Source organism: Vibrio sp. H11, from assembly GCF_004804295.1.
In the GTDB taxonomy this organism is placed as follows: domain Bacteria; phylum Pseudomonadota; class Gammaproteobacteria; order Enterobacterales; family Vibrionaceae; genus Vibrio; species Vibrio ostreae.
Genome location: NZ_SSHN01000019.1, coordinates 1 through 57,671 on the forward strand (window position 1 = coordinate 1; position 57,671 = coordinate 57,671).

A 57,671-nucleotide genomic window follows, 5' to 3' on the forward strand; every position below is an offset into this window, starting at 1 on the left:
AACAAGGGGTTTCTCTTAAAGAGAAATATGGTGGAGGGGGACGGATTCGAACCATCGAAGGCGGAGCCGGCAGATTTACAGTCTGCTCCCTTTGGCCACTCGGGAACCCCTCCAGGGGTTTTCTTATTCTTTATCAGAATAAGCTTGACTGACGTTTTCCCAACGCATCAATCAAGTTTTTCTCTTACGAGAAGAATATGGTGGAGGGGGACGGATTCGAACCATCGAAGGCGGAGCCGGCAGATTTACAGTCTGCTCCCTTTGGCCACTCGGGAACCCCTCCAGGGTGTTTTTCTTATTCTCTACCGGAATAAGCTTAAGTGACGTTTTCCCAACTCGTCGCTCAAGTGCGGAGCGCATATTATCAAACTCGCTCTCTCTGTAAACCCTTTTTTTATGTTTTTGAATCGAATGCTGGCTTTTTCGTCAAAGAAGCTAATAAAACAGCATTTTGGCGCGGATTGCTTACAGTTTTGCCAGCTATCTTTACGTTAGTTGACGTTAAAAAAAAGATTAGCGGTTACAATATAATAAGATTCAATATATCGATCATTATTATGAAAAAAACAACTCGTCTATTTGTTACCCTACTTACTGCCCTTACTGTTCAGCCGTTGTCTGCCTTCGGGGCGTCGCGCGCTATACCTGTGGTGATTGAAAGCGTAGAGGCACACCCGGTTTCTCAATCACTGTCACTGGTCGGCAAGCTAAAAGCGGATCAATCGGTTGATATTGCCCCGGAAGTGACCGGTAAAGTCGATATTATCGCGGTGAAAGCCAATCAGCAGGTCAAAAAAGATCAACTGCTGGTCCAGTTCAATGATGATAAAGCGCGTGCAGCGGTGACCGAAGCCGCGGCGTATCTGCGTGATGAGCAGCGTAAACTGCGCGAGTTTGAGCGACTGGTGAAGCGCAACGCCATTACCCAGACCGAAATTGACGCCCAGCGCGCCAGCGTCGAAATCGCCCAGGCGCGTCTCAACGCTGCCCAGGCCAATCTGGAAGATCTGCGTATTACCGCGCCGTTTAGCGGCACGGTCGGTTTTATCGATTTCAGCCGCGGCAAACTGGTCAGTGCCGGCGAAGAATTGCTGACTCTCGATAACCTTGCTCTGATGCAGCTCGATTTACAGGTGCCGGAGCGTTATCTCTCCAAGTTACAGAAAGACATGAAAGTGCTCGGGCGCACCAATGCGTGGCCGGGTGAGATGTTTGAAGGCCACGTGGTGGCGATTGATTCGCGCATCAATCAGGAAACGCTTAACCTGCGGGTCCGGATTCATTTCGCGAATCCGCAAGGCTTACTCAAACCTGGCATGCTGTTGTCGGCCCAACTTGATTTTGCCCCGATCAATGCGCCAATCATTCCGGTTCAAGCGCTTGAATACTCTGGCACTAAGCGCTATGTGTATGTGGTTGGTGACGACAACATCGTCAGCCGGCGTGAAGTGCATCTCGGCGCGCGAATCGAGAATGAAGTGGTGATTGAAGATGGTTTGGAAATTGGCCAGCACATTGTGGTGCAGGGCATCGTCAATATGCGAGATGGCGCGACCATTACAGAAGTGGATGCCTCCGGTCAACCGGTGACAAAAGAGGGTGAACTGTAATGTGGCTGTCTGATGTCTCGGTAAAAAGACCGGTTGCAGCGGTCGTACTGAGTATGCTGCTGTGCGTGTTCGGTATGGTTTCCTTTTCCAAACTCGCAGTGCGTGAGATGCCGGATATTGAAAGTCCGGTGGTGTCGATTTCAACCCGTTATGAAGGCGCTTCGGCGACCATCATCGAAAACCAGATTACTTCCGTGCTGGAAGACCAGTTGGCGGGCATCAGCGGGATCGATGAAATCACCTCGATTACCCGTAACAGCATGTCTCGGATTACGGTGACATTTGAGCTCGGTTATGACCTCAATACCGGCATCAGTGATGTGCGTGATGCGGTGGCCCGTGCCCAGCGCTGGTTACCGGATTCGGCTGATGATCCGGAAGTGTTTAAGAATAACGGCTCCGGTGAAGCTTCGGTTTACATTAACCTCAGTTCGACCGTGATGGACCGTACTCAACTGACCGATTATATCGACCGGGTACTGATTGATCGTTTCAGTCTGATCTCCGGAGTCAGTTCGGTCGATGTGTCCGGCGGTTTGTACAAGGTGATGTATGTGCGCCTCAAGCCTGAGCTGATGGCGGGGCGGGGCGTTACGACCTCCGATATTGCCGATGCACTAAACCGCGAAAACCTCGAGAGCCCGGGTGGTGAAGTGCGCAACGACTCGACCGTGATGTCGGTGCGCACTGCGCGTAGTTACCAGAAACCCGAAGACTTTCAGGATCTGGTGGTCAAGCATGCCAGCGGACGCAGCCCGATTTATCTGCGTGACGTGGCCGATGTGTTTATTGGGGCCGAGAACGAAAACTCGACCTTTAAGAGCGATGGCGTGGTCAACGTCAGTATGGGCATCGTTCCGCAGTCTGATGCTAATCCGCTCGATGTCGCTGATCGGGTCCATGCTGCGGTGGCTAACATTCAGCAGTTCCTGCCGGAAGGGACCCGCCTGGCGATTGACTATGACTCGACGGTGTTTATTGACCGTTCGATTGAAGAGGTGTTCAGTACCCTGTTTATTACCGGCGCACTGGTGATTCTGGTGTTGTACATTTTTATTGGTCAGGCGCGCGCGACGTTAATTCCGGCAGTGACGGTACCGGTGTCACTGATCTCCTCATTTATTGCCGCTTACTATTTTGGTTTTTCTATCAACCTGATCACTTTGATGGCGCTGATCCTGTCGATTGGCCTGGTGGTGGATGACGCGATAGTGGTGATGGAGAATATCTACCACCATATTGAACAGGGCGAGAAGCCCTTGCTAGCCGCTTTCAAAGGGGCGCGTGAAGTGGGATTTGCGGTAATCGCGACCACCATGGTGCTGGTGATGGTGTTTTTGCCGATTTCGTTTATGGATGGCATGGTCGGCTTGTTGTTTACCGAGTTCTCCGTGCTGCTGGCGATGTCAGTGATATTCTCCTCCCTGATTGCTCTGACCCTGACGCCGGTACTGGGCAGTAAAATTCTGCGCGCCAATGTGAAATCCAACCGCTTTAACCGCGCGGTCGATCATCTGTTCAGCAAGCTTGAGTCGGGATATCGCGCCTGGCTGGCGCATGCCCTGAACCTGAAGTGGGCCGCTCCATTGGTGATCCTGGCCTGTATCGGTGGTAGTTACGGTTTGAATCAAATGGTACCGGCTCAATTGACGCCATCGGAAGATCGCGGGGTGATTTTTGCGTTTGTGCGTGGCGCGGATGCGACCAGTTATAACCGCATGGCGGCCAACATGGATCTGGTTGAAGAGCGTCTGATGCCGATGCTCGGGCAGGGGTTTCTCAAGTCATTCAGCATTCAGTCGCCAGCGTTTGGCGGTAATGCCGGCGACCAGACCGGTTTTGTCATCATGATTCTGGAAGACTGGAAAGAGCGTACTGTGACTGCTCAGAACGGGTTAGGCCTGGTGCGGCAGGCGCTGGCCGGTATTCCGGATGTGCGGGTGTTCCCGTTTATGCCCGGTTTCCGCGGCGGCTCAAACGAGCCGGTCCAGTTTGTTCTCGGAGGCTCGGATTACGCTGAGTTGCAAAAATGGGCCGACGTGATGGAAGAGCAGGCGCGTCAGTCCGGTGTGATGACCGGGGTGGATACTGACTATTCGGAAAAAACGCCCGAGCTGGTGGTGACGGTGGACCGTCAGCGCGCAGCTGAGCTCGGTATCAGTGTACAGGATATTTCCGATACTCTGGAAGTGATGCTGGGTGGTAAGAGTGTGACTACGTTCCTGGAACGTGGTCAGGAGTACGATGTTTATCTGCGTGGTGATGAGAACAGCTTTAATAATGCGACCGATCTGACGCAAATCTATATGCGTACCTCATCTGGTGATCTGGTGACGCTGGATACGGTGACCAAAATCGACGAAGTGGCATCATCGATTCGCCTCTCGCACTATAACAAGCAGAAATCGATCACGATTACTGCCAACCTGGCCGATGGGCATACCTTAGGTGACGCGCTCGATTTTCTCGATCAGCAGGCGATCAAGCAACTGCCGAGCGATATCTCCATCAGTTACTCCGGTGAGTCGAAAGATTTTAAAGAAAACCAGTCCAGTGTGGCGGTGGTGTTTGCTCTGGCTTTGCTGGTGGCTTATCTGGTGCTGGCGGCGCAGTTTGAAAGCTTTATCAACCCTCTGGTGGTGATGTTTACCGTCCCGATGGGCGTGTTTGGCGGCTTTATCGGCCTTTATCTGATGGGGCAGGGCATGAACATCTACAGCCAGATCGGCATGATCATGCTGATTGGTATGGTGACCAAAAACGGTATTCTGATCGTTGAGTTTGCCAACCAGCTGCGTGACCGTGGTCTGGCCTTTGAAAAGGCGGTAGTCGATGCGGCGGCAAGACGTTTACGCCCGATCCTGATGACGGCGTTTACCACGCTGGCTGGCTCAATACCGCTGATCCTCTCTACTGGTGCCGGTTATGAGAGCCGGGTATCGGTGGGTACGGTGATTTTCTTTGGCATGGGCTTCTCAACCCTGGTGACCCTGTTTGTGATACCGGCGATGTACCAGTTAATTGCCCGCTCAACGGCGGCGCCTGGTCATGTGGAAGCCGAGCTGCAACGTGAACTGGGGTATGATGTCCGCTCGCGTTCAACTCATGAGTAATCTTGCTCTGCGTGAGCCTTGCACAAGGTAGCCGTCATGGTGTCATCAATGAGCCCGCGTAATGCGGGCTCAATGCTCTGCGCAGCAGGGCGCTAACGATAGGTGACAATATAGCGTTTGGGTTTATGGTTCATTGCCAGCACCAGGTTGAGCATCACGGCACCAAAAATGGAGGTGAGGATGGTCTGCCCCGGAACGAAGAACATCGAGACCGCCAGGATCACGCAATCCATCGCCATCTGGCTTTTCCCCACCGGAATCGAAAATTTATCGTCGATATACAGGCACAGTACGTTAAAGCCGCCGATACTGGCGCGATGACGAAACAGAATCAGCATCCCCAGCCCCATCAGGACGCCGCCAGCCAGTGCGCAGAATGCCGGCTCGGCATTGCTGAAGCTGATAACCAGTGCAAGATGGTCGGTCAATACTGATACCAGTGCACCACAAATTGCGCTGTTGATGGCAAATTGGTGGCCGAAACGCTTCCAGGCCAGCAGATAAAACGGACTGTTAATTAAAAAGAACAGCCAGCCGAACGACAGAGGCAGGATTTGACTGAGTAATAAAGCCAGTCCTGCAGCGCCTCCGGTTAATAACTGACCGGCCTGGAGTAAGAATACTCCCTGGGCAACCAGGAAGGTACCGGTCAGCATCGCGATCCAATCTTCTTTACGTGTGTGTTTTTCCATCAACTTTAAATTTTAGTGGCCGATAATGCTCCGGATAGTAAAGAAAAGCTGATCATTTCGGTAGCGAGGCGGGGAAATTTGAGGTAAACCTATGTAATTAACGCTTTACAGGGTGTAAAGCATAAAATTGACACTTTGACGAAGCAGACTGTGAGACGGGTCTACGTGGTGGGGCGGAACTCCTTCTGGAGCACGCTTTTTATGCTATGGTGGGCCTTAACCCGAAGTCAGGAACACTTCCTTTGCGGGAAGATAAAACACTTCGTCTGTCATTATGAAAAAACTGCATGATATTTTCTGCAATTTGGACTTTAAGCAACAGATCAAATTATGTAGAATGCGCGCCATTAGAGTGACGAAAACGTTTGCGTTGGGTTCATTGTGCAGTTTTTTGCCAATTTCAGTACAATCTGAGTCAGGAGATACAGATGCTAAAGCGTGATATGAATATCGCTGATTATGATGCGGAGCTATTCGCAGCAATCCAAGAAGAAACTCTTCGCCAAGAGGAACACATTGAGCTAATCGCTTCCGAGAACTACACCAGCCCGCGTGTCATGGAAGCGCAAGGTTCTCAGCTGACTAACAAATACGCTGAAGGTTACCCAGGCAAGCGTTACTACGGCGGCTGTGAGTACGTCGACAAAGCAGAATCTTTGGCTATCGACCGTGCGTGTCAGCTGTTTGGCTGTGAATACGCCAACGTTCAGCCTCACTCTGGCTCTCAGGCAAACAGCGCAGTTTACATGGCTCTGCTGAATCCGGGCGACACAGTTCTGGGTATGAGCCTGGCGCACGGTGGGCACCTGACTCACGGTTCACCAGTTAACTTCTCTGGTAAGCACTACAACGTCATTCCTTACGGTATCGACGAAAGCGGCCAAATCAACTACGACGAAATGGAAGCGCTGGCACTGGAGCACAAACCGAAGATGATCATCGGTGGCTTCTCTGCTTACTCACAAATCGTTGACTGGAAACGCATGCGTGAAATCGCAGATAAAGTGGATGCGTACCTGTTTGTCGACATGGCGCACGTAGCGGGTCTGATTGCTGCGGGTGTATACCCGACTCCAATCCCTCACGCACACGTTGTGACTACGACAACTCACAAAACACTGGCTGGCCCACGTGGCGGTTTGATCCTGTCAAACGCTGGTGAAGAGATGTACAAAAAGCTGAACTCAGCGGTATTCCCTGGTGGTCAGGGTGGCCCTCTGATGCACGTGATCGCTGGTAAAGCCGTCGCGTTCAAAGAAGCGATGGAACCTGAATTCAAAGCATACCAACAGCGTGTCGTACAAAACGCGAAAGCTATGGTTGCTCAGTTCCAGGAGCGCGGTTACAAGATCGTCTCTAACGGTACTGAAAACCACCTGTTCCTGGTTGATCTGATTGATAAAAACATCACAGGTAAAGAAGCAGACGCCGTTCTGGGTGCAGCAAACATCACTGTCAACAAAAACTCAGTGCCAAATGACCCACGCAGCCCGTTCGTGACTTCTGGTATCCGTGTTGGTACTCCGGCGATAACTCGTCGTGGTTTCACTGAGCAAGATGCGAAGAACCTGGCTGACTGGATGTGTGACGTTCTGGACAACATCAACGATGAGTCTGTGATCGAAGCAACCAAACAGAAAGTTCTGGAAATCTGTAAACGTCTGCCAGTTTACGCATAAGTGCCGATAAGCCAGTTACGCGAACGCGTAAATGAGCCCATCGACGTTAAAGGCCTGCATGATGCAGGCCTTTTTTATATCTTTTTTAAGTACCGGCACTGAGGTTGATTCAATACAGGTGCTTCAGTGGCGCTGATTATGTCCGTCGCCCGGACAGATGTGTCATAGACAACATGTCCCATAGACAAAACGTATCACGGGCAGATAGCACGCCGGATTACTTGGCAATGCTCAGCAGAGTGCCGGATTTACATTTGAACAGATAGTAGCTGTTGCTTTCGCTGAATTTACCCAGTCCTTCACCATCACAGTAGTCGATATTAATATCACGCATGGTTTCTAGTGTACTCTCTTGCTGCAGGGCGAATTTAGCGCCGTCGGCACAGACAATCCGCACCCGTCCGTCGTCACTGAGTGAGTAGATGTTCACTTCTGTGTTGCACAGTTCAAACGAGGCTTCGCGATAGTTGTCCTGTGTGGTATTCGACGCACAGCCGGATGCTGTCGCCAATGCTACCATAGCCAGCAGGCTCAGTTTGGTCATTCTGGTCATCCTTACAGGACATCATGTCCGTATATACGTAGTTGCGCAAAGTGTAGACTATTTTCTCTGCTCATCTCAAGCGCTGTCGTTGCCGGCTGATGTACAGAAATAAAAAAACCGGCGTTTAAGCCGGTTTTTAAAGCAAAGGCGGGAAATTATTTGACTTCCATGCCTTTCGCTTGCAGATCCGCATGGTAAGACGAACGGACGAACGGGCCACAGGCCGCGTGAGTGAAGCCCAGCTCCAGTGCGATGTCTTTCAGCTCATCAAACTCCGATGGCGGCACATAGCGTTCTACCGGCAGGTGGTGACGGCTCGGAGCCAGATACTGACCCAGAGTCAGCATAGTCACACCGTGAGCGCGCAGATCTTTCAGTACTTCGACGATCTCTTCTTTGGTTTCGCCCAGACCCATCATCAGGCCTGATTTGGTCGGAACGTCCGGATGCATCTCTTTGAACTTACGCAGCAGTTCCAGTGACCATTTGTAGTTGGCACCAGGGCGCGCTTTACGGTACAGGCGCGGTGCCGTTTCCAGGTTGTGGTTAAATACATCTGGCGGGTTATCTTTTAGCAGATCCAGCGCCACATCCATACGACCACGGAAGTCAGGAACCAGGGTTTCAATGCGGATTTCAGGGTTCAGAGCACGGATCTCGCGGTTGCAGTCCGCGAAGTGCTGAGCACCGCCGTCACGCAGGTCATCACGATCCACTGAGGTGATCACCACGTATTTCAGCTTCATGTCCTTGATGGTCTGAGCCAGTTTGTGCGGCTCTTGTGCATCCGGAGTCAGAGGACGGCCATGGGCAACGTCACAGAATGGACAACGACGGGTACAGATAGCACCCAGGATCATAAAGGTTGCAGTACCGTGGTTAAAACATTCGGCCAGGTTAGGGCAGGATGCTTCTTCACACACAGAATGGAGATTATTCTTGCGCATTGCTGACTTGATGTCCTGAATACGCTGACTGTCCGCAGGCAGTTTGATTTTCATCCATTCCGGTTTACGCAGGATTTCTTTCTGCTCGGCAGGCATGTTTTTAACTGGAATTAATGCCATTTTGTCGGCGTCACGGTATTTTACGCCTTTTTCCATTTGGATTGGTTTGCTCATGCTTTCTTACCTATGACAGGTGCTTCAGTGCTGAATTCTACTTGTTCGTAACCAAACAGGCTGACGAGTTCTTTTATGAGTTGTTGCTCGACGTCCGCGATATCACCCGGGCCGCCTAAATCGCTCACTTGCACCATTTGCATACCTTGGTAACCGCATGGGTTGATACGCTGAAAAGGAGAGAGGTCCATGTTGACGTTGAGCGCTAAACCATGGAACGAACAGCCTTTACGAATTCTAAGACCGAGTGAGCAGATTTTTTTACCATCGACATAAACGCCAGGAGCATCCGGGCGCGCGGCAGAGTCGATATTGTAAGCTTTTAACGTGTTAATTACGAGGTTCTCAATATCAGTGACGAGTTCTCGTACTCCGAGGCTCTTACGACGCAGATTAATCAGGAAGTAAGCGACGATCTGACCGGGACCGTGATAAGTCACCTGGCCGCCACGATCACTTTGTACAACCGGAATGTCACCAGTGTTGAGAAGGTGTTCGGCTTTACCGGCCTGACCCTGGGTGAACACAGGGTTGTGTTCGACAAGCCATACTTCATCGCAGGTGCTGTCATCGCGTTGATCGGTAAAGTCATGCATTGCCTGCCAAACAGGATGGTAATCCTGTCGACCTAATCGTCTGACAACAAGCTGGTTATCCATCGTAGAAGTCCGTCAGTGATATATAAAGTGCTGGGATTATAAACGTGTTCAGCGTTTTGAACTACAGATCGAAGCACTATTTTTGACCCTGAAATTTATGTAACTATTTTAATTTATTGATAAATAAACAAAAAGCAGCCAGTGGCTGCTTTCAAAAAAAATTGAATATATCAAATAAATCCAGATTGAGCCGCTTACAGTACCATGCGTACGATTTCAATATCGCCCAGCTCTTTGTACAGCACTTCTACCTGCTCAATTGAAATTGCAGTGATAGTCACTGACACTGAGTGGTAGTTGCCTTTGCCGCTTGGTTTGACGCGTGGGCTGTAATCACCTGGAGCATGGCGCTGAATAACTTCCAACACAAGCTCTGGCAGCTCAGGTTTCGCATGACCCATCACTTTGTAAGTAAACGAGCATGGGAACTCTAGCAGGTCTTTCAATTTTGCATCAGAGTTGATGGTCAACATATTGGAAACTCCAAGTTTGGTATTCAATAACGGTGTCGAATAGTACAGCCTATTGACAGCGATCTCAAGTCACGCAAAAAAGCCGCCTGCTGGCGGCTTTGTCTGACAGGTTTACACCTTACGGCTCACTGCCGGTCGGTTTAGAACAAGCCTTTGAATAGCAGGACAATGTAGTCCCACAGACGGCTGAACATGCTACCTTCTTCGACGTTTTCCAGCGCCAGCAGAGGACGTTGTGCTACATCTTCACCGTTTACCTGGTAGTACAGAGTACCGACTTTTTCGCCTTTCTGGATAGGAGCTTTCAGCTCTTTTTCCAGCACGAAGCTGGCAGTCAGATCTTTCGCCTGGCCGCGTGGCAGAGTGACGTAAGTGTCTTCGCCTACACCCAGAGCAACCGTTGACTTGTCACCCATCCATACTTTTTCGTTGACGAAAGTTTCGCCCGCTTTGTGTGGTTCAACGGTTTCAAAGAAACGGAAGCCGTAGCTCAGCAGCTTTTTGCTCTCTGATTTACGTGCGTTCATGTCTTTGGTGCCCATAACAACGGCAACCAGACGCATCTTGCCTTCGGTTGCCGAGCTGACCAGGTTAAAACCTGCGTTGGTGGTGTGACCGGTTTTGATGCCGTCCACGTTCATGCTTTTATCCCACAGCAGACCGTTACGGTTGTACTGAGTGATGCCGTTGTAAGTGAATTTCTTCTCTGAGTAGATTTTGTACTCGTTCGGAACGTCACGGATCAGAGCCTGACCAAGCAGCGCCATGTCGTAAGGCGTGGTGTACAGGTCCGCGTTGTCCAGGCCGTGCACGTTGGCAAAGTGGGTATCTTTCATACCCAGGCTGCTGCCCCAGGCGTTCATCAGATCGACGAACGCATCTTCTGAGCCGGCAATGTGTTCTGCCATTGCGACACAGGCGTCGTTACCTGACTGAACAATGATGCCCTGGTTCAGATCGCGTACTTTGACCGTCGTGCCGACTTCGATGAACATCTTTGATGATTCCGGGAAGTTCTTCGCCCAGGCATTACGGCTGATAGTGACGTCATCATCGTTAGAAATGTTACCACGCTTCAGTTCCTGGCCGATGACGTAGCTGGTCATCATTTTGGTCAGGCTGGCTGGAGACAGCTTGGTATTCATTTCTTTCTGGGCAAGAACTTTGCCTGAATGATAGTCCATCAGTACAAAACCTTTTGCCGCGATCTGTGGCGCATCTGGAATTACGACAGGAGAAGCGTTAGCTGTGCTGGTGAACGTAGCGGAAAGCGCAATTGAAGACGCTAAAACAGAATTTAGGATGGTTTTTTTCATGATGAATGCGAATTGTTTAATTAATTGTTCGTTATATTAACAGAAACGACTTCTCAAACCAGACCTGACTAATCAGGTCGGGCTTGGGATGCCATTATTGCGTGACTGAGTGCTTTTTAATAAAGGCAGTATCGTACCCCAGAGCTTTCACCTTTTCGAGGGTGTCCTGTGTTTGTGTGTAATCACTGAACGGTCCCAGAAACAGGCGATGGCTTTGGTCAATACTCTCGACAAAACTTTGCACTGAAAGGCTTTGACCCATTTCTTGCGCTAAAGTTCGCACTCTTTGTTCATTTTGTGAAGATGCCACCTGAATGATGTACTGAGGTGCACCGGATTTCGGCTTGGCATCACTGCTTTTGTTGACGGCAATCACCTCGATCTCTACATTCGCGGTGCCGGCCTGAACCACACCGATTTTATACGCTGCGGCATAACTTAAATCTATGATGCGCCCGGAGTGGAAAGGGCCGCGGTCATTGACCCGCACCACGGTCGATTTGCCATTATCCAGATTGGTCACTTTGACATAACTCGGCAGCGGCAGGGTTTTATGCGCAGCGCTCATTGAGTACATGTCATAAATTTCGCCGTTTGAGGTCAGGTGACCATGAAACTTTTTACCGTACCAGGACGCTTTGCCGCGCTGTTTAAAGCCCGACGTCTGTTTTTCAATCTGATAATTGACACCGCGTAGGGTGTAATCTTTGTTGCCTCCGAGACTGTACGGTTCGTACTGCGGGTTGGCATCTTCAATATGATCGACCGACATTGGCGTATCAGGCGCCACATCATCGTCGATCTCGTAGCGCCCGGATGGGGTGGTACTACAGCCGGCCAGGATTGCGGCGCAGCAAAAGGTAACAAGGAGCTTGGAGTGCATCATTAGTTTGCCTTCGAAAACGCTTTTCTATGGGTATGGATTGACATCAGAATACCAAATCCTGCCATGAGGGTGACCATAGAAGTACCGCCATAGCTGATCAGTGGAAGAGGTACACCCACTACCGGCAAAATACCGCTTACCATCCCGATGTTTACAAACACATAAACAAAAAAGCTTAGCACAATACTGCCGGCCATCATGCGACCGAATGCGGTTTGTGCGTTGCTTGCCAGGTAGAGTCCGCGGCCAATAATAAATAAGTAAACTGCCAATAGCGCAAGAATGCCTATCATGCCCCATTCTTCGGCGATTACTGCAAAGATAAAGTCAGTATGTCGTTCAGGTAAGAATTCCAGGTTGGACTGGGTGCCGTGCAGCCAGCCTTTTCCGGAAATCCCGCCCGAACCGATAGCAATTTTACTCTGGATAATGTGGTAACCGGCACCGAGCGGGTCGGACTCCGGGTTAAACAGAGTACGTACCCGGGTTTTCTGATACTCGTGCATCAGGAAAAACCACAGCACCGGCACAAACGCACCGACCGCCATGGCCGCCGCGACGATAATTTTCCAGCTGATACCAGCCAGAAAGATAACAAACACTCCGGAGGCGGCGATCAGAATCGAGGTGCCGAGGTCGGGCTGTTTGGCGATCAGTATGGTCGGAAAGAACACCATGACAGCCGAAATCATCAGAGTCTGAAAACTCGGCGGCAGCGGACGCTTGCCGATATAGCGTGCCACCATCAAAGGCACCGCCAGTTTGAGTAATTCCGATGGCTGGAAACGGACAAAGCCCAAATTCAGCCAGCGCTGAGCACCTTTGGAGACTTCACCAAAAAACAGTACTCCCAGCAGCAGGATCACGCCGACAAAAAACAGTCCCGGTGCCAGGCGCTCGTAGGTACGCGGTGGCAACTGGGCCAAGCCGATCATCACTGCCAGCGCCAGTACCATACGCATTGCCTGACGATCCATCATCGCCAGGCTCTGGCCGCTGGCACTGTACATCACCACCAGGCCAAACCCCATCACGACCAGCAATCCCAGCAGCAGCGGCAGGTCGATATGCAAGCGTTCGAAAAAGGCCCGGTTCCGGCCGGTAGAAGGATCGAGTTTCATTCCTGTTTTGCCTTATCGTCTTTCTTGAGAATAATGTGGTCAAAGATCTGTCTGGCAACCGGTGCACCATGACTTGAGCCGCCACCGGCGTTCTCCAGCACTATGGTGACAATCGCCTGCGGGTTATCGACCGGCGCAAAACTGGTGTACAGCGCATGGTCGCGCAGATGCTCGGCCAGTTCGTCGGCGTTATATTTCTGGCCTTCCGCCAGGCCAAATACCTGAGCAGTACCGGACTTACCGGCACTCTGGTATTCAGAGCCGTAAAAGGCGCGGCGTGCGGTACCACGGCTGCCGTGGTTGACCAGGTGCATGCCTTCGATGGCGATATTCCAGTATTTGTCCGGTACACCGGTGATCGGCGGATAGGTGGTGTATTCGGTCTCTTTCTGGGTCGAGAATTTGTCACCATTGTTGATGGTTGAACGCAGCAAGTGCGGCGCAATCACCTCACCGTGATGGACCAGCACCGAGGTCGCCTTAGCGATTTGCATCGGGGTCGCGGTCCAGTAACCCTGGCCGATACCCACCGGTATCGTGTCGCCCTGATACCAAGGCGTGCGGTGGCGGGCCATTTTCCACTCACGCGTAGGCATGTTAGCGGTACTTTCTTCGTGGATATCAATACCGGTGTAGTCGCCAAAGCCGAATTTCATCATCCAGGTCGACAGGCGGTCGATGCCCATGTCATACGCGACCTGATAAAAGAACGTATCGACCGATTCTTCCAGTGCTTTGGTCACATTCACTGTACCGTGTCCCCAGCGGGACCAGTCACGGAACGGACGGGTTTTCGAGTTTGGAATGCGCCAGTAACCCGGGTCATTACGGGTGGTGTTGGGTGTAATGACGCCTTCTTCCAGTGCCGACACCGCGATAAAGGGTTTGACTGTTGATGCTGGCGGATAAATCCCGAGTGTGGTGCGGTTAACCAGCGGGCGGTTTTTGTCGTTGAGCAGCGCGCTGTACGCCTTGCTTGAAATGCCGTGCACAAACGCATTCGGATCGTAGCTCGGACTCGATACCATGGCCAGTACGCCATTATCTTTCGGATCCAGCACCACGGCTGAACCACGACGGCCTTCCAGCAGGTTATGCACATAGACTTGCAGATCGATATCGAGATTGAGGACGATATCTTTGCCCGGCGTAGGCGGAACGTATTTCAGAGTGCGGATGATACGGCCGCGGCTGTTGACTTCCACTTCCTGGTAACCGGCGGTGCCGTGCAGCACATCTTCGTAGTAACGTTCGATGCCGAGCTTGCCGATATCACGCGTGGCCTGGTAGTTGGCTTCTTTGCCTTCTTGTTCAAGACGACGCATGTCGCGGTCATTGATGCGTGATACGTAACCGAGCACGTGGGTCAGCACTTCGCCGTACGGGTAGAAGCGCTTGAGGTTGGCTGTCACCGACACGCCGGGAAACTTGTACTGTTGAACGGAAAATTTGGCCACTTCCTGCTGGGTCAGCTGGGTCAGCAGCGGCACCGAATTAAAGCGGCGGGTTTGACGACGCTCTTTGTCAAACGCGGCGATTTGTTCCGGCGTGATTTGCAGAATCTGTTGTAAGCGCGTGATGGTGTCGTCCATGTCTTTGACTTTTTCCGGGATGATTTCCAGGTTAAAGACAGGGCGGTTTTCAGCCAGCAAAACACCGTTGCGGTCGTATATCAGGCCGCGGTTGGGCGCGATAGGGACGACTTTGATGCGGTTATCATTGGAACGGGTTTTATAATCCTGATACTGGTTCACCTGGATGTTGTACAGGTTGGCGACCAGTATCCCCATCATCAAGACAATGCCGACAAAAGATACAATAGCACGGTTACGAAATAACCGTGCTTCTGCCAGATAGTCTCGAATAGGGTTACGCTTACGTAACATCAGTCTCTATTCTCGGTGATAAGGGTGATTAGCGGTAATACTCCAGGCGCGGTACAGGCTTTCTGCCATCACAACTCGCACCAGTGGGTGGGGCAGGGTCAACGGTGATAATGACCAGCTCTGCTCTGCGGCGGCTTTACACGCCGGTGCCAGACCTTCCGGGCCACCAATCAGGATCGATACATCCCGGGCATCCAGTTTCCAGCTTTCCAGCTGTTGCGCCAGTTGTTCGGTGTCCCAGCGCTTACCGGGAATGTCAAGAGTAACAATTCGGTTACCCTTTGGCACGGCTGCCAGCATGGCTTCGCCTTCTTTTTGCAGAATTCTTGCAATGTCGGCGTTTTTGCCCCGCTTACCGGCGCTGATTTCCACCAGTTCCAGTGGCATATCATGCGGGAAGCGGCGACGGTATTCCTGAAAACCCTCTTCGACCCACTTGGGCATTTTGGTGCCAACGGCGATCAGTTGAATCTTCACCTTAGCTCCAGAGTTTTTCCAGTTGGTACATCTCGCGTTGTTGTTCCTGCATCACGTGCAGCATGGTTGATCCCATATCGACCACGACCCATTCGCCTTCATTCTCGCCATCGATGCCCAGCGGTTCAATGCCGGCTTTTTTGGCTTCGCTGGCCACATGCTCAGCAATGGAAGCAACGTGTCTTTTCGACGTCCCGGTACAGATGATCAGGTAATCGGTGACGCTGGATTTACCGATCACATCCAGGGTAATAATGTCGACCGCTTTCATGTCGTCGGCTTTGTCGGCAAGAAAGTCTTTGAGTTCTTCACGTTGCAAGGGAATGTTCCTCTGAAATAAATAACGATAACAAGATATGAAAAAAGCGCGGCACTATAGCACGCTTCAGGCAGGCAAGGGTAAGTTTGCCTGCGGAACACAGCACTCCAGGCTCAGTTGGTGTAATAACGGCCAGGGCGACTGTTCATATTGAGTTTTTGCCACAATTTCGCATTGGGCAAGTAAGCGCACCAGATGTTGCAGATGCTGCACTGACAGACGTTGCAGAGCGGCGGCGTATAACGGACGTTTGTTTTGCCAGATACGATATTTATCAAACAGGCTACCGATAGGCTGACTGTTCATCGCCTGGCGCATCTGCAGCAGCTGAAACAGCTCTTTTTGTGCTGTTCGCATCAGGATAATCGGCTCCACGCCTTCGGCCGCTTGCTGGCGCAATATGCGCTGAGCACGGTTGGCTTTGCCTTCCAGCAGCGCATCAATCCAGTGAAACGGTGTAAAGTGGTTATGGCGGCTGAGCGACTCTTCCAGTCTCACCAGAGTGAGCTTGCGATCCGGGTAAAGCAGGATCAGTTTCTCCAGGCTCTGGGCCAGGGCAAACAGGTTACCTTCGTGCCACTGTGCCAGCATTTGAACCGCTTCGGCGTCGGGCTGTAAACCTAACGCCCGGCAGCGCGCGGTAACAAACTGGGGCAGGCGGCTGATGTCGGGCGTCAGGCAGTTGACCATCGCGCCGTGCGCACTCAGCGCCTTAAACCAGGCGCTGTTTTCCTGCGCCCGGGTCGGTTTCGGACCGACGATGACCAGCAAAATATCCGGATTGAGGCTGTCAGCCAGCTTGGCCAGCTCTTTACCTGCGGCGGCATTCAGACCCGCCTCGGGAATTTCCAGCTCGATCAACTGACGGCTGGAAAACAGACTCATTGACTGGCAGCAGTCATACACTTCGTTCCAGTCGAGGCTGGCATCGATCTGAAAACGATGTTTTTCCTCAAAACCCTGGCTGCGCGCCTGCTGTTCAATCGCGCTGCGCGATTCCTGAATCAGCAAAGGCTCATTGCCGAACACCAGATAAACTGGCAGCAGCGACTTTTGCAGCGCGTCGGCCAGTTTGTCAGCATACAATCTCATCAGACCGCCTACTGAGTGTTGCCGGCAGCGGCTGGCTCTTGAACGGTGTTGACCTGGTAATCCGAATGGGTATCACCGGTTTGCGGATCGTCCATATGACCGGATTCGATCGAGGCTTTAAGACGTGCCATCTGACGCACAATCTGACTCGCGGCCAGTTTGCGCATTTCATCTTCAATCATGTCGCGTTCGACCGATTTTGCCAGTGCAGTCAGCGGGTTATCCAGGTAGCTGCGGGTCACGCTGGTGGAGAAGGTTTTTTCACCCAGCTCAGGAATAAGAACACGGTAAGAGGCGCGGAAGGTCAGCTCTTTTTCTGCCGTGCGTGCGTTTTGGTACAGCGACAGAGTGCGCTCGCTGATGCCTTCACTCAGCAGATGCAGGTTTGGCACATTTTCGCTCGGGCTGACCAGGGCGATTTCATTCAGGCGCAGCTGACCTTTCACTAAACGGGTAAAGGTGCTGTATTGGTCGTAACTGGTGACCGACATCGTGCTCAGTTCTTCCGGAACATCGTAGTCACCACGCAGGTGAAAACCGCAGGCACTGAGCAGGGAGGCGGTCAGAACAACCAGTGATAACTTCAATGTAGATGACAATGTCAAACGCATGGGGCTACTTTCTCATGAAATGGATTTACTTATCTCAGCCCACCACCATGATGGGCTGAGATAAGTAAACAGGGCCAAAGCCCTGTTTACAGACCGTCAGAGACGGAATTAGTTCGCAACGATGTTCAGCAGTTTGCCCGGAACATAGATAACTTTGCGAATGGTTTTGCCGTCGGTGAACTTCAGCACGTTTTCGTCTTTCAGACCAAGCTCTTCGACTTGCTCTTTCGTCGCGTCCGCCGCTACCGTCAGTTTGCCGCGCAGCTTACCGTTAACCTGCAGAACGATCAGTTTTTCGTCTTCAACCAGAGCCGCTTCATCGAAGGTTGGCCATGCCGCGCTGTCGATGTCTGCCTGACCCAGAGCATTCCACATTTCAAAACAGATGTGCGGTGCAATCGGGTACAGCATCAGCGTGATCGCTTTCAGTGCTTCATCCAGAATTGCACGATCCTGAGCCTCTTCCTGTGGTGCTTTCGCCAGCTTGTTCATCAGCTCCATGATCGCTGCAATTGCGGTGTTGAAGGTCTGACGACGGGCAATATCATCGGTCACTTTGGCGATGGTTTTGTGGACATCACGACGCAGCGCTTTCTGGTCTGCGTTCAGTGCTGCCGCGTCAACCGCGCCGGCTGCGCCTTTCTCTGCGTGCTCACGCACCAGTTTCCAGACGCGTTTCAGGAAGCGGTTGGCACCTTCAACGCCTGATTCCTGCCACTCCAGCGTCATATCCGCCGGTGAAGCAAACATCATGAACAGGCGTACGGTGTCTGCACCGTATTTGTCGACCATTTCCTGCGGGTCGATACCGTTGTTTTTCGACTTAGACATTTTGATCATGCCTGAGTGTGCAACGTTGCGGCCTTCGCCGTCGACAGCAGAAGCGATGCGCCCTTTCGCGTCACGTTCTACTTTCACTTCCGTCGGAGAAACCCACTCTTTGGTGCCTTTCTCGTTGGTGTAGTAGAACGCATCGGCCAGCACCATACCCTGACACAGCAGCTGTTTAAATGGCTCGTCAGAAGTCACATACCCGGCATCACGCAGCAGTTTGTGGAAGAAACGTGAGTACAGCAGGTGCATACACGCGTGCTCGATACCACCGATGTACTGGTCAACCGGCAGCCAGTAGTTCGCTTTTTCCGGATCCAGGATGTCATCGGCTTGCGGGCTACAGTAGCGCGCGTAGTACCAAGACGATTCCATGAAGGTATCGAATGTGTCGGTTTCACGCAGAGCCGGTTCACCGTTAAAGGTGGTTTTCGCCCACTCTTTGTCCGCTTTGATCGGGCTGGTGACGCCGTCCATTACCACATCTTCCGGCAGAATGACCGGCAGCTGGTCAGCCGGAACCGGATGAACTTCACCGTCTTCAGTGGTGACCATCGGGATTGGCGCACCCCAGTAACGCTGGCGGGATACACCCCAGTCGCGCAGACGGAAATTAACGGTTTTGACCCCTTTACCTTCTGTTTCCAGTTTGGCTGCGATCGCATCGAACGCGGCCTGGAATTCCAGACCATCGAACTCACCTGAGTCAAACAGCACACCTTTCTCGGTGTACGCTTCAGCCGAAATGTCCAGCTCGCTGCCGTCAACGGGTTTGATGACCGGAATGATCTCCAGGTTATACTTAGTGGCGAACTCGTAGTCACGCTGGTCGTGGGCAGGTACTGCCATCACCGCGCCTGTACCGTAGTCCATCAGCACGAAGTTAGCCACGTAAACCGGTACTTCACGACCATTCAGCGGGTGAATCGCCGTCAGGCCGGTTGCCATGCCTTTCTTCTCCATCGTCGCCAGTTCAGCCTCAGCGACTTTGGTGTTTTTACATTCTTCGATGAAAGCCGCCAGTTCAGGGTTGCTCTGCGCCGCTTTCGTTGCCAGCGGGTGACCGGCAGCGATGCCGACGTACGTCACACCCATCAGGGTGTCCGGACGTGTGGTGTACACTTCCAGATCCTGCGCCTGATCTTTGACTGCAAACTTAAGTTCCACACCTTCAGAGCGGCCAATCCAGTTGCGCTGCATGGTTTTCACCATTTCCGGCCAGCCATCCAGATTATCCAGATCATCCAGCAGCTCTTGCGCGTATGCCGTGATCTTAATGAACCACTGCGGGATTTCTTTTTGCTCTACCGGGGTATCACAACGCCAGCAGCAGCCGTCTTCAACTTGTTCGTTGGCCAGAACGGTCTGGTCGTTCGGACACCAGTTAACGGAAGACGTCTTCTTATAAACCAGGCCTTTCTCGTACAGCTTGGTGAAGAACTCTTGTTCCCAACGGTAGTATTCCGGACGACAGGTCGCAAATTCGCGGTTCCAGTCGTAGCCAAAACCCAGCAGTTTGAGCTGGTTTTTCATGTATTCAATATTTTCGTAGGTCCACGGCGCTGGCGCAGTGTTGTTTTTGACTGCAGCGTTTTCTGCCGGCAGACCGAAAGCATCCCAGCCGATTGGTTGCATGACGTTTTTGCCTTGCAGACGCTGGAAACGAGAGACCACATCACCGATAGTGTAGTTACGCACGTGACCCATATGCAGACGGCCACTTGGGTACGGGAACATTGAGAGACAGTAGAATTTTTCTTTATTTGGGTCTTCACTTACAACAAAGGTCTTGTTGTCGTCCCAATGCTGTTGAACTTTTTGTTCAATATCTTGCGGGTTGTATTGCTCTTGCATCGATGATATCCGGTTATCTTGGAATTTGTGAGTTCAGTTTGAACAGATACTAATAGATCGTCATAGAATACCTAAAGCAAGGGAGCACAACAATAGCCAATCGGGTTTGATAGAGGTGACATATGCCAAAACAAAAAACGGGTTACGAGGCTTTAGTTGAAGAGGTGGTCGAAACCCTCAAGAAGAGTCCGCAAGAAGTCGATCATATTCTGGACACTTCCGGCAAAGTCGTGGCCGCCGCCAATGACCTGACCAAAGATGAGCTGGCGCTGATTTCCGCCTACATAAAAGCTGACCTTAAAGAGTTCGCTGACAGTTATGAAGAGGAAAAAAGCAGCCCGTTTTATCTGATGATCACCAACTCCATCTGGCAGGGCCTGCTGGATATTACCGATCGCACCAAAGTGGAGTGGGTCGAGCTGTTTCAGGATCTCGAGCATCAGGGGTTGTACAAAGCCGGAGACATGATTGGACTGGGCGTGTTGGTGTGCGACAGCTGCGGCCATCGGATGGAATACAATCACCCGACCGAAATTGTCCCTTGTACCCGCTGCGGCGCGACCGCTTTCAGTCGTCAGCCGTTAAAGCCTTAGCACTTGCTCATGCGGACACCGAGCCTGATGTCCTGACAAGAGCCTGGTGATACGACAAGAATTTGCTCCGGTAACACGCAAAAACACTAAGAGCCCCGACGGGGCTCTTAGTGTTTTTGATGGTCAGCTATCTGCATCAGGATGGTGACGGCGGCGTTGCAGCAACAGGCCGGCCAGCATAGCCAGGGCAGTCCACATATACAGCGGCCAACTGCCCAGAGCATGATATGGCGTCTGGCCACGGGTCGGCACCAGTTCGGCACGCAGCACGCCGGTCTCAAACTGCGGGATTTGGGCGGTGATTTGACCACGGTAGTCAGTCACAGCGGTCACGCCGTTATTGGTGGCACGAATCAGAGGTTTACCCAGTTCCAGCGCGCGCATACGGGCAATTTCCATATGTTGTAACGGGCCAATCGAGCGGCCAAACCAGGCATCGTTGGACAGGGTGAGCAGGAAGTCGGTGTCGTCGGTGGTGTTGGCACGTACCTGCTCGTTGAAGATGATTTCGTAACACAGTGCTGGCGTCAGGGCATGGCCACTGGCGATAATATTCGGTTGGATATAGTCACCCGCGGTAAATGAAGACATCGGCAGGTTGAAGAACGGCGCCAGCGGACGCAGCAGGTCTTCAAACGGAACAAACTCACCAAATGGCAACAGGTGATGCTTATGGAAACGCCGGGACACATCGTACTGGTATTCGCCTTGTGGAGTATCACCCAGTGCCAGCACGCTATTGTAATACTGCTTGTCATCGGTCTGATTCAGAATGCCGGTGATGATGGTACTGTGGTTGAGGCGTGCTGCCGCATCAAGGTTGTGCAGGTAGGAAGTCAGCTCAAACTCGAAGGCCGGCACGGCGGCTTCCGGCCAGATAATAATGTCCGCATCCCAGTTTTCACGGGTGAGGTCGGTGTACTTCATAATGGTTGGCCAGCGTTCGCTTGGCAGCCATTTACGTGCCTGAGGTATATTGCCCTGAATCAAGGCTACCTTGGTGGTTTTGTCCGTGTCCGGTTTGACCCAGCGTGCGGCATTGAGCCCGTAGCCGGCAGCAAAGATAACCGCCGGGATCAGCAGCAGGGTTTTACTTTTACTCAGTAGCGTCAGGGCCAGTGCGCCAGCGGACAGCATCACCATCAGCGTCAGCAGTTCCACCCCGCCGAGCGGCGCGTAATTGGCGAGCGGACTGTCTATCTGACTGTAACCAAGCCACAACCACGGAAAGCCGGTCATCACCCAGCCGCGCAACCAGTCACTGACCAGCCAGAGCGCGGGAGCAGCAAGTAATAAGCGGCCACGACCAGAGGCCGGGAAAAAGCGATTGAGCGCCCAGGCAAACAGCGCCGGATAGATAGCCAGGTAGCCGACTAACAGTAACATCAGGGACACACTGGCGATTTTGGGCATACCACCAAAGGTATCAATGCTGATATGAACCCAGTTAATACCGATGCCAAACTGTCCCAGGCCCCAGCAATAGCCAATCAGCGCAGCGCCTTTGACGGATTGTTTATGGAGCAGCAATAACAGCAGCAGCGGGCTGAGAATGGCCACAGGCCAGAGTTGATAAGGAGCGAAAGCCAGGGTAGTGAGGGCGCCAACAAAAGCGGCCGCAAGCGGCCGCATAAGGCGATGAATTGTATTCGTCATCTGCAACTTTTCTGATGCTCTTACCGAAGTAAGAGAGATTTGAACTACTCTTCGCTGATCTCCGGAAGAGCTTCCATATCGGGGATGGTTACCTGAAGTTGAACCACGCGACGATTATCAGCAGCCGTTACCTTGAAGTTGTAGCGATCGATTTCCACGATTTCACCACGACTTGGCAGGTGGCCAAAGGCCGTCATCACCAGGCCGCCGACCGTATCCACTTCTTCATCACTGAAGCGGGTACCGAAGGTATTGTTGAATTCTTCGATGGTGGTCAGCGCCTTCACCGCATAGGTGTGTTTGCTGAGCTTACGAATATCCAGTTGCTCTTCATCGTCGGTTTCGTCTTCGATATCGCCAACGATTTCTTCCAGAATATCTTCAATGGTCACCAGGCCGGAAACCCCCCCGAACTCATCTACGACAATCGACATGTGATATCGTTCCTCACGGAACTCTTTCAGCAGACGATCGACGCGTTTGCTTTCAGGCACCACCACCGCCGGGCGGATCACTTCTTCGATGTCAAACGGGGAGCTGTTCGAGCCTAAGTATTTGAGTAAGTCCTTCGCAAGCAGAATGCCTTCCACATGGTCTTTGTCTTCGCTGATGACCGGATAACGCGAATGCTGCGCATCGGTAATCAAGGCGACCAGCGAGTCCAGGTTATCGGTACGCTCGACGGTGACCATTTGTGAGCGGGGAATCATGATGTCACGAACCCGCATTTCGGCAATTTCCATAACCCCTTCCAGCATATCGCGGGTGTCATGGTCAATCAGGTCATTGACTTCAGAGTCGCGGATCACGTCAACCAGTTCCTGGCGATCCTTGGGTTCTCCCTGAAATAACTGACCTAGGCGCTCAAAGAAGGACTTTCTACTCGGACCGTCCGATTTTTCTTTGTTTCCTTCGGAAGAATAGGGCGAATTATCTTCGTTCATTGTTTCTCTATTCGGTAACGCTATCAGATGTGTGATAGCTCACATTAAGTTAACCGCGCCGTTATGGCAGCGGAAAACTAGATTTTATCGGCCAGATATGGGTCTTCAAACCCCATTTTCTGCATGATTTCTGTTTCGAGGGACTCCATCTCTTCAGCTTCGTCATCCTCGATATGGTCATAACCTAGCAGATGAAGACTGCCATGTACAACCATATGGGCCCAGTGTGCTAGCAGAGGCTTATTTTGCTCTTCTGCTTCGCGTTCAACGACCTGGCGGCAAATCACCAGATCACCGAGCAAATCCATTTCGATACCGGGCGGTACTTCGAACGGAAAAGACAGCACGTTGGTGGGCTTATCTTTGCCGCGGTATTCGAGGTTGAGCTGGTGGCTCTCTTGTTCATCGACGATGCGCACCGTCACTTCAGCCTGAGGCTGAAACGGCGTGACGGCTGCACTCAGCCAGGTGGCAAAATCGTCACACGACGGCAGCCCGGTTTCATCCTCGACGGCCAGTTGTAAATCAAGTTCGATACTCATGACTCACCAGACTCTTCCAGAGCGCTTGAGCTTGTCAGCTCAGCTTTCTGCTGCTCGAGCAGTTTAGATTCACGCTCTTCACGACGGCGTTTCTCGTACTCTTTACGCTCTTTCTGATCCTGGGCTTCCCACTTCTCATAGGCGTTGACGATACGAGCCACCACTGGGTGACGCACAACGTCGTCGGCGAGGAAGAAGTTGAAGCTGATCTCCTCGACTTCGCTCAGTACTTCGATTGCATGGCGCAGGCCCGATTTAGCACCGCGTGGCAAGTCGATCTGGGTCACGTCACCTGTGATGACAGCGCGCGAGTTAAAGCCGATCCGGGTCAGGAACATTTTCATCTGTTCGACGGTGGTGTTCTGGCTTTCGTCGAGAATGATAAACGCATCGTTCAGGGTACGGCCGCGCATGTAAGCCAGCGGAGCCACTTCAATGACGTTACGTTCAATCAGTTTTTCAACCCGTTCAAAGCCGAGCATCTCAAACAGCGCATCGTAGAGCGGACGCAGGTAAGGGTCGACTTTCTGGCTCAGGTCACCGGGCAGAAAGCCCAGTTTCTCACCCGCTTCAACCGCCGGACGAGTCAGCAGAATGCGACGGATTTCCTGACGTTCCAGGGCATCAACCGCTGCTGCAACCGCCAGGTAGGTTTTACCGGTACCGGCCGGGCCAATACCAAAACTGATATCGTGGGTCACCATGTTGACCAGGTACTGAGCCTGATTTGGCGTACGTGGCTTGATGATGCCTTTTTTGGTTTTGACAAACACTTCTTTGCCGTGCGTAACCAGCTCCGATTCGGTGCTCTGTTCCAGTACGCCGGACTCTTTGATTGCCAGATGGATCTGATCCGGTTCAATGTCGGCGATTTGGCCGCGGACCGGCGCAGTGTCGACATACAGAGTCTTCAGAATGTCGAGCGCGGCAGTCGCAGTATGTGCTTTACCTACAATCGTGAAGTAGTTACTACGGTGGTTGATTTCAACGCCTAAACGACGTTCTAAATGCTTGATGTTGTCATCGAAAGGACCGCACAGACTGGCAAGACGGCGGTTATCGGAAGGTTCGAGATCTATCTCTAAAGTAACGATTTTATTGCTCAATTTAACCTCTCAGTATGTCATTTTCAGACGCCCGATTTTGACCGGGCGTCTCATGACAGTGTATACCCAAGTCAGCACGAAATGCGAGTTTCTGCGCGAAATCTTGCCGGTCTTGGGTTACTGAAACTTAAGGAGTAAATGTAGCTACTCCCAGCTCATCTTCACGGCGTGTTTTCGCCATCATTTCTGAAGGAGAAGTCACGACACGCAAGTTCATCTCTTTTTCTGTTCTTACGAGTTCACCGCGCAAAGAGTTCGGGAACACATCAACAATGTTGACATCGACAAACTGGCCAATCAGCTCAGCCGGTCCTTCGAAGTTTACTACACGGTTGTTTTCGGTACGACCACGAAGTTCCATCAGGTTTTTCTTCGACGGACCTTCAACCAGAATACGTTGCTGGGTACCCATCATCAGGCGTGAGTAACGCATCGCCTGGCTGTTGATCTGCTGTTGCAGCTCGTACAGACGTGCTTTCTTGGTCTCTTCCGTCAGATCACAAGGGTAATCCGCTGCTGGTGTTCCCGGGCGAGGCGAGAAGATAAAGCTAAAGCTCATATCGAAATCGACATCGCGGATCAGTTTCATGGTGTCCTGGAAGTCTTTGTCAGATTCGCCGGGGAACGCAACGATAAAGTCAGAACTGATCTGGATATCCGGACGCGCTTTACGCAGCTTACGGATAATAGACTTGTATTCGATACCGGTGTGCGGACGTTTCATCATGGTCAGGATACGGTCACTACCGCTTTGCACCGGCAGGTGCAGGAAGCTCACCAGCTCAGGGGTGTCTTCGTATACAGCGATGATGTCGTCAGTGAACTCCAGCGGGTGGCTGGTGGTGAAACGAATACGGTCAATACCATCGATTGACGCAACCAGACGCAGCAGCTCGGCAAATGAACAGATTTCACCGTCATGCATCGGGCCGCGGTAAGCGTTTACGTTCTGACCCAGCAGGTTGACTTCACGTACGCCTTGCTCTGCCAGTTGCGCGATTTCATACAGCACGTCATCCATCGGGCGGCTGACTTCTTCACCACGGGTGTAAGGTACCACACAGTAAGTACAGTACTTAGAACAGCCTTCCATGATAGAGACGAAAGCGGTCGGGCCTTCAGCACGCGGCTCTGGCAGACGGTCGAATTTTTCGATTTCCGGAAAGGAGATATCCATCACCGGTGCATGATCTGACTGAGATTGTTTGATCATCTCTGGCAGACGGTGCAGAGTTTGCGGGCCAAAAATAACATCGACAAACGGTGCGCGGTCACGGATATGATCGCCTTCCTGAGTCGCGACACAGCCACCCACGCCAATTACGACGCCTGGCTTTTTGTCTTTCAGTGTTTTCCAGCGGCCCAGCTGGTGGAATACTTTCTCTTGCGCTTTTTCGCGAATCGAACAGGTATTAAGTAGAAGTACGTCTGCTTCCTCTGGCTCTTCAGTTAGCTCATAGCCGTTCGCAGCGTTAAGCAGGTCGGCCATTTTTGATGAATCGTACTCATTCATCTGGCAGCCCCAGGTTTTGATTAGCAGTTTTTTACTCATGTTCTTCGCTCGGTCGTTAGTTTAAATTAAGGGAGCAAATCGCCCAGTGTTTCCAGTGACGTCTGGATATTTTTGCCAGACTTGGTTAAAAATTAGCCACCACTTGGGTGCTAAGCGGCGTATTGTACTGGTTTCAACCGGAGCTGACCAGTCATTCTCACCCCCAGCCGTTGTGGTGACTGGCTTTGCCTCTCTGCCGGGCAGGGAATTTGAGCCGAGAGGAAAACCAACCTTGCCCCATGCTTTAGCAAACCGCTGTTTATGGCCATATTTTGTCGCTCGCAACCCGACCAAGCAGTGGTTGTGTGGTAGACTTAGTTTTTACGATTCAGTCAGGTAGAAGCAGTAGATATGAACGATTTTGACATAGTAGTCATTGGCGGTGGTATGGTCGGTGCGGCAGCTGCCATCGGCTTTGCCCAGCAGGGGCGTCGGGTAGCGGTTGTGGACGGGCATCAGCCTGCTGCGTTTAACGATGATCAGCCCATGGATGTTCGTATTTCTGCTATCTCGCAAACTTCGGTTGATTTACTGCAAGCACTGGGCGCTTGGGACAGTATCCATGCGATGCGGGTTTGCCCTTATCGCCGTCTTGAGACCTGGGAGCATCCCGAATGCCGCACTCGTTTTTCCAGCGAGGCGCTGGGGCTGCAGCAACTGGGCTACATGGTGGAAAACCGGGTGATTCAACTGGGTTTGTGGCAAGCCTTTAGTGCTTATCCGAATCTGACTTTGTTGTGTCCGGATAAACTGGCCTCGATTGAGTTTGGCGACAGCCAGACCCTCACACTGCAATCCGGTACTGAGCTGAAGTGTCAGTGGATTATCGGTGCGGACGGCGCAAACTCAAGGGTGCGCAGCCTGGCCGGTATTGGCATCACCGCCTGGGATTACCGCCAGCACTGCATGCTGATTAATGTCGAAACCGAGCTGGCGCAGCAGGATATCACCTGGCAGCAATTCTTCCCGTCCGGCCCGCGTTCATTTTTGCCGCTCAACGGTCATCAGGGCTCCTTGGTGTGGTATGACAGCCCGGCGCGTATCAAGCAGCTTAGCCATATGAGTCCGGCTCAGCTGCGTGCAGAGATACTGAGTCATTTCCCGCCGGAGCTGGGGGATATTAAAGTGTTACAGCACGGCTCGTTCCCGCTTACCCGGCGTCATGCGCAAACCTATGTCAGCAATCATTGTGTATTGGTTGGCGATTCAGCGCATACTATCAATCCGTTAGCGGGGCAGGGCGTGAATCTCGGCTTTAAGGATGTCGCAGCCCTGCTGGAGGCAACCGCCGGGCATAATGAACTGACCCAGGCACAGTTTGAGCGTTACCAGCGTCAGCGGCGGGGCGATAACCTGTTAATGCAAAGTGGCATGGACTTCTTCTATGCCGCATTCAGTAATGACCACACTCCGCTCAAGTGGGTGCGCAATGCGGCGCTGAAACTGTCGGACAATGCCGGGCCGGTGAAGCAGCAGGTACTGCGTTACGCTCTGGGGTTATAAACCTCAGCCAGAATAATTCAGGCGGTAACCCTGTTGTGGTGCGGCCTGCTTGAGGGGCGCGGCTCACGCATTCATGTCAGCAAAGACCTAACATGTAAGCAAACCCCTAAATTAAAGACGAAAAAAAACGCTGCGATGGCAGCGTTTTTTTGAATGCTTTGCAAACCGCTTACTTAGTTACACGCAGTACAGCAGTTTCACCAACATTTACCGAACCAGACAGTTTAGCCAGCTCTTTGATCTCGTCCATGTTAGAGATAACAACAGGAGTCAGAGTTGATTTCGCTTTCTCTTCCAGCAGAGCCAGATCGAATTCAATGATAGTGTCGCCCACTTTCACTGACTGACCTTCTTCAGCGATACGTTTGAAGCCTTCGCCTTTCAGCTCAACGGTGTCGATACCGAAGTGAACAAACAGTTCAACGCCATCGTCAGACTCGATAGAGAATGCGTGGTTCGTTTCGAAAATCTTACCGATAGTACCGTTAACAGGAGCTACCATCTTGTTGCCAGTAGGCTTGATAGCGATACCGTCACCAACGATTTTTTCAGCAAACACGACATCTGGCACGTCTTCGATGTTTACAATTTCACCAGAAAGAGGTGCGATGATTTCAATTGCACCCGCGTCAGCGCTGTCGTCAGAGACTAGCTTCTTAAGTTTGTCAAACAGACCCATTGTGTCATGCTCCTAACGTTTTAATATATTCTGTGAAGTATAGTATACCACTCACTAACAATAGACGACTACTTTTAGTCGTCTATGTTATTGGTATTAGCAGATTATTGAGAGTTTTTCGCGATGAATTTTTCAACGCAAGCTTCGATTTCTGCTGCAGTTGGCAGAGACAGTGCTTCATCTGCCATTGCTTTCACTTCAGCGAAGTTGGTGTTACGAATCACTTTCTTCACTTTAGGAATAGAGATGCCGCTCATTGAGAACTCATCCAGACCCATACCTAACAGAAGGAGTGTAGCGCGCTCATCACCCGCCAATTCACCACACATACCGGTCCATTTGCCTTCTGCGTGTGATGCATCAATAACTTGCTTGATCACAGTCAGAACAGCCGGAGACAGCGGGTTGTAGAGGTGAGAAATCATTTCGTTACCACGGTCTACTGCCAGTGTGTACTGGGTCAGGTCGTTGGTACCGATAGAGAAGAAAGCAACTTCTTTTGCCAGGTGAGGGGCAATTGCCGCTGCTGCCGGGGTTTCAACCATCACACCGATTTCGATGTTTTCGTCGAATGCATGGCCTTCAGCACGCAGTTCAGCTTTGTATTCTTCAATCGCTGCTTTCAGTTCACGGATTTCTTCAACTGAGATGATCATCGGGAACATGATACGCAGAGTACCGTGTGCCGATGCACGCAGGATACCACGCAACTGGTCACGCAGGATGTCACGACGGTCCAGACTGATACGTACGGCACGCCAGCCCAGGAACGGGTTCATCTCTTTTGGTAGATCCATGTATGGCAGGTCTTTGTCGCCGCCGATATCCATAGTACGGATAATCACAGCCTGACCAGCCATCGCTTCTGCTACTTCTTTGTAAGCTTTGTATTGCTCTTCTTCCGTTGGCAGTGCGTCACGGTCCATGAACAGGAATTCTGTACGGTACAGACCAACGCCTTCACCGCCGTTGCGGATGATGCCGTCACAGTCTTTCACTGTACCGATGTTACCGCATACTTCTACGCGGTGGCCGTCTGTGGTTTCAGCGTGCAGGTCTTTCAGTTTCGCCAGCTCTTCTTTTTCAGCCAGGAATGCGGCTTTTACTGCTTTCGCTTCTTCCAGCTCAGCATCGCTTGGGTTGACGACAATCTTGTTGTTCATCGCGTCAAGGATCAGCATGTCGCCGTTTTTCACTTGAGCAGTAATGTCGTTAGTACCTACGATCGCTGGCAGTTCCAGAGAACGAGCCATGATTGAGGTGTGAGACGTACGACCACCGATATCACATGCAAAGCCCAGAACGTAGTCCAGGTTGATTTGTGCAGTTTCTGACGGAGTCAGGTCGTAAGCCACCAGGATCACTTCTTCATTGATGTCGCTCAGCGATACAATGTTGATGCCCAGGGCGTTTTTCACGAAGCGTGTACCGATATCGCGGATATCTGTAGCACGTTCTTTCAGGTATTCGTCATCCAGTGACTCAAGCGCAGCTGCCTGCTCTTCAATCACAGTGTGAATCGCGTTGTCTGCTGACAGTTTTTCGTCTTTGATGAGGGCTAAAATTTCTTCTTCTAGCTCTTCATCTTCAAGCAGCATGATATGGCCTTCAAAGATGGCTTCTTTTTCTTCACCAAAAGTCTCAAGGGCTTTTTGTTTGATAACTTCAAGCTGGGCAGAAGATTTGTTACGTGCGTCGTAGAAACGCGCAACTTCAGCTTCAACTTGAGCGTCAGAAATGGTGTTTGTATTTAGGACAATTTCATCTTCTTGAAGTAGTAGTGCTTTACCAATAGCAATACCTGGAGATGCTAGGATGCCTGAAATCATAGCCTTACCTTAAATTGGTCAACTGTAAACGGGAGATAAGTGGACGTTTGTGCTAACGATATATGTAGCTAATTCTAGAGCCTATTTCCAACAAAGCCACTTTGCGGGAACAAAATGGCTTTGACAGGAATGGTGCGAATTAGTGTAGTTGATCCATCAGAGCAACCAGGTGGTCAACAGCTTGTTGAGCTTGTGCACCTTCTGCAGAGATAGTCACTACAGTGCCTTTAACCAGACCCAGAGTCTGCAGTTTGAACAGGCTTTTCGCGCTAGCGCTTTTACCGTTAGAAGTCACAGTGATGTCCGCGTCGAATGCTTTAGCTTCTTTAACGAACTGAGCAGCCGGACGAGTGTGAAGACCGTTTTCTGCAGTGATTTCTACTTGCTTCTCGTACATGTTTTATACCCCAATTAATTTATTTTTTGTAAGTTTATTAACCAGAATTAGCTTAACCGTATCAGCTCGTTTCTGCTAGTTGAGCTACGAGCTTTTCGTGTCAGAACTGATACTGGTATAAAAATAATCAATCGCCTTGTTGACACTCAGCCATTGAATCTAATCTTGTCTGCTTCTTTATTTTGAAGCTAGAAATAAAACATGCCTGATATTACCAAAGGTGAGGCTAGGATCAACAAAAAAGCCCCTCAAGGGGGCTTTTTTAAACCAAAATTTGATTTCACCACATATTACTGCTGGTTTTCTTTCTCAGAGAAAATGCCGGCGAACAGGGCAGTGCTCAGGTAACGTTCGCCTGAGCTTGGTAGGATAACTACGATAGTTTTTCCTTCAAATTCAGGTAGTTCTGCAAGGCGGTTAGCAGCAACAACGGCTGCGCCAGATGAGATACCAGCCAGGATACCTTCCTCTTCCATCAGACGACGAGCCATCTCGATCGCTTCTTCAGAAGTCACAGTTTCAACACGGTCAATCAGGTCCAAATCCAGGTTGCCAGGGATGAATCCGGCACCGATACCCTGGATTTTATGTGGAGCTGGTTGAATATCCTGGCCTGCCAGTGCTTGCGTAATGACCGGAGATTCAGCCGGTTCTACTGCAACAGAAGTGATGGCTTTGCCTTTCTCGCCTTTGATGTAACGACTGGTACCCGTCAGAGTACCACCGGTACCAACACCAGCAACGAATACGTCAACCTGGCCGTCAGTCGCTTCCCAGATTTCAGGACCTGTGGTCTTTTCGTGAATCTGAGGGTTAGCCGGGTTATCGAACTGCTGCAGCAGCAGGTATTTTTCAGGGTTGCTGGCGACAATTTCTTCCGCTTTAGCAATCGCGCCTTTCATGCCTTTAGCCGCTTCAGTCAGCTCTAGGTTTGCACCCAGCGCTTTCAGCAGCTTACGGCGCTCAAGACTCATTGACTCAGGCATAGTCAGCGTCAGTTTGTAACCGCGCGCTGCAGCAACGAAGGCCAGAGCAATACCTGTATTACCACTGGTTGGTTCCACAAGTTCGATGCCTGGTTTCAGTTTACCTTGCTTCTCTGCATCCCAAATCATGTTGGCGCCGATACGGCATTTAACACTGAAGCTTGGGTTACGTGATTCAACTTTAGCCAGTACGTTACCTTTGCTGACTTTGTTCAGACGAACCAGTGGCGTGTTACCAATAGTAAGAGAATTGTCTTCGTAAATTTTGCTCATTGTGATGTTCCTTCATTTCGCATGTTTTGCTATCGATAAGTCGATACGTTGCGGATACGATTTAGAGAATATGTGCTCGGTTAAAAAGGTAAAAGGATTAAAAAGTTATAACTTATAGGTATCGGCGGCTTTCACCGCCAAAATGTCTATCGGGTCACATAATGCCCTTTAAACTCGCTGACCCACATCGCGGTCGCGCCACAAACCGCTACCGGCATGACAAATAGGTTGATGATCGGAATCGTTGTCAGAACCGACACCAGCATGCCGAAGCCATACGCTTTGCCCTGTTTTTGTTTCAAATTATTACGCATGTCATTAAATGCGACTTTATGGTTATCAAACGGATAGTCGCAGTACTGAATGGCCAGCATCCAGGCGGTAAATAAAAACCACAGAATCGGCCCCAGGGTCTGGCCAAGGGCCGGGATCAGCAGCAGTAGAAACAGACCGATGGCTTTGGGTAAGGTATAAAGCAGTTTACGCCATTCCCTTGCCATGATGCGTGGCACATCTTTGATGACGGCCAGTATACCCTCGTCATTAATCGTGTGACCGGTGAGTTTTTCTTCAACCTTTTCTGCCAGCAGACCGTTAAACGGTGCGGCGACAAAGTTAGCCAGCGTGCTGAAAAAGTAGGAGAAGGTGGCGAGAATGGTCAGTACCAACAGCGGCCACAGAATGTAACTCAGCCAGGACAACCAGTCCGGGATTTGTCCCATCCATTGATTAATCCAGCTGTCGAGGTGTGAAAACAGATAGAGCAGGGCGCCACCAACTAAGAGGATATTAGCCAATAGTGGCATAATCACGAATCGGCGGATGCCGGGTGATAAAGCCAGTTCCAGGCCGTAGAAAAAATAGCCAAAGCCTGAGCGCTTATGATTTTGCATAGTGTATTCCGTATACGATTTGCCAGCGGTGAAAGTTGCATTCTATTGTAACTGAGCAACAGAGGAAGAAAAGCGTGGTAAAAATCACACCATTAACGCACCTTTTAACATTAAGTTGTTCTAAACAGGGGCTGACTTTTGGTAAAGTAATCTGATAAGCCGATAAAACCTACCTTTGGCAACGTTAACGACAAGCGTTGAAGCTCAGGACATCAAAAATCGAGAAACTGAGAGTTTAAGATGCAGGAATTGCGATTCGTACTCATTATTGTTGGCGCGCTAGCGATAGCCGCTTTGCTATTTCATGGTCTGTGGACCAGTAAAAAAGAAGGGAAGTCTAAGTTTGGTGATAAACCACTTGGCCGGATTGACGTAGAGCCTGAAGAAGATGAAGTAGCGGCAGCGCGTGCTTTTGCTCCGGAAGATGATTATGAAATCATTCGTAAGGATCGCAACCAGCCGGACTTCGGGATTAAAGATGAGCCTGAGGTGGATCCTCTGATCGGTGGCTACACCGCTGCTGAAGAACCGCTGACAGAGCAGAGTGAGGTGCGCTCAGAATTTCAAGCGCCTGAAACTGCGCCAGTTGATGAAGCCCAGCCAGAGCCTGTGACTGTCTATGAAGCACCATCCGAGCCGATGTTCAGCACTGCGCGAGCAGGTGTCGATGCTGAACCTGTGGTAGAGAAGCCTCAAGCGCAGCCAGAACCGGCTCCTCAGGCCGCAGAACCGGCCCAGGATGAGATGCAGGTTATCGTGTTGAATGTACATTGTGCCGGCAACGAACCCTTTGTTGGTACTAAGCTGTTCGATAGTATGCAGCAGAACGGCCTGTTGTACGGCGAAATGGATATTTTTCATCGCCATGCTGATTTGTCCGGTACCGGTAAGGTGCTGTTTAGTGTCGCGAACATGATGCATCCCGGGACGCTGAAACACGATGATCCGGCAGAATTCACCACCAAGGGTATTTCATTTTTTATGACCTTGCCATGCTTTGGTGAAGCGGATCATAACTTTAAGCTGATGCTGAAAACGGCCCAGCAGATCGCCGATGATATGGGCGGCAACGTCCTCGATGACGCGCGCAACCTGATGACACCGGATCGCCTGGCCGCTTACCGTAAGCAAATTACTGACTTTCGGAACCGGACAGCACATAATTGATTCCATAACCTTGTTTGGTTAAGAAAGGCCCCGTGTCGGGGCCTTTTTTCATGATAGAACCTGATTGACTGCGAGAGAAACGCAATGCAAAACGTAGAGCAACGCTTACAAGAGCTTAAAGAAATACTGCATGATCATGCGATACGTTATTACGTCGAAGATGCCCCGACCATTCCGGACGCCGAGTACGATCGTCTGATGCGTGAGCTGCTGGATATTGAAGCTGAGCATCCGGACTGGATCACGCCGGACTCACCCAGCCAACGTGTCGGCGGTACACCGTTGAGCGGTTTTGAGCCGGTGACCCATGATATTCCGATGTTGTCGCTCGATAATGCATTCGATGACGGCGAGCTGGACAGCTTTTATCGCCGCATGAGTGATCGCGTTCCGGCGGCCAAATCGGCCCGTTTCTGTTGTGAACCTAAGTTGGACGGCCTGGCGGTCAGCCTGCTGTATGTTGATGGTGTATTGGTGCGTGCGGCGACCCGTGGTGATGGCGCGACCGGTGAAAACATTACCGAGAATGTACGTACCATTAAATCGATTCCACTGCGTCTGAGCGGCAGTGGCTGGCCAACCCGGATTGAAGTCCGTGGCGAAGTGTTTATGCCGAAAGCCGGCTTTGACAAAATGAATGCCGCAGCGCTGAAAAAAGGCGAAAAAGTGTTTGTGAACCCGCGCAACGCGGCGGCAGGCAGCCTGCGCCAGCTCGACTCGCGCATTACCGCCAAGCGCCCGCTGGCATTTTATGCCTACAGCGTGGGGGTGATTGAAGGCGGTGAACTGGTCGGTAGCCATTATGAGCGTTTTCTGCAGCTGAAAGGCTGGGGATTACCGATGAGCCCGGAAACCAAACGGGTCGATTCGCTGGAAGAGGTGAAAGCGTACTATCAGGACATCATGACGCGTCGTGCCGATTTGGCCTACGAAATTGACGGCGTGGTGATCAAAGTCGACGCGATTGACCTGCAGGAGCGGCTGGGCTTTGTGGCCCGCGCGCCGCGCTGGGCGATTGCCTATAAGTTCCCGGCTCAGGAAGAGATGACGCTGCTCAATGATGTGGAATTCCAGGTCGGGCGTACCGGTGCCATTACTCCGGTAGCGAAACTGGAGCCGGTGTTTGTCGGCGGGGTCACGGTCAGTAATGCGACCCTGCACAACGCGGATGAGATTGAACGTCTCGGCGTTAAAGTCGGCGACACGGTGATCATCCGCCGTGCCGGTGACGTGATCCCGCAGATTGTGTCGGTGGTGAATGAAATGCGCCCTGACAGCGCACGCGATATCGTGTTTCCGACCCAGTGCCCGGTGTGTCAGTCAGACATTGAGCGGGTAGAAGGTGAAGCGGTTGCACGCTGTAGCGGTGGCCTGGTATGCCAGGCGCAGCGTAAAGAGGCGCTGAAACATTTTGTGTCGCGTAAAGCGATGGATGTCGATGGTCTGGGCGATAAAGTGATCGAACAGCTGGTGGACAAAGAGATGGTCACCACGCCAGCGGATCTGTTCCGCTTGCGCGCTGGGGAGCTGACGATTCTGGAGCGCATGGGGCCAAAATCGGCGCAGAATATTGTCAATGCGCTGCAGGCGGCCAAACAGACCACACTGCCACGTTTCCTGTACGCATTGGGGATTCGTGAAGTCGGTGAAGCCACGGCAATGAACCTGGCGCACCATTTCTACAATCTGGACGCCATCATGCAGGCGCCGGTGGAAGCGCTTATTGAAGTGCAGGATGTCGGTATGATAGTCGCCAGCCATGTCCATGCTTTCTTCACTCAGGAACGCAACCAGAACGTAGTGCGCGATCTTATCGATCTCGGTATTACCTGGCCGGATATCGAAGCGAAAAGCGAAGATACGCCGCAGCCGCTGGCCGGTAAAGTGGTGGTTCTGACCGGGACCCTGTCACAGCTGTCACGCAGTGATGCCAAAGCGGCTTTGCAGGCATTGGGTGCTAAGGTAACCGGCAGCGTATCGAAGAAAACCGATATTCTGTTTGCCGGTGAAGCGGCGGGCTCTAAGCTGGCCAAAGCGCAGGAACTTGGCATTGAAGTGCGTGGCGAACAGGACCTGATTGATATGATCCGCTGATGGTGCTGGTCTGGTTACCTGCGTGAACGGGTTAAGCGCGATAAGCCGCCTGGCCGGTAACCTGAGTCAAATCATTGCAATTACCCCCGGAAGGAGGCATGGTTTAACCCTGTCTCCTTTTTGGTTTGTTACTGTGTGCCGGATTTGGCCGCAGCCGCTGGAGGCAAGTGGTTACGTTGCAGACAAGTGGCTATTTGTCTGCAGTGCCCCGACGGAGGAAAGATGAACATCAGTGAAGTGGCCAAAAAAACCGGCCTGACGGCTAAGTCGGTGCGGTTGTATGAAGAGAAAGGGCTGATTGCCGCCCCTGTGCGTTCTGGCAATGGCTATCGTCAGTACAATCAGAGTCATGTGGATGATCTGTTGCTGATAGCGCGCTGCAAGAGCGTCGGTTTCTCCCTCGACGAATGTAAGGCGATGCTGGCCCTGGCCAATAACCCGCAGCGCACCAGCCACGCGGTCAAAGAAAAAGCCCAGCTCAAGCTGGAGCAGGTGAGCAGAAAACTGGAAGAGCTGACCCTGATTAAGCAGCAGCTTGAAGAGTGGGTGAATGAGTGTCCCGGCGATGAAAACAGTGAGTGCCCAATCATCGATAATCTCAAAGGGCATTGCTGCCAGCATTCACTGGCAGCCTCATCTGATGGCTAAAGTGTCTTTATTGTCGTGATCACTTTTATTGTCGTCATCACTGTTGCGGCCGGATAACGGTGCGGAAAGGCACAGTTCAGTGATCAGCGGGTTGGTGTAGGCTGACGTGTTGTAGGCGGACTTTCAGTACCGTGCCATCGACGGCAATGACTTCGACCCTCTGTCCGGCGCTGAGCGGCGTATCGCATTCTGCTATCCAGGTACTGTCGCCAATTTGGAGACGAAACTGGCCAACCGGTACATCTTCTGCGACCGTTGCGCTGCGCCCGATCAACTGTTTCTGCTTCTGATTGAGTGTTCGGCTGGCATCACTGCGCTTGTCGTGAGTGAGCTGACGGCGCCACCACAGCCAGGTCGTGACCAGCGAAAAAGCCGCAAAGCTGCACCATTGCAGTTGCCAGCTAAGCGGAATGCCGAGCATCAGCCCGGCCACCAGTAACGCCGACAGCCCGAGCCACAGGCAATAACCGGCCATCCCGAGCAGCTCGGTCGCCAACAAGGCCAGCCCGAGTCCGAGCCAGTGCCAGTGATTAAATTGGGTTAACCAGTCGATCAAGAATCCACCTTACGGGTATCCGTTTGTTTAAACATTTCGGCAATGCCGGTAATCGAGCCCATCAAACCGGTCGCTTCCAGCGGTAACATAATGATTTTACCATTCTCAGCCTTGCCGATGGCTTTTAGTGCCTCGGTGTAGCCCTGAGCGATAAAGTAATTGACCGCTTTCATATCGCCCTGGGCAATGGCATTCGAAACCATTTCAGTGGCTCTGGCTTCCGCCTGAGCGGCGCGCTCACGGGCTTCGGCCTGTAAAATGGCGGCCTGTTTGGCCCCTTCAGCCTTGAGGATCTCTGACTGTTTTTGCCCTTCGGCTTTGAGGATTTCCGCCTGACGCACTCCTTCGGCTTCAAGGATAGAGGCGCGCTTTTCACGCTCGGCTTTCATCTGCGCATTCATCGCTGAAGTCAGATCCGCCGGAGGCTGGACATCTTTAATCTCAATCCGGGTCACTTTGACACCCCAGGGGTTAGTTGCCTGGTCAACGATGGTCAGCAATTTGGTGTTGATCATATCGCGCTGACTGAGCATTTCGTCCAGTTCCATTGAGCCAAGTACGGTACGCATGTTGGTCAGCGTCAGGTTGCGGATCGCATTTTCCAGATCATTGACTTCATAAGCTGCCCGCGCGGCATCAATCACCTGCACAAAGCAGACCGCATCGATCACCACATTGGCGTTGTCTTTACTGATCACTTCCTGAGCCGGAATGTCCAGCACCCGCTCCATCATATTAATTTTACGCCCGACGCGGTCGATGAAAGGAATGATGAAGTTAAGACCGGGACTGAGTGAATGGGTGTAGCGGCCAAAGCGCTCAACGGTCCAGTTATCGCCCTGTGGTACCGTCTTGACCGCCGAGGCGATGAACACGATAACGACGAAGACAAAAATGCCGATGGTAATCAAAGATTCCATTGCCATGTTCCTATCCTTGCAAAGGTGAAAGATTAACAAGTATAGCGGCAGGATAGGCAATGTTATGTGATGAATTAATCGCCGCCAGAAAAAATTAAGGCAGGATATCCTGCCTTAATGATCAAAAACATAGTGAGCTTCCCTGACGGAGCAAGCTGACGGAATCGATTCGATGTCAGCCTGGCGAGGTACTGCGGGCTCCGTCGGGCAGAGTTAGTACAAAAGCCGAGTTAGTACAACAGCCGAGTTAGTACAACAGAGAGTACAGCTGGCGACGGTAACGCGCGGCGACGCTGTTCCCCTGGCCAATCGCGCTGAGGATGTCCATAAATACTTTCTTCATTTCACCATCGAGTGTGTTGAGGTCGCTTTTAAGGAAGTTCCACAGCAGCTCAAGTGCTTCTTCATCACGCTTGACCTGATGGTACTGGGTGGCCAGTTCGACAGCGATTTTGGCGTCATTGCTGTTTTGAGCCAGCGCGGTTTCCAGTGCCTGGATTTCCGGGCTGTCAGCTGCCTGTTCATGCAGTTCCAGTTTTGCGATCAGGCTTTTGTAGTAACCGTCCTGATATTCGAGCGGAATCGCGCTCAGCTCTGCTTTAGCGGCGTCAAACTGACCGGTTTCCAGGAAGCAGTCGGCCAGCGCCAGTTTGGCATCCCCTTTACTCTTCCACTGCTCCGGCAACGCCAGCAGCAGAGTCAGTGCCTGCTGGTGCTGTTGATTTTTGATCAGTTGCTGTGCGTACTGCAGATTTTGTTCATCCTGACTTGGCAGGTGACGGTTAAGCATGTCCTGAATCGCTTCAATCGGCTGCGGGCCACCCAGACCATCAACCGGCTGGCCGTTGAAAAACAGCGCGATGGTCGGCAGAGCCTGAATACCAAATTGTGACGCGATGGCTTGCTCGTCCTGGCAGTTAAGCTGGGCAAGCTGGAATGCACCATTGTACTGCTGAGTTAACTGCTGCAATTGCGGAATAAGTTGTACGCTTTCTTCACTCATCGGTGCCCAGAAGTAAAACAGAATAGGGCGGGACGCTGAGCTTTCGATAACTTCGCGGAAATTGTGTTGGGTAACGTCAGTAATATGAGGTGATTGCATGATGATTCCTTTTACGCTTGCGCTTTAAGCCATAGATGGGGGCATGAATTGAAAACACAAGTCATAGCAAGGCGATGGTAAAGTTTTTCGTGCTGAAATGGTTCTGAATCACAGCCAGGGCTGGCCGCTGCGCAAAAGAGGTCACGCGCGCTGTGCAGTCACAGAAAAGCAAACAGCTACCGTAAGGGTAGCTGTTGAAGCGCAAAGCGCGGTAAGCAATTCAATAGAACGCTATAAAACAAGAAAGAGTGTCAGCGCGATACCAACACCGAGCCAATTCCATTGGTTTAAAGTCATAGATGTGTACCCAATGCAATGCTGATTAATCGGTTAAACGAATCCTACGATTCGGCCATCATCATCGCATCGGATTGTGACGTATTAATGACAGAATTGTAATTTCACGCTGCTTTATTCAGCAGTTTGTCCAAAGTTCGACCAGGAAGGAGGCGTTTTAACAGCGCAAACACTTTGGTCGGAGTGGTGACCCGATAACGTAAGCGCGGTTTGGACGAGCTCAGGGCGTGCAGCAGAGGTTTCAGGCAGGACTCCGGAGGCAGCACAAAGGCATTATTGGATTTATCATTACCGAGCCGGTTGAGCTGGGCATGGTAACTGGCGCTGTGGAATGAATGGTCGATGTCGATCCAATGTTTAAATGCACTCAGAGCGTTAGCGCGAAAGCGGGTTTCTATCGGGCCCGGTTCTATCAGGCTGATGTGGATATCGCTGCCGTGCAGTTCAAGGCGCAGAGTATCGCTCCAGCCCTCAATCGCAAATTTTGACGCGTTGTAGGCGCCGCGGTATTTCATTGCGGCGAAACCGAGAATGGAGCTGTTTTGCACGATGCGGCCATAGCCCTGACGGCGAAAGTGCGGCATCAGCAGCGTGGTCAGGGTATGCCAGCCGAAAAAGTTGGTTTCAAATTGAGCGCGCAGTCCGTCGGTCGGCAGGTCTTCTAACGCGCCCGGCTGGCCGTAGGCGCCATTGTTGAACACGGCATACAGTTTATTGTCCGACAGCAGCAGGGCCTGTTCGACGCCGCGGCGAATGCTCGCTTCGTCACTGAGGTTGAGCTCAATACAGGTCAGGCCTTCAGCCTGCAGGCGTTGTACATCTTCTGCTTTGCGGCAGGAGGCGATCACGTGGTAGCCGCGCTGATGTAATTCGGTCGCAGCCATGTAGCCAATACCGGATGAACAGCCGGTAATTAATATCGATTGGGTCATGCAAGTTCCAGATAGGGATTATTTCAGGTCAAATCGTCAGACGTGATGTTGCAGGAGATGTTTGAGCGCCGGCTCGACGCGTGAGTAAGTGAACTGGAAACCCAGTTCAGTCAGTTTCTTCGGCTTGGCACGGATACTGTCAAACAACAATTCACTCGCTTCGCCCATCAGCAGACGGATGGCCCACTTGGGCGTGGTTAAAATATGTGGACGTTTCAGCGTTTGTGCCAGACAGCGGCTGAACCTGCGATTGGTGACCGGGTGCGGAGCACTGAAGTTAAAAATACCCTGCGCATGTTCGGTTTCCAGTACGTAAACAATCGCTTTGACCATATCGCTCATGTGGATCCAAGGCATGTATTGCTGGCCGGAGCCAATTGGGCCGCCGAGGCCGAGACGATAAGGCGGCAGCATTTTTTTCAGCGCTCCGCCTTCCGGAGCCAGAACGACACCGGTGCGCATAATACATACCCGGGTTTGATCCGACTGGGCGCGCAGAGCGATCTGCTCCCAGGTTGCACAAACCTGATGTGAAAAACGCTGGGAACTGACCTGCAGGCTTTCGTCAAACGGGTGTTCCTGCTGGTCACCGTAATAGCCGACTGCTGAGCCGCTGATCAGCACATGAGGGGGTTTGGTGCTGGCATGAAACAGTTCGACCAGGCGTTCTGTCAGATTCCAGCGGCTGTCGCAGATACGTTGCTTTTGCTGTTCGGTCCAGCGTTTATCCGCAATCGGCTCGCCGGCCAGATTGATCACAGCGTCAAAGCGATTGAGATCGTGCAGATCGTCCAGGCTTTCGATGAACGTCAGTTTGTCATTATGTACGTGGGCAAGCCGCTGGCGGGCGTGATGAGAGTTGCGGGTCAGGCAGACCAAATCATGAGTCATCAGCAGCTTAATCAGTTCACGTCCGATAAAGCCGGTTCCCCCGGTGATCAATATTTTCATGTCGCCTCCTTGCTTGCTCGTTTAAGTATAGCTGTCACGTCCGCCTCATCAGCTTAGAGGAATCTGGCTCAAGTTCCAACATTCTGTTTTTTAACCTTTGCTGACTTTTTCGCCACGGCGCCGGGTGGGTCACATCAGTGTGATGTATCCTTTGCCATCATAAGTGTAACTATTTGTATCGGAGCAGGTATGGCTGGGGTAGTAGCACTGTTAAAAGCGTTAATGGGCAGTCTGCGTGACCTGCTGCCGATTATCGCTGTGATTGCTTTTTTCCAGTTGCTGGTGCTGCAGGAGCCTTTGCCCCATCTGGTCAGTGTACTGACCGGCCTGGTGTTGGTGGTCTTCGGCCTGACTTTCTTTATCTTCGGCCTCGAAATGGGCCTGTTTCCGATTGGGGAGTCGATGGCTCAGGCGCTGGCCCGTAAAGGCAGTGTGGTATGGCTGTTGGTGTTCGCCTTTTGTCTTGGTTTTGGTACCACCATTGCCGAGCCGGCGCTGACGGCCGTGGCGGAAGAAGCCGCGCGGGTCGCCGCGCTCGGAGGCGTTATCGCGGACAGTGAGCTGACGCGTGATGAGTATGCCCACGGTCTGAGAGTGACGGTGGCGTTCTCGGTTGGACTGGCGATTGTGATTGGTGTGCTGCGCATTCTGCGTGGCTGGCCGATTCATTACATGATTGCGTTTGGCTATCTCGGCGTCGTGATTCTGACTCTGTTCGCGCCTCCGTTTATTATTGGTATCGCCTACGATTCCGGTGGGGTGACGACCTCGACCATCACTGTGCCTCTGGTCACGGCGCTGGGAGTGGGGCTGGCTTCATCCATTAAGGGGCGCAACCCGATGCTGGACGGATTCGGCCTGATTGCGTTTGCTTCCCTGTTGCCGATGATGTTTGTGATGGTCTTCGGGATGATGATGACATGAAGGCTGGCACGTCATGATAGGACTCACGGAATTTATCCAGACCCTGACTACAACCATGCGCGATGTGCTGCCGATTGTGGTGATTATTTTTGGCTTTCAACTGGTGGTGCTGCGTAAACCGGTCGCGCATCCGGTCAAAATAGCGGTGGGTTTTATTTATGTGATTCTGGGTTTGTCGCTGTTTTTACTCGGCCTGGAACTGGCACTGTTTCCGCTTGGTAAAACCATGGCTGAACAGCTGACCAATCTGCAGTTTTTGCAGCAGTTCAGGCTCAGCGCAGGACAAAGCCTGCACTGGGTTGATTACTACTGGGTGTATCTGTTTGCGTTTATGATTGGTTTTAGTACCACGATTGCCGAGCCGTCGCTGATCGCGGTGGCGCTTAAGGCTAATCAGGTGTCCGGGGGGAGTATCCGGGTTAACGGGCTGCGGGTGGCCGTGGCGTTCGGGGTTGCGCTCGGGATCACGCTGGGTTGCTATCGGATTGTGGTCGGCGATGCGCTGCATTTTTACATTATCGGCGGTTATATCGTGGTGGTGGTGCAAACCTTCTATGCCCCGAAGCTGATTGTTCCGCTCGCGTATGATTCCGGTGGGGTCACTACATCAACGGTGACCGTACCGATAGTGGCTGCTCTTGGGCTCGGACTGGCGTCGACGGTGCCCGGACGCAGCCCGGTGATGGATGGTTTTGGTTTGATTGCCTTTGCCAGCCTGTTTCCGATGATTTCAGTGATGGGCTATGCCCAGTTAACCCTGTGGCTTAACCGAAGGGCTGAGCGCCGGGCGGCGCAAAGTGCGCCGGTTTCTGGTCAGCCTGACCTGACAGCAGCAAGGTTGCGCAAGGAGAAAGATGATGAGGTTTAAACTGATTATCGCATTTGTTGAGGACAGCAAAACCGACGAGGTGCTGGACGCGGCGCGTGAGGCCGGAGCTACCGGGGCAACAGTGATTAATAATGCTCGTGGCGAGGGGCTCAATAAAAAACGCACCTTTTTTGGCCTGACCCTGGAAGTGCAGAAAGATGTGGTGCTGCTGATGGTGGAGGAGCATTTGTCGCGCCATATTCTGGAAACCATCGCCGAAGTCGGTGAGTTTGATCAGGAATCGGGGCAGGGGATTGCGATTCAGATTGATATAGAAGACGCAGTCGGAGTCGCGCATCAGGTCGAAACATTAACCAAAGTGATTGAGGACAACCTATGAGTCGGCACGACAATATTCACGTTCGCGATGTCATGGCGAATACTTATGTCATGGTTGATGGTTTAACCACGGTCCATGACGGGATCTGTCTCGCTAAGCAGCACCAAGTGAAGGCGTTAATCGTCAATAAACGTCATGAGGACGATGAGTACGGTATTGTCCTCATGAACGATATTGCCAAAAAAGTCCTGGCCACCAACCGTTCGCCCAAGCGGACCAACATCTATGAAATCATGACCAAGCCAGCGTTATCAGTCTCGCCGGATATGAACGTCAAATATTGCGCCCGTCTGTTCGAGCGCTTTGGTATCAGCCGTGCACCGGTGATCGAAAATGGTCGGGTCATCGGTATGGTTAGTTACAATAATATCGTGATCAACGGCATGGCGCGAGATGAGGAATAGTGATTATTTACGGTCTGAATGGCCGAGGTCGCGTTGCGGATCAATCAAATCACGCACGCGTTGCTTGAGCACTTTAGCCTCCGGAAAACCGCCATCCTGTTTGCGTTCCCAGATCTGTTCACCGTTACAGAAAATTTCAAACCGGCCACCGGTATCGGGGTGGAGCGAGATGGTTGCGATCTCTTCACTGAAGGTATGCAACAGCTCCTGGGTTAACCAGGTGGAACGTAACATCCAGTTGCACTGGCGACAGTAGTAAATATCGATACGGGCTTTGTCCATAATGGCACTATCTCTTGACGTTACAAAGGAGGCTCAGCGCTGAAGGTTGTCAGCGCTGAGCCACAGGGCTATTTATTGCCGAACAACACGGTGGAGCCGTGATTAAGGTTGGTCAGCAGCAGGGTTTTATCATTGACGATATCCACCCGCTGACTCTGCTCCGAGTCCATGCGGAACAGCTGGGTGATCAATTGCAGCTGCTCGGGGGTGAAATCTTTACTCTGGGTGGAAGAGACATCTTTAAAATCGGTCGGTGTCAGCAGCAGGTAGTTATCACTGACGTCCCATTCGCCTGATTCCGAGCAGTTGATCACATCTTCCGGTACCGATTTATCCATCGCATACAACTTGACTAACGACACACGCAGGTAGGTGCCGTTAGGCAGGTACTTGACGTTTGAAGTGACATCAACCCGGCGCAGCGGGCCAACGGAATCATTTTGTTGTTTACTCTCAATCAGAGTGACCATTTTGGATTGCCATTCGCGCGAGGTCAGCACCTGTTGCAGTTTGATGTCACTGAACCAGTAAAACCAAGCGCTGAATGCGGCAGAAATCAGCAAAATCAGGATCGCAATTCTTCTGTTCATCATGGGCCTCCTCACTGGCAAATCTGATCAATATCTTCTTCGGTGGACAGGATACGTAGCGTAATGTTCTGTCCGGAAAACTGAGGGGCATGAATGTAGTTCAGCACCAGTTGATTATTGTGGCCGCCGGTGGCGATGACCTCTTTGGGTGCCATTTCACCCGGGTGAAGCTTAGCGTATTTGATGATGCAGGATTCAATCAGTGGCATCCAGGCACTCAGATCAGGCTGGTTGACAGGGGCACTGACCGTTACGCCATTGTAATTGGCTAACTGGCGCAGCTTGGAGGGGGCCGGGCTGGTAAACAAAATGACACATAGAGGCAGTAAGATGGCGACAATCAGCATGATCTTGACCCGCAGATCGCACTTGTGCAGTAAAGTCAGAGGTGAGTGATCGGCCTTTTCTGTATTCGTGCTGGTGGTGTATGCAGGGACAGAGTTTGCCGTCACCTGAATATCAGCGGGCATGACGCTACTACCGGAGCTGTCGGGGTGCTCTGGTTGTTCATCCGGCGCCTGGACCGTTTCGTCGGCTTCTAATGGTTCAACTTCTGCGATCAACTGATAGCCACGTTTGGGTACAGTTTTAACGAATTGCGGTGATTTTGTCGAATCTTTCAACATCTTGCGCAGTGTTGATACGGCTTGGGTCAGGCTTGAGTCATCGACTTCAAATCCTTGCTCACGCCAGACGAAATCATGCAGTTCATTGCGGGTTATCACTTCATTTGGGCGTTGAGATAGCAGTAATAGTATGCGGCTTTCATTGCTTCCGAGACGAACATTCTCATTGTCGGCTTCTTTGTCTACTAGCGAATTGCTCGTTGGGTCGAAAGTAAATCTGTCAGCAAGAATGAACTTTGTGGCTGTATTACTCATCGATATCTTCTTTTTAATTAGTATTTAGAGCTTGGACTAATGACTACCCACTATCCACAACCTTCCCTGTAGAACGAATTAAAAAACGACGTTGAAATATTCGGGGGTTATCTTCCTTGATAAAAATTCGGATAGAGCATAATCAAAAAAACTTCAAAAAACTCAGTTTTTATAGTTTTTGACCTTGAATTTACATTCCGGGGCCACATGTTAATACCAAATCGATGTTCCTCATACCCCAAATTTTAGTCTGGGGGCAAAAATGATGTTATGGAGCTAATATGAGCGAAACTGCAATGGCAAACAAAGAAACACGTGGTTTTCAATCTGAAGTTAAGCAACTACTTCATCTGATGATACATTCTTTGTATTCCAACAAAGAAATCTTCCTGCGTGAGCTGATCTCGAACGCATCAGATGCAGCGGATAAATTGCGTTTTCAGGCGTTATCTAACGCAGATTTGTATCAAAATGATGCTGATCTTGGAGTGAAGTTGTCGTTTGACAGCGAAGCGAATACTTTGACCATCTCTGACAACGGTATCGGCATGAGCCGTGACGATGTGATTGAGCATCTGGGTACGATCGCCAAGTCGGGTACGGCTGAATTTTTCTCAAAATTATCTCAAGATCAATCTAAAGACTCACAATTGATCGGTCAGTTCGGGGTCGGTTTTTACTCGGCCTTTATTGTTGCCGATGCGGTGACGGTACGTTCACGTGCGGCGGGCCTGGCGGCAGAAGAAGCGGTGCAATGGTATTCACAAGGTGAAGGCGATTACACCGTGGAGACCATCACGAAATCTTCCCGTGGTACTGACATCATTTTGCACCTGCGTGACGAAGGTAAAGAGTTCCTGTCGGAATGGCGTCTGCGCGATGTGATCTCGAAATACTCAGACCACATCGGTATCCCGGTCTACATCCAGACTCAGGTGATGGATGAGGAAGGCAAGCCAAGCGGTGAAACCCAGTGGGAGCAAATCAACAAAGCGCAGGCTTTGTGGACTCGTGCCAAATCTGATATCAGTGATGAAGAGTATCAGGAGTTCTACAAGCATGTATCACACGATTTTGCTGATCCTCTGGTGTGGAGCCACAACAAAGTCGAAGGCAAAAACGACTACACCAGTCTGTTGTACATTCCGGCTAAAGCGCCTTGGGATATGTACAACCGCGATCACAAGCATGGCCTGAAACTGTACGTGCAGCGCGTGTTCATCATGGATGACGCTGAACAGTTTATGCCGTCTTATTTACGTTTCGTGCGTGGCCTGATTGACTCTAACGATCTGCCGCTCAACGTGTCGCGCGAAATTCTGCAGGATAACAAGGTCACGCAATCGCTGCGTAACGCTTGTACCAAGCGGGTGCTGACCATGCTGGAACGCATGGCGTCCAACGATGCAGAAAAATATCAGGGCTTCTGGAAAGAATTCGGTATGGTGCTGAAAGAAGGCCTGGCCGAAGACATGTCCAACAAAGAGAAGATTGCCGGCCTGCTGCGTTTTGCTTCCAGCGACAGTGAATCTGCTGAGCAGAATGTCAGCCTGAGTGCTTATGTTGAACGCATGAAAGAAGGTCAGGATAAGATTTACTACCTGACGGCGGACAGTTACAGCGCAGCGAAAAACAGCCCGCACCTGGAGCAGTTTAAAGCCAAAGGCATCGAAGTCGTGCTGATGTACGATCGCATTGATGAGTGGATGATGAACTATCTGACCGAGTTTGACGGTAAGCAGTTCCAGTCCATCAGCAAAGCGGGCCTTGATCTGAGCAAGTTTGAAGACGAAGCGGAAAAAGAGAAACACAAAGAGACAGAACAAGAGTTTAAATCTGTCGTTGAACGTGTGAAAGAGTACCTGGGCGCGCGGGTTAAAGACGTGCGTACCACCTTCAAACTGGCTTCAACCCCTGCGGTAGTGGTCACTGATGACTTTGAAATGGGCACACAGATGGCGAAACTGCTGGCGGCTGCCGGTCAGGCGGCGCCGGAAGTGAAGTACATTCTTGAAATCAACCCGGAACACGCCATGGTGAAACGTATGGCTGATGAGCCGGATCAGGAAGCGTTTGCCCGTTGGGTAGAAGTGCTGCTTGGCCAGGCGATGCTTGCGGAACGTGGTGCGATGGAAGATCCGTCACAATTTGTCACTGCAATCAATCAGCTTTTGACTAAGGTTGAATAAGTTTTAGGGTAAAGCTCGCCGCGTGCGAGCTTTTTTTATTGGCGACGAGCCGATATGACGTGAAGTCACGCTATCTTTGATGTAATTGCAGAGAAAACGGCGGCTGACGGGTATTCTTTAGTCTTAGAAAGCGCTGTGCAACGAATTTCTGTGATAGAATAGCAGACTTGAATGTCACTAATAAGGCGTGTATTTTGGCACGCCTGTTTGTTGGGCTTAACCGTTTGCGTTATGGCATGCGGAGTCATCAACAAACCCTATTGGTCTCGTTATACCGAAACTTACCGTCTCGCGACACAAGGAGCTGTGAGCTTCGGTATAAATATCATTTCTAAAGAGGATTAAACATGCGCATCATTCTTCTAGGTGCTCCAGGTGCAGGTAAAGGCACACAAGCTCAATTCATCATGGAGAAGTACGGTATTCCACAAATCTCTACTGGTGACATGCTACGTGCTGCGATCAAAGCGGGTACAGAGCTTGGTAAACAAGCGAAAGCCGTTATCGATGCTGGTCAGCTAGTTTCTGATGAAATCATTCTTGGTCTGATCAAAGAGCGTATCGCTGCAGAAGATTGCCAAAAGGGCTTTCTGCTGGATGGTTTCCCACGCACTATCCCGCAAGCGGACGGTCTGAAAGAAATGGGTGTTGACGTTGACTACGTGATTGAGTTTGACGTTGCTGATGATGTGATCGTTGAGCGCATGGCGGGCCGTCGTGCTCACCTGGCTTCAGGTCGTACTTACCACGTTGTTTACAATCCGCCAAAAGTGGAAGGTAAAGATGACGTGACGGGTGAAGATCTGGTTATCCGTGAAGATGACAAAGAAGAAACCGTACGTGCACGCCTGGATGTATACCACACTCAAACTGCACCACTGATTGAATACTACGGTAAAGAAGCGCAAGCGGGTAACACTAAATACCTGAAATTCGACGGCACTAAGCAAGTGGCTGAAGTAAGCGCAGATATCGAGAAAGCACTGGCTTAATCTCAATTTTAGCCTGAGCTGAATATTTGTTATAGTGAAGCGACCGTAAGGTCGCTTTTTTTATGAACTTTTTCTGCTAAAAGTCCGTACAAGCACCTTCAGACCGGTTGATTCCAGCCTGGGACCGGGATGCCGGTCATTTTGCGAGATTCAATTTTAATCCGGCAGCGCGTGACGCTGCGTGACAAACCTGAATGGACATTATGCAAAACAACAAAAATTATGGTGTGCTGTTAGCCAATCTGGGGACGCCACAAGCGCCGACGGCGGCTGAGGTAAAACGTTTTCTGAGTGAATTCCTGCACGACCAGCGTGTGGTGGATATGAGCCGCTGGCTGTGGTGTCCGATCCTGCATGGCATTATTCTGCCGTTACGCTCGCCAAAGGTGGCTAAGCTGTACCAGAGTATCTGGATGGATGAAGGCTCACCGCTGATGGTCTATTCCAAACGTCAGCAGCAGGGCTTGCAACAGGCGCTCAATATACCGGTTGAACTGGGCATGACTTACGGCGAGCCTAGCCTGCTGAGCGGCGTTCAGAAGCTGCAGCAGCAAGGTGTGGACAGCATTATTGTTCTGCCGTTGTATCCGCAGTATTCCGGTACAACCAGCGCGGCGGTGTTTGACGGTGTGGCGAAAGCGATGAAACAGGTTGATGTGGTGCCGGATCTGAGCTTCGTGCGCGATTACCACGATCATCCGCTTTACATCCAAGCGCTGGCCGACAAGGTGCGTCAGTCCTGGCAGGAGAATGGTCAGGGTGATCTGTTGGTCTGTTCCTATCACGGTATTCCCAAGCGCTATGCGGATAATGGTGATATTTATCCTCAGCATTGTGAGCAGACCACCCGTCTTTTGGCTGCCGAGCTTGGCCTGGCTCCTGAAAAAGTTCTGATGACTTATCAGTCACGGTTTGGCCGTGAAGAGTGGCTGCAGCCGTATACGGACAAAACCCTGCAGGCACTGCCGGGGCAAGGTGTCAAAAAGCTTGATATTCTGTGTCCGGCCTTCTCGGTTGACTGTCTCGAAACCCTGGAAGAAATTTCCGAGCAGAACTGCGAGATTTTTCTGCATGCCGGCGGAGAAACATTCCACTATATCGAGTGTCTCAACGATTCAGCCGCTCATATCGCGATGATGGCAAGCCTGGTCAGAGAACGACTGTAACGCCGGACTTAACCGATACCAGAGCCCAACGCTCAGATACACAACCATCAGAGACGAAAAAGCCTCAGCACGAACTGAGGCTTTTTATGTTGGACGGGCCGACGTTAAGCTTGCGCGGTTTCCAGCACGACTTCGTTCTCACCACGGCAGATTTTACTCAGCTTAGGTGCAATCAGGAAGGTCAGTACGGTAATGGCCGCAGTGGCATAACCAATCTTACCAAACACATCACCGTAGATAGCCAGTGATTCAGTGGCGGACGCTACATGGCTCGGTACAGAGGTCAGACTCGCGACCCAGCCAGCAATAACGGCTGCGGTTGCTGAGGTCAAAAACCACATCCCCATCGCAAAGCCCATCATACGCTGCGGAACAAGCTGAGCCACCATGGCCAGGCCCAGACCGGACACCAGCAGTTCACCGATCGACTGGAATGCGTAACACAGCACCAGCCAGTTTGAACTAATGATGCCTTCAGCATTGGCAAAGTTCGCTCCCCAGGACAGGATCAGGAATGACATGGCACACAGCGCCATACCACAGGCAAATTTAAACGGCATCGACAGACGATCGCCCAGTTTGCCGTACAGCATCGCCAGGACCGGACTGGCCACCATGATCCAGAACGGGTTCAGAGCCTGGAATTGCTCCGGCTCAACACCAATACCAAAGATATCGTGGCTGACGTTATGAATCGCAAAGAAGTTGAGTGAGGTTGGCATCTGGAAGTAGAGCACGAAGAACACCACACCTTGCAGCATCAGCACGAAAGCAACCAGCATTTTCTGGCGCTCGATACCGCGAATCGACAGGGCTTCTTTAAAGTAGAAAAATACAATCGTCAAGCCGGCGACAACCAGGATACCGTGCGCCAGTGCCAGGTTCTGCAGCAGGTAGCTACATACAAAGCTGGCAATAACAGAGCCAACGGTGACCAGCAGCAGTTTGGTTTTATTCACCGGTGCCAGATCAGCCGGTGAGCCGACTTTGCGCAGCATGCCCTGGCACATGATGAAGTTAACCACAGTGATCGCCAGGCCAATCGCGCTGACACCAAATGCCATGCCGTAGCCGGCACGCTCTGCTACGATTGGGGTGATGATCATCGAAATGAACGAACCGAGGTTAATCGCCATGTAATACATGGTGAACGCGCCATCGAGGCGAGGATCGTTTTCCGGGTAGACTTTGGCCAGCAGGCTGGACGGGTTGGCTTTGAACAGGCCGTTACCCACAGTGATAAAGCCCATGGCAATAAAGATAAGTGTCGGACCACCGAAGCTTTGCTCTGCGGTGGACAAGCCAAGCAGGGCATAACCAATCATTAAAATGATGGCACCTAGCGTCACGGCCCGTTTACTGCCGATGACCTTGTCACCGATCCAACCACCGGCGGCAACGAAACCGTAAACCAGCGCAGAAAAGGCACCAAACAGAACAAAAGAGGTCGATTCATCCATATTCAGAATTTTGACCATGTAAACGGTCAGGATGGCTTGCATCCCGTAGAATCCGAATCGCTCCCAAAATTCTATTGAAAAGATCAAATAGAATGGTTTAGGTTGCTTGAATATATTCAAGTCTGACATAAAGTACTTCCTGTGACAGAAACCATCTCTGGTGAATGTTCACGGTGGTGCGTTGTGCAAACCGTGGATATCACTTTTGATGCAGTGTTATAAATGATGATTTCCCTTAGGCTTATAATATTGTTAAATACATTATTGCTAAGGTTTTATTCGGTCGATACGTATACATGCAAGAGAATAAAACTGCAATGATCTTATTTGTTCGAATTTTAATCCGTATGTTAAATGGTATAAAATACAACTAGTTAGCGGTGGGTCTGGCGGCGGGGGATCTGGAAATCTAATTTTCCATATTTGAAGATCATGTGTTACAAGCAAAGAGATAACAATCAGCTTCATCCAGAGTGGAGTAAACCATAGTTCACAGTTGTTAAGAAAAGTTGGTTAGAAATGAAACGTTGGTATTTACTGTACTGTAAACGAGGAGAGCAGGTCAGAGCGAAAGCCCATCTGGAAAATCAGGGGGTAGAGTGCTTTTATCCGGAAATCGAAGTCGAGAAAATTTTACGCGGCAAGCGGCAAAAAGTGCGGGAACCGTTATTTCCGTCTTACATGTTTGTCCGTTTTGATTTTCAGCAAGGTCCGACATTCACCACGGTACGTTCAACGCGCGGGGTGGCGGATTTTATTCGTTTCGGCTCTGAGCCTAAAGAGATCCAGGGTGACTTAGTCTACGAACTGAAGCAGTTCGGCTGTGCATTGCAGGCGATGTCCCAGTCTGAAGGGCCGGTGAAGGGACAGGAAATTGAAGTCAAAGGTGGTCAGTTCAAAGGGCTGAAGGCTATCTATCAGGAGCCGGACGGTGAGAGCCGTTCGATTATGCTGGTGAAAATGATCAGTCAGCCAGTGGCGATGAGCATTGATAACAAGCATCTCGACCTGAAAGGTTAATCCTGCTTAATTTTGTCCGAGTAATAAAAAAGGCGCCACAGGCGCCTTTTACGTATCCGGTTTTCCCGCTGAGCAGTCAGCTGGAAAGGAGATTAGTATGCTTCGTTGTGAACCGCTTTTACTGCGCGACCTGACGGGTCGATACAGTTTTTGAACGACTCATCCCATTCTACTGCTTTCGCCGAAGAGCAGGCAACCGAAGGGCCGCCAGGGACACAGTGCGCCGCTGATTCCAGCGGGAACAGTTCTTCAAAGATCTCGCGGTACACGTAACCTTCTTTGGTCGATGGTGTGTTGTACGGGAAGCGGTACTTCGCGGTTTCCATCTGCTGATCAGTGACTTTCGCTTCAGCAGTTGCTTTTAGTGTGTCGATCCAGTTGTAGCCTACGCCATCAGAGAACTGCTCTTTCTGACGCCATGCGATGGACTCTGGCAGGTAATGTTCAAAACACTCACGCAGGATGTGTTTTTCCATCTTACCGTTGCCACACATCTTGTCGGCCGGGTTGAGGCGCATTGCCACGTCGATGAACTCTTTGTCCAGGAATGGTACCCGGCCTTCAACACCCCATGCTGCCAGAGATTTGTTGGCACGGGCACAGTCAAACATGTTCAGCGCCAGCAGTTTACGGACGGTTTCCTCGTGGAATTCCTGTGCGTTTGGTGCCTTGTGGAAGTACAGGTAGCCACCGAAGATTTCGTCAGCGCCTTCGCCTGACAGAACCATTTTAATCCCCATGGCCTTGATTTTACGGCCCATCAGGAACATCGGCGTTGATGCACGGATAGTGGTGACATCATACGTTTCGATGTGATAAATCACGTCACGGATGGCATCCAGACCTTCCTGTACGGTGTAGGTCATTTCGTGGTGTACAGTACCCAGTTTGTCCGCCACTTCACGAGCCGCTTTCAGATCCGGTGCGCCTTCCAGGCCAATGGCAAATGAGTGCAGTTGTGGCCACCATGCTGCGGATTTTTCATCGTCTTCAATACGCATTGCTGCAAAACGTTTTGCGACTGCAGAAGTGATCGAGGAGTCCAGACCACCGGACAGCAGTACGCCGTAAGGGACGTCGGTCATCAGCTGGCGTTTTACTGCATCTTCCAGTGCTTTGGTCAGATCTTCTTTGCTGGTGGAGTTGTTCTGCACCGCTGCGTATTCGTTCCAGTCACGGATGTAGTAGCGTTTTGGCTCTGCATCTTTAGAGCTCAGGGAACTGCCCGGAGGAAATTCACCGATGGTTTTACACACCGGTACCAGCGCTTTCATTTCTGATGCTACGTAGAAGTTGCCGTGCTCGTCATGACCCTGGTACAGCGGAATGATACCGATGTGGTCGCGGCCTACCAGATACTCGTCTTTCTCTTCATCGTACAGGACGAATGCAAAGATACCGTTCAGCTCTTCCAGCAGGTCGGCACCTTTGTCTTGGTACAGTGCCAGGATAACTTCACAGTCAGAATCGGTTTGGAATTCGTATTTGCCTTCGTAGCGGGCACGGATTTCTTTGTGGTTGTAGATCTCGCCATTGACTGCAAGGATCAGTTTTCTATCTGGGCTGTACAGAGGCTGGGCACCGCTATTCAGACCAACGATAGCCAGGCGCTCATGAGCCAGAATTGCTCGGTCTGATGCGTAGATACCTGACCAATCCGGGCCACGGTGACGAAGTTTCTTAGACATTTCAAGAGCGACCGGACGAAGTGCTGCCGCGTCACTTTTGATGTCTAAAATACCGAAGATAGAACACATACAACTTTCCTTAATTAGACGAGTTTCAATCAGATGACTTCAATTTGCCACTTTGGTTAAAAAAGGCAACCCATAATTGTGAAAAAGTTTAAAGAAAAGAGTGTGTGATGAATTTTATTTAATTTAATGGCCAATATTTTAAACGGAATTTAGAAAAGGGCTAATTTGTCACCGGGAATGACAACAAAAGCCGCTAACTTTTGTTGTCATCACCAGTTTAGCTGCGGCTGAAATGTGGATTGAGCTGGTCGCAAACATGGCGGGCAAAACCGGTGCCGGCTTCGCTGTAGATGTTAAACGCAGCGTGTGCGCCATCGGCAATCAGGCTGTCCATCTGGTCCGGGTATTCGGCAATTGCCGCAATATGACCAGGGAAGTGACGCTTTTTCAGCAGCGATAGGGCAATCTGGTTGGCCTGGTGATGTGGCATCGCCAGCAGCACCATTTTGCCATGTCCGGTATCAAGGATACGTTCCCAGAAATCCGGGTCGGTGGCATCGCCGCTGATGACGTTGCGCCCTTGATCGCGGTGACCTTTGGCGGCGTCTTCGCGTAGTTCGACACCCAGACAGATCTGGCCATAGCGTTGGGTCATTTCTTCATAAGCGCCGGTTCCGATACGGCCCATACCGAGGATCAGCACCTGAGCGTTGCCCGGGTTAATCAGGGCGTCGCGCTGATGCAGGACTTCCGGCGCGGGCTGATCAAACCAATGTGACGAGCGTTGGTAAAGTTCGTGCCCCTTGCGGCTCAGTGGTGCGGCGACAATAAACGACAGCGGTACCGAGATGGCCAGGGCGACCAGAATATCGCCCGGCAACCAGCCCATTTTAAAGGCCAGTCCGCCAACAATCAGGCCGAACTCACTGAAGTTGAACAGCGAAATTGACGCTAGCAGCGAGGTACGCACCCGGAAATGGAAGCGATTAATAACCCAGAAATAAAGCATACCTTTGATCGGTAGCAGGATCAGCAGCAGCAGGGCGAGGAAAAAGCCGGTTGCGGTCGGTTCTTCTGACAGGCCAATATTCAGGAAGAAGCAAACCAGAAATAACTCTTTTAAGTTAAACAAGGATTTGGAGAGCTCCGAAGCCTTATTGTGTCCGGCCAGCATCATACCGAGGATCAGTGCGCCCAGGTCCGGCTTCATCCCGACCAGTTCGAACAGACCAGCTCCCACCACCAGGGCCAGGAAGATACCGAGCAGAATCAGCATCTCACCGTGGCCGACCCGGTCGAGCAGCTCAAACATCAGTGGGCGCAGGAATGGCAACATAAACAGGCCGATGGCATACCATTCCGGCAGTTTACCGGTCGATGCGGTTAAAAATATCACGGCAAAGATATCCTGCATGACCAAAATACCGATAGCGAGTGTGCCGTAAGTGGCATTCAGTTCGCCTTTTTCCTGCAGGGATTTAACCGCAAATACGGTACTTGAGAAGGACAGCGCAAAACCCAGCAACACTAGGCTTGAGACCGGTACATCGGCCAGGCTGTCGAGCCCCAGAGTTTTGAACGCCATCAGGATAAGGGTGAAGATGGCGGTCGACAGCAGGTTGTGCACGGTGGCTCCGGCCCAGATTTCCTTCTCAAGCAGAGAACGGACATCCAGTTTCAAACCTATAGTAAACAGCATCAGGGTGACACCGAGGTCAGCCAGTGTGGTAATGGTTTCGTTTGACTCAAAGCCATAGCCATTGAGGGCAAACCCGGCAATCAGAAAGCCGACTAACGGAGGAAGGTGACATTTTAGTGCGATAAACCCAGCCAGAAATGCCGCAGAGATTATGATCAAATCCATAGTGTTTCTTATTTTAATTAAAAAAGGGCCGTATCTTCATAGAGATACGGCCCTATATTATAGGATATGCAACTGATTAGTCTTCAAGCAATTTTTGTAACAGAACGCCATTAAGCATCGCGCGCTTGATCATGGCAAATGCGCTTTTGGTCGGTTGCTTATCCACCGCTGAGGCAACGATAGGCAAATCGCGGTGGAAGGTCTTGAGCGACTGATTGTGTACATTGCGCAAAATAGCCGGGAAAATAATCTCCGGAGCCGCAGTAATCTGACCGGCGATAACAATTTTTTGCGGGTTAAACAGGTTGACGGTAATGGCAATCGCTTTACCCAACTGGTTTCCGACCTGAACCAGCGCCTGTTTGGCCAGCTCATCGCCCTGATTGGCGTGCTGACAAATGGTTTCGACGTTCAGCGGCTCAATGCCGGCCAGGCTTGATTCATAACCCTGTGCCAGTAGGTTGGTGACGCGTTTTATGATCGCCGGGTTGGTGGCAATGGTCTCCAGACAGCCGAAGTTGCCGCACTGGCATTTATCGCCGAGCGCGTCTATCTGGATATGGCCGATTTCGCCCACATTACGATTAGAGCCCAGAAATACCTGGCCGTTGACTATGATGCCGGCACCGGTGCCGCGGTGCACACTGACCAGAATGGAGTCCTGACAATCCTGGCTGGCGCCGAAATAGTGTTCAGCCAGTGCCATACCGCGCACATCGTTACCAACAAAGCTTTCGACATGAAAATGCTCGCGCAGAATATCGCCCAGATCCAGAGTATCAATATCGATGTGTGGCATATATTCCACCACACCGGTTTCAGGATTGACCAGGCCTGGCAAGACCACACCGATGGCAATTAACTGATCAATCTGCGCGCTGTGCTGGGCAATGAAAGCTTTAATATGACCAAGCAGACCTTCGATTAATTGCGGCTGCTGGGCATAGAGAAATTCGTGTTCGGCGCTAGCCAGCTCTTTGCCACCTAAATCGTACAGGCTGAGCTGGATATAATCGCGGCCAAGACGCACCGCGATGGAATGAAAGGGAGCCACTTCGGTGGTGAGAGAGATGGCCCGCCGCCCGCCGGT

General features: G+C 51.3%; 51 protein-coding genes, 2 tRNA genes and 1 pseudogene (1 of these 54 running past the window's edge). 16 read left to right on the plus strand and 38 right to left on the minus strand.

Annotated features, from left to right (window positions below):
* Nucleotides 1-28: 28 nt before the first annotated feature.
* Nucleotides 29-113 (minus strand) — tRNA-Tyr (locus tag E6C74_RS19810).
* Between the two features lie 85 nt (nucleotides 114-198).
* Nucleotides 199-283 (minus strand) — tRNA-Tyr (locus E6C74_RS19815).
* 274 nt (nucleotides 284-557) lie between these two features.
* Here E6C74_RS19815 and E6C74_RS19820 point away from each other — a divergent pair.
* Together E6C74_RS19820 and vexH are read left to right on the plus strand one after the other, a co-directional pair.
* A complete protein-coding gene (locus E6C74_RS19820) occupies nucleotides 558-1,610 on the plus strand; it encodes an efflux RND transporter periplasmic adaptor subunit (RefSeq protein ID WP_136487828.1) in 1,053 nt (350 codons plus the stop codon).
* Nucleotides 1,610-4,723 carry a vibriobactin export RND transporter permease subunit VexH gene (gene vexH / locus E6C74_RS19825; RefSeq protein WP_136487777.1) on the plus strand — a complete coding sequence of 1,038 codons (3,114 nt, stop codon included), beginning with the start codon at nucleotides 1,610-1,612 and terminating at the stop codon, nucleotides 4,721-4,723. Before E6C74_RS19820 ends, vexH begins: the two co-directional genes overlap by 1 nt.
* 92 nt (nucleotides 4,724-4,815) lie before the next feature.
* On the opposite strand, the gene E6C74_RS19830 is transcribed toward vexH, so the two are convergent.
* Nucleotides 4,816-5,415, minus strand: coding sequence for a YitT family protein (locus E6C74_RS19830; RefSeq protein ID WP_136487778.1), 600 nt, complete (start codon nucleotides 5,413-5,415; stop codon nucleotides 4,816-4,818).
* Nucleotides 5,416-5,843: 428 nt separating this feature from the next.
* Between E6C74_RS19830 and glyA the strand changes: the two genes are divergently transcribed.
* A complete protein-coding gene (glyA, locus tag E6C74_RS19835; protein WP_136487779.1) occupies nucleotides 5,844-7,094 on the plus strand; it encodes a serine hydroxymethyltransferase in 1,251 nt (416 codons plus the stop codon).
* A 217-nt stretch (nucleotides 7,095-7,311) separates the two neighbouring features.
* Here glyA and E6C74_RS19840 read toward each other — a convergent pair whose 3' ends face one another.
* The 13 genes from E6C74_RS19840 to leuS all read right to left on the minus strand — a co-directional run bounded on the left by E6C74_RS19840 (nucleotide 7,312) and on the right by leuS (nucleotide 20,284).
* Nucleotides 7,312-7,638 (minus strand): hypothetical protein, encoded by a 327-nt coding sequence (locus tag E6C74_RS19840; protein ID WP_136487780.1) that lies wholly within the window; start codon nucleotides 7,636-7,638, stop codon nucleotides 7,312-7,314.
* 155 nt (nucleotides 7,639-7,793) lie between these two features.
* A complete protein-coding gene (gene lipA, locus E6C74_RS19845) occupies nucleotides 7,794-8,759 on the minus strand; it encodes a lipoyl synthase (protein WP_136487781.1) in 966 nt (321 codons plus the stop codon).
* On the minus strand, nucleotides 8,756-9,418 hold the full coding sequence (lipB, locus tag E6C74_RS19850) for a lipoyl(octanoyl) transferase LipB (RefSeq protein WP_136487782.1): 663 nt from the start codon (nucleotides 9,416-9,418) through the stop codon (nucleotides 8,756-8,758). Before lipB ends, lipA begins: the two co-directional genes overlap by 4 nt.
* A 194-nt stretch (nucleotides 9,419-9,612) precedes the next feature.
* Entirely contained in the window at nucleotides 9,613-9,891 is a 279-nt protein-coding gene (gene ybeD, locus E6C74_RS19855) for a DUF493 family protein YbeD (RefSeq protein ID WP_136487783.1), read from the minus strand.
* A 140-nt stretch (nucleotides 9,892-10,031) separates the two neighbouring features.
* Complete coding sequence (locus E6C74_RS19860; protein WP_136487784.1) at nucleotides 10,032-11,207, minus strand: serine hydrolase; 1,176 nt, start codon at nucleotides 11,205-11,207, stop codon at nucleotides 10,032-10,034.
* Between the two features lie 94 nt (nucleotides 11,208-11,301).
* Nucleotides 11,302-12,090 carry a septal ring lytic transglycosylase RlpA family protein gene (locus E6C74_RS19865; RefSeq protein ID WP_136487829.1) on the minus strand — a complete coding sequence of 263 codons (789 nt, stop codon included), beginning with the start codon at nucleotides 12,088-12,090 and terminating at the stop codon, nucleotides 11,302-11,304.
* A gap of 2 nt (nucleotides 12,091-12,092) precedes the next feature.
* Nucleotides 12,093-13,214 carry a rod shape-determining protein RodA gene (gene rodA / locus E6C74_RS19870; RefSeq protein WP_136487785.1) on the minus strand — a complete coding sequence of 374 codons (1,122 nt, stop codon included), beginning with the start codon at nucleotides 13,212-13,214 and terminating at the stop codon, nucleotides 12,093-12,095.
* The gene (mrdA, locus tag E6C74_RS19875; RefSeq protein ID WP_136487786.1) at nucleotides 13,211-15,100 is read right to left on the minus strand and encodes a penicillin-binding protein 2; all 1,890 of its coding nucleotides are present in this window, start codon (nucleotides 15,098-15,100) and stop codon (nucleotides 13,211-13,213) included. Before mrdA ends, rodA begins: the two co-directional genes overlap by 4 nt.
* Before the next feature lie 6 nt (nucleotides 15,101-15,106).
* Nucleotides 15,107-15,577 (minus strand): 23S rRNA (pseudouridine(1915)-N(3))-methyltransferase RlmH, encoded by a 471-nt coding sequence (rlmH, locus tag E6C74_RS19880; protein ID WP_136487787.1) that lies wholly within the window; start codon nucleotides 15,575-15,577, stop codon nucleotides 15,107-15,109.
* Between the two features lies 1 nt (nucleotide 15,578).
* A complete protein-coding gene (rsfS, locus tag E6C74_RS19885; RefSeq protein ID WP_136487788.1) occupies nucleotides 15,579-15,896 on the minus strand; it encodes a ribosome silencing factor in 318 nt (105 codons plus the stop codon).
* Nucleotides 15,897-15,962: 66 nt separating this feature from the next.
* Entirely contained in the window at nucleotides 15,963-16,988 is a 1,026-nt protein-coding gene (holA, locus tag E6C74_RS19890; RefSeq protein WP_136487789.1) for a DNA polymerase III subunit delta, read from the minus strand.
* Between the two features lie 8 nt (nucleotides 16,989-16,996).
* Nucleotides 16,997-17,599 carry an LPS assembly lipoprotein LptE gene (lptE, locus tag E6C74_RS19895; RefSeq protein ID WP_136487790.1) on the minus strand — a complete coding sequence of 201 codons (603 nt, stop codon included), beginning with the start codon at nucleotides 17,597-17,599 and terminating at the stop codon, nucleotides 16,997-16,999.
* 108 nt (nucleotides 17,600-17,707) lie between these two features.
* Complete coding sequence (gene leuS / locus E6C74_RS19900; RefSeq protein WP_136487791.1) at nucleotides 17,708-20,284, minus strand: leucine--tRNA ligase; 2,577 nt, start codon at nucleotides 20,282-20,284, stop codon at nucleotides 17,708-17,710.
* A 122-nt stretch (nucleotides 20,285-20,406) separates the two neighbouring features.
* Here leuS and E6C74_RS19905 point away from each other — a divergent pair, with 122 nt between their 5' ends.
* Nucleotides 20,407-20,877, plus strand: a complete 471-nt coding sequence (locus tag E6C74_RS19905; protein ID WP_136487792.1) for a zinc ribbon-containing protein — start codon at nucleotides 20,407-20,409, stop codon at nucleotides 20,875-20,877.
* Nucleotides 20,878-21,000: 123 nt separating this feature from the next.
* On the opposite strand, the gene lnt is transcribed toward E6C74_RS19905, so the two are convergent.
* The 5 genes from lnt to miaB form a co-directional block, all read right to left on the minus strand.
* The gene (lnt, locus tag E6C74_RS19910; protein WP_136487793.1) at nucleotides 21,001-22,533 is read right to left on the minus strand and encodes an apolipoprotein N-acyltransferase; all 1,533 of its coding nucleotides are present in this window, start codon (nucleotides 22,531-22,533) and stop codon (nucleotides 21,001-21,003) included.
* A gap of 44 nt (nucleotides 22,534-22,577) precedes the next feature.
* Entirely contained in the window at nucleotides 22,578-23,477 is a 900-nt protein-coding gene (gene corC / locus E6C74_RS19915; protein ID WP_136487794.1) for a CNNM family magnesium/cobalt transport protein CorC, read from the minus strand.
* Between the two features lie 77 nt (nucleotides 23,478-23,554).
* On the minus strand, nucleotides 23,555-24,019 hold the full coding sequence (gene ybeY, locus E6C74_RS19920) for an rRNA maturation RNase YbeY (protein WP_136487795.1): 465 nt from the start codon (nucleotides 24,017-24,019) through the stop codon (nucleotides 23,555-23,557).
* On the minus strand, nucleotides 24,016-25,125 hold the full coding sequence (locus E6C74_RS19925; RefSeq protein WP_136487796.1) for a PhoH family protein: 1,110 nt from the start codon (nucleotides 25,123-25,125) through the stop codon (nucleotides 24,016-24,018). Before E6C74_RS19925 ends, ybeY begins: the two co-directional genes overlap by 4 nt.
* Nucleotides 25,126-25,252: 127 nt before the next feature.
* On the minus strand, nucleotides 25,253-26,677 hold the full coding sequence (gene miaB / locus E6C74_RS19930; protein WP_136487797.1) for a tRNA (N6-isopentenyl adenosine(37)-C2)-methylthiotransferase MiaB: 1,425 nt from the start codon (nucleotides 26,675-26,677) through the stop codon (nucleotides 25,253-25,255).
* Between the two features lie 351 nt (nucleotides 26,678-27,028).
* Here miaB and E6C74_RS19935 point away from each other — a divergent pair, with 351 nt between their 5' ends.
* Nucleotides 27,029-28,180 (plus strand): 2-octaprenyl-3-methyl-6-methoxy-1,4-benzoquinol hydroxylase, encoded by a 1,152-nt coding sequence (locus E6C74_RS19935; RefSeq protein ID WP_136487798.1) that lies wholly within the window; start codon nucleotides 27,029-27,031, stop codon nucleotides 28,178-28,180.
* A gap of 169 nt (nucleotides 28,181-28,349) precedes the next feature.
* On the opposite strand, the gene crr is transcribed toward E6C74_RS19935, so the two are convergent.
* The 5 genes from crr to cysZ form a co-directional block, all read right to left on the minus strand.
* Nucleotides 28,350-28,859, minus strand: a complete 510-nt coding sequence (gene crr / locus E6C74_RS19940; RefSeq protein ID WP_136487799.1) for a PTS glucose transporter subunit IIA — start codon at nucleotides 28,857-28,859, stop codon at nucleotides 28,350-28,352.
* A gap of 104 nt (nucleotides 28,860-28,963) precedes the next feature.
* A complete protein-coding gene (gene ptsI, locus E6C74_RS19945) occupies nucleotides 28,964-30,688 on the minus strand; it encodes a phosphoenolpyruvate-protein phosphotransferase PtsI (RefSeq protein ID WP_136487800.1) in 1,725 nt (574 codons plus the stop codon).
* A gap of 139 nt (nucleotides 30,689-30,827) precedes the next feature.
* Nucleotides 30,828-31,085 (minus strand): HPr family phosphocarrier protein, encoded by a 258-nt coding sequence (locus E6C74_RS19950; protein WP_136487801.1) that lies wholly within the window; start codon nucleotides 31,083-31,085, stop codon nucleotides 30,828-30,830.
* A 290-nt stretch (nucleotides 31,086-31,375) separates the two neighbouring features.
* Nucleotides 31,376-32,344, minus strand: coding sequence for a cysteine synthase A (cysK, locus tag E6C74_RS19955; protein ID WP_136487802.1), 969 nt, complete (start codon nucleotides 32,342-32,344; stop codon nucleotides 31,376-31,378).
* A gap of 146 nt (nucleotides 32,345-32,490) precedes the next feature.
* On the minus strand, nucleotides 32,491-33,237 hold the full coding sequence (gene cysZ / locus E6C74_RS19960; RefSeq protein ID WP_136487803.1) for a sulfate transporter CysZ: 747 nt from the start codon (nucleotides 33,235-33,237) through the stop codon (nucleotides 32,491-32,493).
* Nucleotides 33,238-33,477: 240 nt separating this feature from the next.
* Between cysZ and zipA the strand changes: the two genes are divergently transcribed.
* The 3 genes from zipA to cueR all read left to right on the plus strand — a co-directional run bounded on the left by zipA (nucleotide 33,478) and on the right by cueR (nucleotide 37,146).
* Nucleotides 33,478-34,404, plus strand: a complete 927-nt coding sequence (zipA, locus tag E6C74_RS19965; RefSeq protein WP_136487804.1) for a cell division protein ZipA — start codon at nucleotides 33,478-33,480, stop codon at nucleotides 34,402-34,404.
* 84 nt (nucleotides 34,405-34,488) lie between these two features.
* Nucleotides 34,489-36,498 (plus strand): NAD-dependent DNA ligase LigA, encoded by a 2,010-nt coding sequence (gene ligA / locus E6C74_RS19970; protein ID WP_136487805.1) that lies wholly within the window; start codon nucleotides 34,489-34,491, stop codon nucleotides 36,496-36,498.
* Between the two features lie 222 nt (nucleotides 36,499-36,720).
* Nucleotides 36,721-37,146: a Cu(I)-responsive transcriptional regulator gene (gene cueR / locus E6C74_RS19975; protein ID WP_136487806.1), complete on the plus strand. Its 426-nt coding sequence runs from the start codon at nucleotides 36,721-36,723 to the stop codon at nucleotides 37,144-37,146.
* 76 nt (nucleotides 37,147-37,222) lie between these two features.
* On the opposite strand, the gene E6C74_RS19980 is transcribed toward cueR, so the two are convergent.
* The 5 genes from E6C74_RS19980 to E6C74_RS20000 form a co-directional block, all read right to left on the minus strand.
* A complete protein-coding gene (locus E6C74_RS19980) occupies nucleotides 37,223-37,702 on the minus strand; it encodes an NfeD family protein (RefSeq protein ID WP_136487807.1) in 480 nt (159 codons plus the stop codon).
* A complete protein-coding gene (locus tag E6C74_RS19985; RefSeq protein WP_136487808.1) occupies nucleotides 37,699-38,628 on the minus strand; it encodes an SPFH domain-containing protein in 930 nt (309 codons plus the stop codon). The genes E6C74_RS19980 and E6C74_RS19985 overlap by 4 nt, the downstream gene beginning before the upstream one ends.
* Nucleotides 38,629-38,869: 241 nt before the next feature.
* Nucleotides 38,870-39,724 (minus strand): co-chaperone YbbN, encoded by an 855-nt coding sequence (locus tag E6C74_RS19990; RefSeq protein WP_136487809.1) that lies wholly within the window; start codon nucleotides 39,722-39,724, stop codon nucleotides 38,870-38,872.
* Between the two features lie 401 nt (nucleotides 39,725-40,125).
* Nucleotides 40,126-40,953, minus strand: coding sequence for an SDR family oxidoreductase (locus tag E6C74_RS19995; RefSeq protein WP_136487810.1), 828 nt, complete (start codon nucleotides 40,951-40,953; stop codon nucleotides 40,126-40,128).
* Between the two features lie 36 nt (nucleotides 40,954-40,989).
* The gene (locus tag E6C74_RS20000) at nucleotides 40,990-41,904 is read right to left on the minus strand and encodes a TIGR01777 family oxidoreductase (RefSeq protein ID WP_136487811.1); all 915 of its coding nucleotides are present in this window, start codon (nucleotides 41,902-41,904) and stop codon (nucleotides 40,990-40,992) included.
* Between the two features lie 189 nt (nucleotides 41,905-42,093).
* Here E6C74_RS20000 and E6C74_RS20005 point away from each other — a divergent pair, with 189 nt between their 5' ends.
* The 4 genes and pseudogenes from E6C74_RS20005 (at nucleotide 42,094) to E6C74_RS20020 (ending at nucleotide 44,440) form a co-directional block, all read left to right on the plus strand.
* Nucleotides 42,094-42,828 carry a DUF1538 domain-containing protein gene (locus E6C74_RS20005; protein WP_136487812.1) on the plus strand — a complete coding sequence of 245 codons (735 nt, stop codon included), beginning with the start codon at nucleotides 42,094-42,096 and terminating at the stop codon, nucleotides 42,826-42,828.
* A gap of 13 nt (nucleotides 42,829-42,841) precedes the next feature.
* A pseudogene (locus E6C74_RS20010) lies at nucleotides 42,842-43,600 on the plus strand (DUF1538 domain-containing protein); the annotation flags it as partial.
* A gap of 85 nt (nucleotides 43,601-43,685) precedes the next feature.
* Nucleotides 43,686-44,036 (plus strand): P-II family nitrogen regulator, encoded by a 351-nt coding sequence (locus E6C74_RS20015; RefSeq protein ID WP_136487830.1) that lies wholly within the window; start codon nucleotides 43,686-43,688, stop codon nucleotides 44,034-44,036.
* The gene (locus tag E6C74_RS20020) at nucleotides 44,033-44,440 is read left to right on the plus strand and encodes a CBS domain-containing protein (protein WP_136487814.1); all 408 of its coding nucleotides are present in this window, start codon (nucleotides 44,033-44,035) and stop codon (nucleotides 44,438-44,440) included. The genes E6C74_RS20015 and E6C74_RS20020 overlap by 4 nt, the downstream gene beginning before the upstream one ends.
* A 3-nt stretch (nucleotides 44,441-44,443) precedes the next feature.
* On the opposite strand, the gene E6C74_RS20025 is transcribed toward E6C74_RS20020, so the two are convergent.
* The 3 genes from E6C74_RS20025 to E6C74_RS20035 all read right to left on the minus strand — a co-directional run bounded on the left by E6C74_RS20025 (nucleotide 44,444) and on the right by E6C74_RS20035 (nucleotide 46,193).
* Nucleotides 44,444-44,722, minus strand: a complete 279-nt coding sequence (locus E6C74_RS20025; protein ID WP_136487815.1) for a SelT/SelW/SelH family protein — start codon at nucleotides 44,720-44,722, stop codon at nucleotides 44,444-44,446.
* 68 nt (nucleotides 44,723-44,790) lie between these two features.
* Nucleotides 44,791-45,312, minus strand: a complete 522-nt coding sequence (locus tag E6C74_RS20030) for a regulatory protein ToxS (protein WP_136487831.1) — start codon at nucleotides 45,310-45,312, stop codon at nucleotides 44,791-44,793.
* A gap of 11 nt (nucleotides 45,313-45,323) precedes the next feature.
* Nucleotides 45,324-46,193, minus strand: a complete 870-nt coding sequence (locus tag E6C74_RS20035; RefSeq protein ID WP_136487816.1) for a transcriptional regulator — start codon at nucleotides 46,191-46,193, stop codon at nucleotides 45,324-45,326.
* 281 nt (nucleotides 46,194-46,474) lie between these two features.
* On the opposite strand from E6C74_RS20035, the gene htpG reads away from it, so the two are divergent.
* The 3 genes from htpG to hemH all read left to right on the plus strand — a co-directional run bounded on the left by htpG (nucleotide 46,475) and on the right by hemH (nucleotide 50,540).
* Nucleotides 46,475-48,382 carry a molecular chaperone HtpG gene (gene htpG / locus E6C74_RS20040; RefSeq protein ID WP_136487817.1) on the plus strand — a complete coding sequence of 636 codons (1,908 nt, stop codon included), beginning with the start codon at nucleotides 46,475-46,477 and terminating at the stop codon, nucleotides 48,380-48,382.
* A gap of 347 nt (nucleotides 48,383-48,729) precedes the next feature.
* Nucleotides 48,730-49,374 (plus strand): adenylate kinase, encoded by a 645-nt coding sequence (gene adk / locus E6C74_RS20045; protein WP_136487818.1) that lies wholly within the window; start codon nucleotides 48,730-48,732, stop codon nucleotides 49,372-49,374.
* Nucleotides 49,375-49,577: 203 nt separating this feature from the next.
* A complete protein-coding gene (gene hemH, locus E6C74_RS20050) occupies nucleotides 49,578-50,540 on the plus strand; it encodes a ferrochelatase (protein ID WP_136487819.1) in 963 nt (320 codons plus the stop codon).
* 104 nt (nucleotides 50,541-50,644) lie between these two features.
* On the opposite strand, the gene dtpA is transcribed toward hemH, so the two are convergent.
* Nucleotides 50,645-52,129, minus strand: a complete 1,485-nt coding sequence (gene dtpA / locus E6C74_RS20055) for a dipeptide/tripeptide permease DtpA (RefSeq protein WP_136487820.1) — start codon at nucleotides 52,127-52,129, stop codon at nucleotides 50,645-50,647.
* A 390-nt stretch (nucleotides 52,130-52,519) separates the two neighbouring features.
* Here dtpA and rfaH point away from each other — a divergent pair, with 390 nt between their 5' ends.
* The gene (gene rfaH / locus E6C74_RS20060) at nucleotides 52,520-53,020 is read left to right on the plus strand and encodes a transcription/translation regulatory transformer protein RfaH (RefSeq protein WP_136487821.1); all 501 of its coding nucleotides are present in this window, start codon (nucleotides 52,520-52,522) and stop codon (nucleotides 53,018-53,020) included.
* Between the two features lie 92 nt (nucleotides 53,021-53,112).
* On the opposite strand, the gene asnB is transcribed toward rfaH, so the two are convergent.
* From asnB to E6C74_RS20075, 3 genes are all read right to left on the minus strand, one after another.
* Entirely contained in the window at nucleotides 53,113-54,777 is a 1,665-nt protein-coding gene (gene asnB, locus E6C74_RS20065; protein ID WP_136487822.1) for an asparagine synthase B, read from the minus strand.
* A 217-nt stretch (nucleotides 54,778-54,994) separates the two neighbouring features.
* Nucleotides 54,995-56,581 (minus strand): cation:proton antiporter family protein, encoded by a 1,587-nt coding sequence (locus E6C74_RS20070; RefSeq protein WP_136487823.1) that lies wholly within the window; start codon nucleotides 56,579-56,581, stop codon nucleotides 54,995-54,997.
* 76 nt (nucleotides 56,582-56,657) lie between these two features.
* Nucleotides 56,658-57,671: the 3' portion of an ROK family protein gene (locus E6C74_RS20075; RefSeq protein WP_136487824.1), read on the minus strand. It continues 201 nt past the right edge of the window; only the last 1,014 of its 1,215 coding nucleotides appear in the window; its start codon lies beyond the right edge, outside the window — the gene reads right to left on this strand; its stop codon occupies nucleotides 56,658-56,660.

Excerpts from the sequence above, each read along its gene's own strand:
- E6C74_RS19820 (WP_136487828.1), top strand. The coding sequence starts at position 558 with ATGAAAAAAACAACTCGTCTATTTGTTACCCTACTTACTGCCCTTACT.
- vexH (WP_136487777.1), top strand. The coding sequence starts at position 1,610 with ATGTGGCTGTCTGATGTCTCGGTAAAAAGACCGGTTGCAGCGGTCGTA.
- E6C74_RS19830 (WP_136487778.1), bottom strand. The coding sequence starts at position 5,415 with ATGGAAAAACACACACGTAAAGAAGATTGGATCGCGATGCTGACCGGT.
- glyA (WP_136487779.1), top strand. The coding sequence starts at position 5,844 with ATGCTAAAGCGTGATATGAATATCGCTGATTATGATGCGGAGCTATTC.
- E6C74_RS19840 (WP_136487780.1), bottom strand. The coding sequence starts at position 7,638 with ATGACCAAACTGAGCCTGCTGGCTATGGTAGCATTGGCGACAGCATCC.
- lipA (WP_136487781.1), bottom strand. The coding sequence starts at position 8,759 with ATGAGCAAACCAATCCAAATGGAAAAAGGCGTAAAATACCGTGACGCC.
- lipB (WP_136487782.1), bottom strand. The coding sequence starts at position 9,418 with ATGGATAACCAGCTTGTTGTCAGACGATTAGGTCGACAGGATTACCAT.
- ybeD (WP_136487783.1), bottom strand. The coding sequence starts at position 9,891 with ATGTTGACCATCAACTCTGATGCAAAATTGAAAGACCTGCTAGAGTTC.
- E6C74_RS19860 (WP_136487784.1), bottom strand. The coding sequence starts at position 11,207 with ATGAAAAAAACCATCCTAAATTCTGTTTTAGCGTCTTCAATTGCGCTT.
- E6C74_RS19865 (WP_136487829.1), bottom strand. The coding sequence starts at position 12,090 with ATGCACTCCAAGCTCCTTGTTACCTTTTGCTGCGCCGCAATCCTGGCC.
- rodA (WP_136487785.1), bottom strand. The coding sequence starts at position 13,214 with ATGAAACTCGATCCTTCTACCGGCCGGAACCGGGCCTTTTTCGAACGC.
- mrdA (WP_136487786.1), bottom strand. The coding sequence starts at position 15,100 with ATGTTACGTAAGCGTAACCCTATTCGAGACTATCTGGCAGAAGCACGG.
- holA (WP_136487789.1), bottom strand. The coding sequence starts at position 16,988 with ATGAGATTGTATGCTGACAAACTGGCCGACGCGCTGCAAAAGTCGCTG.
- lptE (WP_136487790.1), bottom strand. The coding sequence starts at position 17,599 with ATGCGTTTGACATTGTCATCTACATTGAAGTTATCACTGGTTGTTCTG.
- leuS (WP_136487791.1), bottom strand. The coding sequence starts at position 20,284 with ATGCAAGAGCAATACAACCCGCAAGATATTGAACAAAAAGTTCAACAG.
- E6C74_RS19905 (WP_136487792.1), top strand. The coding sequence starts at position 20,407 with ATGCCAAAACAAAAAACGGGTTACGAGGCTTTAGTTGAAGAGGTGGTC.
- lnt (WP_136487793.1), bottom strand. The coding sequence starts at position 22,533 with ATGACGAATACAATTCATCGCCTTATGCGGCCGCTTGCGGCCGCTTTT.
- corC (WP_136487794.1), bottom strand. The coding sequence starts at position 23,477 with ATGAACGAAGATAATTCGCCCTATTCTTCCGAAGGAAACAAAGAAAAA.
- ybeY (WP_136487795.1), bottom strand. The coding sequence starts at position 24,019 with ATGAGTATCGAACTTGATTTACAACTGGCCGTCGAGGATGAAACCGGG.
- miaB (WP_136487797.1), bottom strand. The coding sequence starts at position 26,677 with ATGAGTAAAAAACTGCTAATCAAAACCTGGGGCTGCCAGATGAATGAG.
- E6C74_RS19935 (WP_136487798.1), top strand. The coding sequence starts at position 27,029 with ATGAACGATTTTGACATAGTAGTCATTGGCGGTGGTATGGTCGGTGCG.
- crr (WP_136487799.1), bottom strand. The coding sequence starts at position 28,859 with ATGGGTCTGTTTGACAAACTTAAGAAGCTAGTCTCTGACGACAGCGCT.
- ptsI (WP_136487800.1), bottom strand. The coding sequence starts at position 30,688 with ATGATTTCAGGCATCCTAGCATCTCCAGGTATTGCTATTGGTAAAGCA.
- E6C74_RS19950 (WP_136487801.1), bottom strand. The coding sequence starts at position 31,085 with ATGTACGAGAAGCAAGTAGAAATCACTGCAGAAAACGGTCTTCACACT.
- cysK (WP_136487802.1), bottom strand. The coding sequence starts at position 32,344 with ATGAGCAAAATTTACGAAGACAATTCTCTTACTATTGGTAACACGCCA.
- cysZ (WP_136487803.1), bottom strand. The coding sequence starts at position 33,237 with ATGCAAAATCATAAGCGCTCAGGCTTTGGCTATTTTTTCTACGGCCTG.
- zipA (WP_136487804.1), top strand. The coding sequence starts at position 33,478 with ATGCAGGAATTGCGATTCGTACTCATTATTGTTGGCGCGCTAGCGATA.
- ligA (WP_136487805.1), top strand. The coding sequence starts at position 34,489 with ATGCAAAACGTAGAGCAACGCTTACAAGAGCTTAAAGAAATACTGCAT.
- cueR (WP_136487806.1), top strand. The coding sequence starts at position 36,721 with ATGAACATCAGTGAAGTGGCCAAAAAAACCGGCCTGACGGCTAAGTCG.
- E6C74_RS19985 (WP_136487808.1), bottom strand. The coding sequence starts at position 38,628 with ATGGCAATGGAATCTTTGATTACCATCGGCATTTTTGTCTTCGTCGTT.
- E6C74_RS19990 (WP_136487809.1), bottom strand. The coding sequence starts at position 39,724 with ATGCAATCACCTCATATTACTGACGTTACCCAACACAATTTCCGCGAA.
- E6C74_RS19995 (WP_136487810.1), bottom strand. The coding sequence starts at position 40,953 with ATGACCCAATCGATATTAATTACCGGCTGTTCATCCGGTATTGGCTAC.
- E6C74_RS20000 (WP_136487811.1), bottom strand. The coding sequence starts at position 41,904 with ATGAAAATATTGATCACCGGGGGAACCGGCTTTATCGGACGTGAACTG.
- E6C74_RS20005 (WP_136487812.1), top strand. The coding sequence starts at position 42,094 with ATGGCTGGGGTAGTAGCACTGTTAAAAGCGTTAATGGGCAGTCTGCGT.
- E6C74_RS20015 (WP_136487830.1), top strand. The coding sequence starts at position 43,686 with ATGAGGTTTAAACTGATTATCGCATTTGTTGAGGACAGCAAAACCGAC.
- E6C74_RS20020 (WP_136487814.1), top strand. The coding sequence starts at position 44,033 with ATGAGTCGGCACGACAATATTCACGTTCGCGATGTCATGGCGAATACT.
- E6C74_RS20025 (WP_136487815.1), bottom strand. The coding sequence starts at position 44,722 with ATGGACAAAGCCCGTATCGATATTTACTACTGTCGCCAGTGCAACTGG.
- E6C74_RS20030 (WP_136487831.1), bottom strand. The coding sequence starts at position 45,312 with ATGAACAGAAGAATTGCGATCCTGATTTTGCTGATTTCTGCCGCATTC.
- E6C74_RS20035 (WP_136487816.1), bottom strand. The coding sequence starts at position 46,193 with ATGAGTAATACAGCCACAAAGTTCATTCTTGCTGACAGATTTACTTTC.
- htpG (WP_136487817.1), top strand. The coding sequence starts at position 46,475 with ATGAGCGAAACTGCAATGGCAAACAAAGAAACACGTGGTTTTCAATCT.
- adk (WP_136487818.1), top strand. The coding sequence starts at position 48,730 with ATGCGCATCATTCTTCTAGGTGCTCCAGGTGCAGGTAAAGGCACACAA.
- hemH (WP_136487819.1), top strand. The coding sequence starts at position 49,578 with ATGCAAAACAACAAAAATTATGGTGTGCTGTTAGCCAATCTGGGGACG.
- dtpA (WP_136487820.1), bottom strand. The coding sequence starts at position 52,129 with ATGTCAGACTTGAATATATTCAAGCAACCTAAACCATTCTATTTGATC.
- rfaH (WP_136487821.1), top strand. The coding sequence starts at position 52,520 with ATGAAACGTTGGTATTTACTGTACTGTAAACGAGGAGAGCAGGTCAGA.
- asnB (WP_136487822.1), bottom strand. The coding sequence starts at position 54,777 with ATGTGTTCTATCTTCGGTATTTTAGACATCAAAAGTGACGCGGCAGCA.
- E6C74_RS20070 (WP_136487823.1), bottom strand. The coding sequence starts at position 56,581 with ATGGATTTGATCATAATCTCTGCGGCATTTCTGGCTGGGTTTATCGCA.